Here is a 57,671-nt window from a genome sequence, read left to right as displayed (position 1 = left end):
CAGCAGGAGCTGGAAATGCCATCACAGGCGTCTTCCATTACACTTGCACACCAGCGTAGCTATGTGTTTATCCAGACTTCAAAACGTCCCTTACGGGATTCAGGCAGAGAATTGTATCCAGGGCTCAAGCCTGGCTTCAATCGGCGCGAGGAAGATGCCTGTGTCGATGTCCAGCTTCGCCTTCACGGCTCGGAGCAGTGGTATTCGTCCTGCCATCATGATCTGAGACTCGGGGAATTTAGAGCCGCTTATGAGGGTGCAGAGTCACATTTTTCTACCACGGTCAAGCTGTCTGGAGAAGCTGTGCTTGAGGATATAGCTGAAATCAGGGCCGTATTGCTGGAAGGCGGTGCGGATAGCATGGAAGTAGCCGGACTGTGTGCCTTTACGTTAAACGAGGATAACCTCCCGCAGTTTCCAGGTATTCGTACAGACCGGGTGATTGAGCTGACGCGGCTTCAACCCGTGGGTGTTTTGTGGGCGGCAGACAAAGACAGGTCAGGTGATGAAGACCATACTGTGAATGATATGGTGAAACATGTTGTGGATGAACCGTCTAGCCAGGATGGGGAGTCATGAGCAGACTACTGTATGTGGAAGGAACGGTCGACAGAACCTGCACCCAGAGCCATATTACGTACTCTTTTCATATTCCACAGCCGACTGAAACGATACGTATTCACTTCTCTTACACGCCCAAGTTATTGGAGGATCAAGAGCAAGCACGAGAAATCATAGAGGAAAGCATGAGCAAATACGGATACGACGAGCCGGGGCATTCATCCGATCTATGGAAGAAGTATATACCGCTGCAAAATTTATTAACGCTGTCTGTCGATGATCCTCTCCGTCACCGCGGAAATGCGCACCGTCCCGAGATGCAGCAGGAGCATTGGCTCGGTTCGTCTGCGGCTTCGCCGGGATTTCTTGCAGGAGATCATCCGGTGGGCATGTGGCGGATTACGGTCAGTCTGCATGCCGTTGTGACCGAGACGCTTGCCTACCAAATTCATGTATTGGGGGAGGAAGCAGCATATGCTTAAATGGATTCCAGCTGAGCTTCACACCCATACGCTTCACAGCGACGGCAAGCAAACACTGGAGGAGCTGGCCCAAAGTGCAGCCAATCTCGGGCTTGAATGTATCGCTATGACGGATCACAACACGCAATCGGCACTTGCGGATCAGGAACGGGTTCAGCGGCAGTTCGGTCTCCCGATCATTTCAGGAATGGAGTGGACGACCTTTTACGGGCATATGCTGACGCTTGGGGTTGACCGCTTTATCGACTGGCGTGTGCTGGGACCAGATGACATCCATGAGGGGATTCGGCAGGTGCATGAGCAGGGAGGCATTGCAGGGATTGCCCATCCGTTCAGGATCGGAAGTCCGATCTGCACGGGGTGCTTTTGGGAGTACACTATTCAGGATTGGCATGAGGTGGATTATATAGAGGTCTGGTCAACGCTTATGCCATCTATTAAGCGGGATAGCCAGCGGGCGTTTGCCATGTGGACCGATTTGTTGAATCAGGGGTATCGCATCACTGCGGTAAGCGGTCGGGACTGGCATGTATCTAAACCAGATGATGCGCTTCCGGCTGTTACGTATCTGGGTGTTCATGATGAAGCAGAAGAGCGAGAAGGTTTAGCAGGCCGGGCAGTTGAGGCGATTCGCCACGGTTCAGTGTCAGTTACGATGGGACCGTTACTGACGATGTGGGCACAGATTAAGGGCAGAGAAAATCGTTATCACATCGGCGAATATATAGAGCTGACTGTAGAGGATTCACTATCGGTGACGGTTCAATTGGATGTGGAAGCAAGAGCATCCCATTATAACCTCAAGCCTCAGAATCTTCGTCTTCTGCTGACAAGTAGTCATGGAATATGCTCCGAGATTCAGATCCCTGCTCAAACAGGAGAATATACGCTGTCATTGCAAGATCCGCTAGGAAAGGGCTGGATAAGAGCCGAGCTTTACGGCTGCATGGAAGACTGCGTGATGATGATTGCTTTTACGAATCCGATTTATATGGCTTAACACAATAGAAAGGCTGGGCTTCGGACGGTGTCAACAAAACAAGAGAACATAAAGCAGCTTATAGAAGAATATATGAAGGTTAATCAAATGGGTCCGGGGGATCGGCTGCCGTCAGAAACTGCACTTTCCCAATCGTTTCGTGTCTCGCGTACGACGCTAAGGGGAGCTATTCGCCAACTGGAATCGGAAGGTAAGCTACTAGTAAAACACGGGAGTGGCACGTTTGCTACTTGTCCGCTGCCGAGTATTCCAAGCTCGCTGGACCGCCTGTACAGCATCGGGGACATGATTCGTTCGGCAGGGTTACGGGAAGACGAGCAGCTGGAATCCATTCAGAGAATTTCGGTTTGTCCTCCTGATATTGCCGAACAGATGAGATTTTCCGAAAATGAGCCCATGATTGCCCTAGAGCGTACACGCACTGCCAACGGAGAGGCTGTAGCCCACTCTATAAACTGGATGCCAGAGAAATTAGCCGGTCCCATTCTGGAAGGTGACTCTTTTTCAGGCTCACTTTTTCAGAGTCTTGAGTTCAAGGCGGGGGTGCGAATCGTCGGAGCGTATTCCGAGCTTACCGTTCCCAACTATGACGACGCACATATGACACGTCTGCTGAAGGATCCGCAGGCTACGGTATTACTATTGAAGCAGCTTCACTATGATGAAATGAACAGGCAGGTGCTGTATTCTCTGGATTATGTCCGCAGTGACATTTTCCGTTTCTGGGTGCGTCGTACGCGCTGATTCAATCAGAATGTGGCATCTTCTATTGAATTGTGCTAGTTTTACATATTCCATGGGTTAAAAATCGTCATATCTCGTCAATACTGATCTATATGCACTTCATGATGATACACACATGGCAGGATGCGTATAAGGAGGTAACGGGATATGAGGTGGCTTGGATGGCTGCTCAAAAAAGGAATGACGGTGGTGTTGGTTAGCGCACTAACGCTGGCAGTGACAGGTGTAGTCGTTAATGCTTATGTTCAATCGCTGCTGCGGCAGTTTAACATTCAGCTCGATCATCAGCCCATATGGGGATTGGGTTGGCTAAAAGGCAGTGCGGGTACGGACCAAAGCACAAACACGGGGAAGAACAAGACGACGGGAAGTGGCTCGGGAAGTGTAACACCGCCTGATGATGCGTTGCCTGTCATGGGACAGGGCTTAGAAGAAAGCGGGAGTGAGGCTGGTGGCGTAGCCAATGGCAAGGTATCTCAGGAGGGGGCCACGTCGGCCGGAACATCAGGCAACGAGTCACGGAAGCAGGCAGAAGGTACAGCTACACCCGAAACGAGTATTGAAGGCCATGATTTAGTGATTACGCCCGACCATTTGACGGAGAAGAAGAACAACTTACCAGCGGCACAGAAGCAGGAAATTTTTGCGATTCTGATGAATAAGCTGCCGCCGGAGGAGATGCAGAAAATATCAGCTGCGATGGAAGGCGGTCTCACCGAGCAGGAGCTTCAGGATATTCAGCAGGTGCTTGCGAAGTATTTGACCAAAGAGGAATATAACAAGCTGATGGATTTGCTTAAATGAGTATTTTGCAAAATCTTGAATAATAAACGATGAATTCATGGGAAATGTTTATGCTCAAAATAGGACTATAGAATCCGCGCCATGCGCGGATTTTTTTGCGTGTCAGGAAGGAATTGGAGTGTAGTTGAATTCTTTGTAAAGGCTATGTTAAAGTAAACAGTGTTGTGAAAAGGTTAAATTTTTGAAACCTTTTACGCAACTATGCAATGGTAGATAGCGACTAATATCATAGATGCTTGTGAATACGGGCTAGGTTCATAATGTGAAAGACCAATAACGAACGCATTTATATAGAGATAAGATATGCTGAAAAGGAGAGAGTCATGAAGGTTTTGAGGGAGCAGGATTCACCAGACAGCAGGAATGCAGACTCAAACGTTGCAGACAAGCCTGCTGTGGAAGCGGGGAAAATAGCAAAGTGGTGGAGCGGTCGGAGAAAATGGTTGAGCTGGACGGCAGGCGGTGTGGTGATTGCAGGCAGTCTTATTTTTGCGAGTAATCAGTATGTCGGGGCTAACACAGTTCCTTATTATAAAGTGTATGTAAAAGGCGTCGAGGTCGGGAATATCTTGAATGAGCAACAACTTAAACAGCTGTACGCAACGAAGAGCAAACAATATAAGGACAAGTATCCCGGCGTCGATATGGTGCTCAATACGAGCGCGGTAACGACAGGCATTGAGAAGGCATATAAGGCGGATATCGACAGCGCGGCCACGCTAAAGAAGCTGGACGGTATGCTGACAGCGTATGCCAAAGGGGTAGAAGTGAAGGTCAACGGTCAGACGGTTGGCATTGTAAAGGACAAAGCGACTGCACAAGCGGCTTTAAAGCAAGTACAGAAGAAGTACACACCTGTGGGTGAGGGTACATCTACAGGTATCAAGGGGCTGGTTCGCAAAACATCCGTGGGCAGCAGCCATGCGAGTGCTAGTACTAAAACCCCTAAAGCATGGCTGGAGTCTGCCGGTATCCGTGAGAAAATCGCGTACGAGCCTGTGAAAGCAGACCCGAACAAGGTGCTGACGGAGGCAGAAGCAGTCAAAGTGTTGACTGAGGGGCGTGAGGCTCCTATCACGTATACAGTGCAAGAAGGCGATTCTTTGTCGTCGATTGCAACTAAATTTAATATGACCGCTTGGGAGATTAAGCAGAACAATCCCGGCTCGCGTGAGCTGTATTTGCAAATTGGGGACGAATTGAAGCTTACTGCTCCGAAGGCTCCGGTTACGGTCCGAACAGTAGAGAAGGTCGTCGAACAGATTGCCATCGAGCCTGAGGTTGAGATTCGCCAGAGCGATGAACTGAAGGCAGGAGTTACCAAAGTGGTCAGACCGGGACAAGCAGGTCTTAAAGAGATGGACTATCGTTTGACCAAGGAGAACGGTGAGGTCGTGCAAGAGGAATGGCTCGGTCAAAAGGTGCTGCAGCCGTCTGTTACTGAGGTGGTTCTCAGAGGAACGAAGGTCGTGGGAGAAGGCTCAGGACAGTTCGCTTGGCCGGTGTCCGGCGCATCGATGTCGAGTAGCTTTGGCGCACGTTGGGGACGTATGCATGAGGGTGTGGACTTGGTCGGTAGTGCTGACATTCACGCATCAGATGAAGGCGTGGTATCATTTGCAGGTCAGCAGAATGGATACGGCAATGTTATTATGATCGATCATGGCAACGGCTACCAAACCGTGTACGGGCATTTGAGCAGCATTGGCGTTCATGTAGGACAGGTGGTTCAGCAAGGCGAGTCGATTGGGGTCATGGGGAACACAGGACGCTCGACCGGAACGCATCTGCATTTTGAAATTCGTAAAGATAATACGCCACGCAATCCAATGACGTATTTAAGATAGATTGGATATTTATAGCGAGAGTTACATGATTTATGAGAATCAAAGGGAAAGGCCATGTTTTTCTGCATGCTTAACATTAGGTGCAGGCATGGTTTTTTTCTGCGTAAAGAAAAGGGTCTAGAGAAGTAATGGAATGGCTCACGGGTATGATAGAATAGAATAAACATCTTATAGGTACTGACAAACGTAAGTTAATTATAAATTATGATCCGTGAAGAGAGGTGAACGCTATATGCAGGGAACGATTCTGGTAGTGGATGATGAACAGCCAATCGCTGATATTTTAAAATTTAATTTGGAAAAAGAGGGCTACCAGGTGATTTGCGCCTTCGATGGAATCAGCGCGGTGGATATCGCGGTCAAGCAGCAGCCTGACCTGATTCTGCTGGATCTGATGCTACCGGGCATGGATGGCATGGACGTATGCCGCGAGGTACGTGGGCATCAGCTCCAGACGCCGATTATTATGCTGACCGCTAAGGACGGCGAAATCGACAAAGTGCTGGGGCTGGAGCTGGGCGCGGACGATTATGTGACAAAGCCGTTCAGCACACGGGAATTGCTGGCACGGGTGAAGGCACAGATGCGCAGACAGCAACGCGGCGGGGCAGGCACGTCGGAAAGCCGACCGCAGGAGGATAAGCAGGGGCTGCGCGTGGGCGACCTCTTTTTTGATACGGATATGTATACAGCTTACAAAAACGGAACACCGCTTGACCTGACGCACCGTGAGTATGAGCTATTGCACTACATGGCGAAGAATGCCGGAAAAGTCATGACGCGGGAGCATTTACTCCAGGCGGTGTGGGGCTTCGAATACTACGGGGATGTGCGGACAGTGGATGTGACCATTCGGAGGTTGCGCGAGAAGATTGAGGAGAACCCGAGCAAGCCGGAGACCATCCTGACACGCCGTGGCCTTGGATATATCGTGAGCGTGGGCAAAGGTGGCCTGCGGGCATGAGATGGCTGTCTTTCTTTCGTACCATTCATGCAAAGCTGATTATTATCTATGTGCTGCTTATCTTGGTGGCCATGCAGCTGATTGGGGTCTACTTTGTCAGCTCGATGAAGAACTCTCTCACGAGTAATTTTACGCAGGATTTGCAAGCACGGGCGGAGATGCTGTCCGTGCTGGCGGAGCAGGATCTGAGTGGCAGTGACGGCAAAATGGAAGAAGACAGCGTGGAAAGCCTGCGTGCACGCGTGAATAATTTGTTTGATTTCAGCGGCGCGGAAATTCAGGTGCTGGATGCCAGCGGCAAAGTATTAATTACTTCTCAGGGTTCACACGCCGATTATGTCGGACGCAAAAATACGCAGACAGTGGTCAGCCGCGCACTCCAAGGTATCCGTGATAACGAGGAATACATGGTGGACGAGGATAATGTCCGCAAGAAGGTCGTCGCCAAACCTGTTATCAGCCAAGGCAAGATTGTCGGCGCGGTGTACATCGCCGCTTCGATGACCGAGCTCTACGATACGATGAAACGCATTAACAATGTGTTTCTTTCAGGTATGCTCATTGCGCTCGCGTTGACGGCTGTGCTGGGCGTGGTATTGGCCCACACGATTACGCACCCGATTAAGGTGATGACACGTCATGCAACGGAGGTTGCCGAGGGCAAATTCGACCAGCAGATGCCTGTATTTGGTGATGACGAGATCGGCAGGCTCAGCGTGGCCTTTAACTATATGACAGGCCGTCTGCGTGAGGCGCTGTCCCAAAATGAAGAGGAGAAGGAGAAGCTCTCCTCCATCTTGACCAATATGAGCGACGGTGTGGTCGCTACTGATGACAATGGCCGGGTCATTCTGGTCAACCGTCGGGCCAGCGCCATGCTGGGCGTAAACGAGAACGAAATGACTGGCAGGCATATCGCGGTACTGCTGGGGATCGACCCGGAGGAAACCGAGGCCCTGTATAGCGGCTCTTCGGCCTCCACGCTCTTGCAGCTGGAGCCAGCCGGTCAGGATGAACCCATCGTTATCCGTGTGACATTCACGCCGATTCATCGGCGGGAATTTGGCATTACGGGAACGATTGCCGTGCTCCAGGACGTGACGGAGCAGGAGGAGATGGAGACGACACGGCGGGAATTCGTAGCGAATGTATCACATGAGCTGCGCACTCCGTTGACGACCATCCGCAGCTATGCTGAGGCGCTGGATGACGGCGCGATGGCTGAACCGCAGCTCGCGGAGCGTTTCGTGGGCGTGATCCGCAACGAGACAGAGCGTATGATCCGGTTGGTTACGGATTTGCTGCATCTGTCACGGCTCGATTCCAATGAGGCACCTTTGCGGATGCAGCCTGCAGATGTGATGGAGATGCTGGACGAGGTCGCAGATCGGTTTTCTTTTCAAATGAAGCAAAAGCACATTCGCTCAGGGATGTTCGTAGAGCAGGGAATCGGTAAAGTCGTGATCGACCGGGACCAAATTGAGCAGGTGTTGGACAACCTGATGTCCAATGCGCTGAAATATACGCCAGATGGCGGGAGTATTCGGATCGAAGCTCGCCGCAATAGTGAGGGGATGCTATCCATTTCGGTACAGGACACCGGGATTGGTATCCCCAAAAAAGACCTGGACCGGATTTTTGAACGGTTTTATCGTGTAGACAAGGCGAGATCGCGCAATATGGGCGGCACGGGACTGGGACTGTCGATTGCCCGGGAAATTGTAAAGGCGCATGGGGGCCAGATTTTTCTGGAGTCGGAATACGGTCAGGGAACCTGCACGACCTTTACGCTACCCATGTCGAGTGAAGGGAGGGAAGCACAGTGAAGGAACGTTTGAAGTCCTGGACGCTTATTTTGCTGGTTGCTTCCAGCCTGATACAGACTTATTTTTTGATTTACCGCCTTCCGGGCAGTGATTCTGTACTCACTTCAGAGACGAACTATGTCAAAACCGAAAGCATGGGGCAGGAGAAAAAGATTGAGAACCTCGTGTTTCCTGATAAAATGCTCATTCACCAAGGTGAGAAGAAGCATACCGTTTTTTATCCGGGTGTTACTTTTTACGATTTAATTTATACACGGCTGGAAAGCCGAAGCTTTAACAACTTTCAACGTCGAAGTATTCAATCGGCAGACTGGGCGCGGATTCGCAGCGAAAATGAAGGCATCGAATTATCTTTTTCAGGCGGGGTCCCGGTTTCATTACTGGAGCGGGTCATGCGTCTGACGCCGGATTCGGTGTTTCAGGGAGAGACGATTAACCGCATCTGGATCTATATAGATGAAAAGAATGCCAAGCCGCACGCGCTCTTTTTCAGTGCCAGAGGCGATGTGGTGTATGAGGCGAACCAGTTCGATATGACGGTAGAGGACATCCGGCAGCATGTGAATTTCGGTAAAAATGCCCCGTTGTACGAGCTGGTGGATAATCAGTACTACATTCCCGTGAATGACCTGGAAACTACACAGCCTGTGGTGTATGCCGGGTTGTTTACGACGGAGCAAATGCAGCGGAATTTGTTTTTCGATCCGGGGATTACGCGCAATATTCAGGAAAAGGATGGCTCCCAAATTTATACGGACAGCAAGCGTAGTCTGCAAATCAAGCAGGAGCAACGATGGATGAGCTATACCGATCCCAGTGCGCCGGGGGCGGGTGGAAGCAGTCCGATTAGGGATGTGCTGGCCGCGGTTGATTTTGTGAATCAGCATGGTGGTTGGGATGCTTCGTATCAGCTGAAATTGAAGAGCAGTGATGAAAATCGTACAACTGTGATGTTTCAGCAGTATTATGGTGCTTATCCAGTGCTGGACACACCATCGTTCCGCTTTGGTACGATTTCGCTGCAAATCCAGCAGGAAACGGCTTCTGTCTATGAACGTTCGTTGCTGTATCTCAAGGGAGGAGAACAATCCTCGAAAAAGGTTATGCTGCCGGGCGGCGAGCCCTTGAAGAAGCAACTGGAGACTGTAGGCAAAGGGAAGACGATTCGAGATCTGACTCCCGTATATCAACCGGAGCTGACCAATGATGGATTGAAGCTTGCTCCTGAATGGCGCGTTACGCTCAGTGACGGTTCTGTTGCTGAGATTCATGCTGTTCCTGTAACGATAGCATCCAACGCAACACAAACAAAGCCAGACCGTGAGACAAAGAGGTGACAGGTAGGGGGAACGGGAATGGATTGGAGCCGCGCTAAGAACGTATTGATTTGTACATTTTTGCTGCTCAATGTGGTATTGGGTTACCAATTGTGGCATGATGCGCAGGAAACGGCAGGGCCGAATCTGGATTTTACTTCATTGGATGAAAATACGCAGCGTTTAATGGAAGAGAAAAGCATTCAGGTGCTGGCTCCGATTCCCGGTGATACCCCGCAGCTGCCTAAACTTTCTTACACATACGTTCATAGTGGAGAAAAGGATGATCGTGTGCAGCTGGTGAAGCCGGTGGACAGCAAACTGGTATTCACCCATGACGCGCTAGTTGAGGCATTGGAGCCACAAATCAAGGATATCGATAACTTTCAGTACGATCCGCTGGATGTTCAGGAGGATTTGGCATCCGGACAAGCAGATGCTTTTGTGCTTCATCCGCTGGTTCAGGGCAAATGGCCGCTATTTAATGTGAAGCTGGCTCTGTTTTACAGCAATCAGAAGATTACAGGGTATCGCAAAATTAAGGTCGATCTCCAGCCTTCGGATGAGGCAAAGAAAATGCTGCCTGCGTCCAAAGCACTGGCAAGGCTGATCGATGGCTATTTGCCGCGTGACTCGATTGTGAAGGATATCCGGCTCGGTTATTACGGACAGACCTTTAACTCCGATAGCCAGGTGGCTGCCCCCGTGTGGCGGTTTATGCTGGACAACGGGAAAGGTGTGTATTATGTGCAGATGAACGGAGATGTCATTAGTCCAAAGACAGAACATACAGAAGGGTCTTGAACAGATATGGGGATTTCATTTACCGTGCTGTCGAGCGGTTCGACCGGCAACGCTACCGTTGTGCGGAACGAAGACACGACATTGCTCATCGACGCAGGTCTCAGCGCGAAGCGTATTGACGAATTGCTGAAAGAACGCGATCTGAGCGGAGAAGAGTTGGATGGTATTTTGGTCACGCATGAGCATTCCGATCATGTTAAAGGACTAGGCGCCATGGCGCGTAAATATAATTTACCTATATATGCTAACGAGAAGACATGGTTTGCCATCAGTAATGCTGTTGGGCAAATTGCAGACGATAACCGCAGAATATTGGAGACAGGCGCAACGCGGGAATTTGAGTCATTACGCGTGGAGTCTTTTGGCATATCCCATGATGCGGCTGAGCCTGTAGGATATAGCTTTTATGATGGGGCAGAGAAGCTCAGTGTAGCCACCGATCTCGGCTATGTCAGTGACAAAGTGAAACAGGCGATATCAGACGCGGATGTATTGGTGCTGGAGTCTAATCATGATGTGGAAATGCTGCGTATGGGGCGGTATCCGTGGAACATCAAGCGCCGTATTCTCAGCGATATCGGTCATTTATCCAATGAGATGGCGGGCGCGATTCTTAGCGAGCTGTTGACAGGCCGTACGAAGCGAACGTATTTGGCACATTTGAGCCGCGACCACAATATGATGGAACTTGCGAAGTTGACTGTACGTGGGGCGATGGAAGACCGCGGCTGTTTTTACAAGGACAGTGAATTTCGATTGTGCGATACGTACTATGATCGTCCTACACCTTGGGATAAGGTAAGTGAGCCATAAAGCTGTCCAGCTCGGCGGCTTTGCGTTCTACCTCTTCACGGGTCACTACGCCTTTGTCCACCAGTAGTTCAATCAATGTACTTAGCGCCAGTGTATTGCGGTAATGCTCGTCTTTCAAATCCGCAAGCTTGGCAGCCATGCGAACTTCATCCATAGCCGAACGATGTGAATTCATCATATATTCCTCCTGTAAAAATATTTTAGAAATGGCGTGCAATGAGCTTGGTTCTGCCTGTGGTTTTGTTGGGTGCTGTGATACAATAAAGCTAACAACGGAAAGCTTTCTGAAGGAAGGCTCTCATCGAAAGTATAGGCAGCTTTAAGCGGACGGGAACAGGCCAGAACGTCTCTATGAGACGATCATTTTGTAATAGAATAGAAGACTTGTTACTATTGTAGTCCATTGGTTTGGAAATCATTCCTCTTTTTTCCTCTATTCGGGGTCAGATTCGGCGTGTATGCTAATTTATGAGATTCGGTTGCTTAGGAAGGCACCATTTGTGGTGATTAATAAGTAGGCCGGAACGATTGGTTGCTGGATTCCGATGATAAGGGATATTCAATCCATTTGAGATGTTCAACGGAGCAGGTTCTCTGTAGCATAGGTTGGCGCAAGCCCGAATAGCCCTAATTTTTTAGTGAGTGTCGGTGCATGACAACGAAGGGGAGAGGATTAGCATGGGCTTGTTTGAGGACGATTTTTATTCAACAAAGGTATCCACACGTGCGGCTAAAAAAATGGCATTTAAGGCGCGCCGTGGAGGACGTGGACGTTGGCCACACAGGAAGCGTGGAGTAAGTCCGGTGCAAGCTGCTGTCATTAGCGGTGCAGTCAGTGCAGTGGTTGCTGTGCTTCTGTTCAGCTTTATTACAGGCCTGCCCTCCACTACGGCGGTAACGGGAGCCAGTCACTATCCCTTGCGGCAAGCAGCGGGTGATCCGTATGATCGGATTGTGCAGGCGGCAGCCAAGGTGCGCCCAGCCGTCGTCAGCATCGTGAATCTGAAAGAGGAAGATGGTAAAAGCACGGAACAATCCGCGCTTGGATCGGGTGTCATTTTCCGAGTGAGTTCAGGCAAAGCCTTCATTATGACAAATAACCATGTGGTCGAAGGATCAGATGATCTGGATATTGTAACGGTAGACGGCGTCAGAAAAGAGGCAAAGCTGATCGGAAAGGATCGCATTAGTGATATCGCTGTACTCGCAGTTGACGATAAAGGCATTAGCACGGTAGCGGATATCGGCGACTCCAGTAAACTTCGTCTGGGTGAGACGGTCATTGCTATTGGCAATCCGCTTGGCCTGGGAGACACGCTTACCTCCGGTATTGTGAGTTATACGAATCGCATCATTCCGATTTCCATTAACCAGGATGGCGTATATGACTGGGAGCAGCATGTGATCCAGACCGATGCGGCGATTAATGAGGGAAACAGCGGCGGAGCGCTGGTCGATCTGGACGGACGTGTGATCGGCATCAATACGATGAAAATCGCTGATACTGGTGTTGAGGGACTTGGTTTTGCCATTCCCGCCAATGAGGTAATGAAGACGGTGAATGAACTGGTTGAGGACGGCAAGATCACCCGCCCTTATCTGGGGGTATACACGGTGGACCTCAACAATGAATATGCACCGCTGGATGAAACTCAGCGCAAGGAGCTCAAGTTGCCGGACAGCGTGAAAAATGGGGCAGTCGTTCTGGAGGCCCATGGTCCTGCCAAGGAGGGTGGCTTGAAGCTGAACGATGTCATTACAGCGTTTGATAGCGAACCGATTAACTCTACCCTTGATTTACGTCGCTACTTGTACGATAACAAGAAGATTGGCGATGAGCTGAAAGTTACTTTTTACCGGGCAGGCAAGGAAGAAACGGTGATGTTAAAATTAACAGATAAGCCGGAAGGCTAAGGTAACTTATAGGCTTAACTATAAAAAAAGGCGTTCACCGGCTCATTTCCGGGAACGCCTTTTTCGATCTTCTGCTGAGCCTTTGATTAGGATGTCGTTCCCGTTACACGGGTTCCGCTCTTGGTGATCTTGTATGTCACCACATCGCCGCTCCAAAAATGGAACTTCAGCGTGACTTCACCATCTTTTACACTATTAAAAAATTCAGGTAGCAGCTTGATGCCATTGGCATCATAGGCAGGGGCAAAAGTATTGCCAAACTCTTTATAAGGCGTCCAATCCTGTGGACCGGCATTGCCACCATTGGTATAAACGGCTTCCATCGTGGCGAGCTGGCTACCGTGGAATTCTGTTGGAATAGTAAAGGCTTGTGTAGTCCCTTCGACAGCGCTTAATTTTGGGGTATCATACACGACTACTTTGAAGTTCCAGTCTGCCCCCTTGTTAAACTTAGCGGTAATGACGGCATTCTCCCCATATTTACCGGAAGTGGTCAGGCTGGTGAGCAAGCTGGCTTTTAAGGTTAATGTATCTCCGCTCAGCGTATAGTCGGTGCCCTGTGTCAGTTGCCTGTTGTTGACACTGAGTGTTTTCAGCTGATTGCCATTCAGGTTTAAGGTGACCTTGGCATCCTGAGCAGGAGTGCCCTTCTTCAAGTGAATGAGGTCACTGGCTGCATTGGAGGAACGCCCTTTTAGACTGGCTTTAATAACATTAAAGAGCTCAGGATCAGACCATTTGTACGTTGTGCGGTTAAAATGCTGGCCGTTATCCCAGAGTATGCCTGTTATTTTCTTCTCTTTCATGTAATAGGTTAAATACTCGAAGAATTTCAGCTTTTCGCCTTGTTCAATAACGCCTGTATTTTTATCGAAGCCGAGTAGACCGAATTCACCTACAATAACCGGAATACCTTTGGCTACAAAGGTGTTATAGACGTTATCAAAGGTTTGGATGATATCGTTTTTAGTATCTTTATCAAAAGTAGTATGGCCCGCAATATTTACACTGAAAGGCCAATAACCATAATAGTGGACGGTGGCAATCAGATTGGGATCGTTCAGCTTGATTATCGTGTTGTACAGTTCGTTGATTTTGGCCTGAGCAGGTGCGGTGTCCAAGCCAGGCAGAACAAGGGGACGAGTGGCATTCTTACCGCCAGAGGCGCGGACAATTTTATGGAAGGATACATTCAGTTCTTGGAGCATCTGATTCATTTTCGTTTCATCCGTAGTCCCTCCTTCGGAGAAACGGGGTTCGTTAATGCTTTCGAACATCAGCTTGTTAGGCTGATCTTTAAAGCGCTGGGCAATTTGTGTCCATAATGCGTTATAGCGAGCCAGCACCTCATCATGTTTGGGCTCCATATTGCTTACCCACGTCCATGAATCATGATGGACATTAATCATGACGTACAGATTGGCATCCAGCGCCCAGCGAACAACCTCTTCCACACGGTTCATGTAGGCAGACTCAACGGTATAGTTCGGTGCTGCTCCAATGTGTTTATCCCAGGTGACCGGGATGCGTATGCTTTTGTATCCCTGGGCAGCAATTTGCTGGATCAACGCCTGGGTAATACGCGGATTGCCCCAGGCTGTCTCATCCGCCCCGACAGCATCCAGAGAATTCCCTAAATTCCATCCAGGCTGCATGGCTTCCACATACGATTGCATGCTGCTCGCAGCCGCAGCTTGTGGTGCTTGTCCGTCAGATTCGGCAGCAGCGGCAACGGATGCGAACGTAGATAACAATAAGGTGATGGCAAGCGTCAACGACAGCAATGAAACGGGTCTTCGTTTTAACATAACAGGCCCCTTTACAAAGTTATTTTTGAAAGCGCTTTCTAATAAAACACTACCACACTATTTGAATATGGAATACCTGTATAATTCATGTAAAAATCATGTGTTAATTAGATATTTTAATTTTGTAAGCGTTATTATTGAAAAAATACAGAAATGAGTGTAGAATCTATGGCCCTACGTGGATTGTAGTATAGCACCGGATTTGTAAATACAAAAGAAAGAAGGAGATGAATATGAATAAGTGGGACACGGAAGAGGCCATTCGACGCTGGGATATGCATGCAGGAAACTTTACTGCCAAGTACACGGAGGAAGGAGATCGATCTCGCGAAGTACTGCTAAACCCGGCATTGCAAGCCTGTATGGGACCTCTCGGGGGCAAAAAAGTGCTGGATGCCGGCTGTGGCGAAGGCTATCTAAGCCGTAAAATGGCCAGGGCGGGTGCGTTGGTAGAGGCTGTCGATTACTCGACAGAGATGCTGAGGCTAGCCAAAGAGCGAACGCCGTCAGCATTGGGAATTACATATCACCACGGCAATCTGGAAAAGCTGGAGATGTTCGGGGACCAGAGCTTTGATCTGATCGTGTCCAATATGGTCATACAGGACTTGGCTCATTATGAGCAGGCGATTGCCGAAATGCAGCGATTATTAGTTCCAGGAGGCCGCTTTATTTTTTCTATTCTGCATCCGTGCTTCCAGACGCCACAGAGTGGTTGGGTGAAGGATGAGACAGGGAAAAAACTATATTGGAAAGTGGATCAATATTTCAACGAAGGCCCATTGGAGCAAGCGATCCCTTATGATCAGGAAGAAAAGTTTTTGTACTTTCACCGTACGCTGAGCAGCTATGTGCAGACCATTATTGAGGCGGGTTTGCTGTTGGAAGGGATGGTCGAACCCAAGCCGTCTGCCGAAATGTTGGAGAAATATCCCCATTTTCACGAGGACCTGAATGTCACTAATTTTCTTATTTTTACAACCAGACGTCTGGGGTAAAAAGCAAGCCCTTTTCTTTCCGCGTCAAGTGTGGTAGAACAAAAGAAGGCGGTTTTGGCACATCTACAACAGGAAGAGCTTCAAACGGAAAGGGATGCAACTGGAATGTACGTGGTATGTAAAGAGCATGTGGAACTGGCAATTGATATGTTCGTCGATGAATACGAGGATGCACCGGATGTCGTCGATCTTAAGGAAACGAAATTTTCGGATTGGGACCCTCCAGTGAAGTGCAAGGAATGTGAGAACAAAGCAGAGTTTTTGGTCGTCTAAAAAACAAGCACGGGCGTTTCGGGCAGAAACGTCCTTTTTGTATACCAGAATTTTTGCAAAAATACCCCATACATAGAGCTATATTTATTCCCATCACGTGCTGAGACAGGAGTGAACGATGGATGGACCCTTTGCTGCATTCACTATTTCGTCCGCTTCAAGTCAATGGAAGTGATCTCTCCACGTATTATATCGAACAAAAGCCGTCTGCTGCGCTGAAAGCTTACGTGGCCTGTTATTGGGAGTCCGGTCCGGCTAATAGGGTAGTAGAAGAGAATCTAGCAGCTTCGTGCGAAGACACCGCTTTGTTAAGCTTGCCGCATGAAGAAACCATGGAGCGGGTATTACCTGACGGCTGTACGGATATTCTATTTGAATACGACCCGGTGAGTAAGCGTCAGGAACTCTCGTACTGTGGGACATTTACGCAACCGTTTGTGTCTGCCAGACAAGCAGGGTCCGAGACACGCATTTTTGCGGTGCGATTTTTTCCCGGTGGGGCACATTATTTTCACGGTATGCCGACTCATTTGTTTACAGGTGGTAATTATCGCTTGGAAGATCTCTGGCCCGAAAGCATCGCTGTGATAGGTGAGCGCATTATGGAAGCGCAGAATTTCAATGAACGGGTGCGCATAATGGATGAGTATCTTAACCAGCTTCTGCTGCGCCAACGCACGAACGATTGTGACCTGATGAAAAACTTGCTGCATCGCATCTTTGTGAGCGCTGGGAGTGTGGGGGTTAAGGAGCTTGCGGAGCGTGAGGCGATCAGTGAAAGACAGCTTAACCGCAAGTTTGGGCAATGGATCGGAATCAGCCCCAAAAAGTTCAGTGAGGTCGTCCGCTTCCAGAGCGTTCTACACAGTATTCAAAGCGGCGGGGATCTGGATTGGACGGAGTTGGCATTGAAGCACAGCTTTTTCGACCAGGCGCATTTAATCCGCGATTTCCGCAGGTTTTATGGAGATTCTCCGCTTACTGCGGCTAAGGATTTACGGAAGTTGTCCGATTTTTACAATACACGCCCAGAGGCTTCGGCTATACTCAAAATATGAATAAGAATGGCAAAGGAGAGATGTGAATATGAGTGGAACGCTGCAAGTTCGCGATCATCTGCTGAATGAGCTAGAGACCGGAGTACGAACGGGGGAAGCCTTGATCCGTAAAATACGCCCAGAGGATTGGGGCTTTCGCCCGCAAGACAATTTTCGCTCGCTGCTGGAGTTAGTGCATCACTTTGTGCTTATTCCTGCTTCGGATCTTGCGATAATGCAGGAGAAGTCTGAGGGTGAAGTGGGAAGCATTGAAAACAGCCTGTCCGGGGTGGAAGATCCCGAGCGCTTGGCTGCGACTTTCAGGCAGAATTTTGAGGCTTATAAGGCTTACATTCTTTCGCTTAGCGAAGAAGATTATCTGAACCGTTCGACGAAGGCTTTCTATATGGAGCACGGACATTTGCAGGTTCAATGGCAGATTGAGACCTTGACCCACGTATTCCATCATCGTTCGCAGATTTATAATTATTTGAAGCAACTGGGACATGAAGTGAGCTTTTTTATGCTGTACGCTTGAGTATTGTTATAAAAGGTTTGGAGGGCACCTGTGCGGTGCTCTTTTTTGGTTTTATTTATGGTTTTTATAGGGTGGCATGACTTACTTGAACGCCCGTGAAACTTCTTTACTAACCCGTCTGAGAATGCCGATTTGCTCCTCATTCAATCTGCTGGTCAACGCAACAAACTCATCTATCGCCTCTTGCCGAATCGTTTCGTCTTCAGTCATATGTTCTTTGGAAAACATTAATTCACTGATAGACACGTTTAAGGCAGTTAACACTTTCTCCAAGGTATCAATCGAAAAGTTTCTTTCGCCACGCTCTACCGATCCAATATATGCATCATCTAATCCTGAAAGTTCCGCAAGTTGTTGCTGTGTTAGTCCCTTAGCCTTCCGAATCGTTCTAATTCTTTCTCCAACCGAATTCCGTAATTTTGTCATATTAACCACCTCATAACAAGCTTATGGAAGATGAAGTGTAAAAGTCAGGTAGAAAAGAATTATTCAATTCTTTTTTGTTGTAACTCAACTAAAGCAACAATATTTTTTGTTATAGTAGTAAGAATTTCGAGCTCTGTTGTTTCTCTTGAATTTATGAGTAACATAAGTTCGTTTATGATCTGTTTTCGATCCGTATTTTCATCGAATTGAAAAAGTTCAAAGGCTGGAACGTTTAATGCTAGAATTATTTTTTCCAACGTCTCCAATGAAATATTTCGATCTCCACGTTCTACTCCACCCATATAACTGTAATGAAGTCCTGCTGCTTCTGCCAATTGTTCCTGTGTCCATCCTTTAGCTTTTCTTAGTTCTCGTATTCGGTTTCCGACACTTTCTGGTAAACTCATGTAATCACCTCCACTTAAGGTTAGAAGAGGAGAGAATATCGTTACAGACCATCTTATACAAAATAAATACATATAAAACTGTACTTTTAAGTACTATTTATATTGACCTCCTTTTTCACTTTCTATACAATTGGTTATGAATGGAAATACAAGGAGGGGCTACTCTTGAGAACTTCTATCCTGAAATCACTTAAACCGGACATCATTGTTGAAATGTTAGAGATGGCTGTGGTTTTTGAAAATTGGAAAAAGGTGATGGAGACGGCAGATATTTTGTACCAATGTGTACAGCGTATCTATGAAGAACGGCAGTATCATAAAGCAATGAAGTTATCCATCCCGCATGTCAATTTAGAACGTCCGTTGGTATACTATTTTGGTTTCAGTCACCTGATGTGTGGAATGGCTCACCAAAACCAGGGTGCATATGAGCAGGCAAGGGAGTGCATCTATAAGTATGCTGAGCTGGGGTGGATGGAGGATTTAGAGAAAGAAGACATTCAGGTTGTCGAGGAATTCAGGTTTTTAGCCAAAACTAATTTATATGCAGTAGATATTTTGTCTGGAAATATAGAGCTTGTCGAGGAATACGTAGCCTTTTTGCAGGATAATCTAGAGGAAATATTACCGGGGCTGAATACTATATTACAGGCAGCGCTTATGTATCATTTGGATGTAGGGGATATTTTACATACGTTTGCAGAGCAGATTGATGAATTCGGGAGTTATGAAGACGCGAAGAGCATATCTTACTATTATAGCTACTGCTATCACTTGGCTTTATACTATCGGAATTGTGGCAGATTACAGGATGCAGTGGGAATTACTGTACGGGCGATGCAACTAGCCGATCAGTCGGGTAACGATCGTAATTTCAAGAAATGTACAGCATTGTTTGAATCATTACGGGAGTCAGCGACAGCGGAACAAATCAGCCAATATCGACAGATGCTAATGCAGAGTCTTGATGAATACGAAACGGATAGGCATTTCATTGTGAAGAGCGTAATGGATAATCCGCTATGACCTGAACAGGGAATAGGCTCGTAGTGGAGAGGAAATAGATAGGTAAGAGGAGTTTCAGGTGCTAAAATAACTATGTTAAAGGTATGTTTTTAAGTTAGGGATCGTAAATACGATTTTACATTATTATTCGACATAGATAGGGGTATGGAATTTGTTTATTCAGCTTATAGGTGTGGGCAAGTTAAAAGAGAAGTATTTGGTCATGGGAATTCAGGAATATGCCAAACGGCTAGGGCCATACATCAAGTTTCAAATGATTGAGGTAGCGGACGAAAAGGCTCCCGACACACTGAGCGAAGCGGAGGTTCGACAGGTCAAGGAGCGAGAGGGAGAGCGCATCCTTGCTCATGTGAAAAGCGAAGCACATGTCATTGTACTCGCCATCGACGGCAAACTGTGGAGCTCGGAAGAACTCGCAGAGGAATTGGACAAGCTCGGCACTTACGGCACAAGCCATGTTGTCTTCGTCATTGGCGGCAGTCATGGTCTCTCTGACGAAGTCCTCCGCCGCGCCCAGCAGAAGCTGAGCTTCGGACGGATGACCTTGCCACATCAGTTGATGCGATTGGTGCTGGTGGAACAGATTTATCGGGCGGTGAAGATTAATCGAGGGGAACCGTATCATAAGTAGGGCGAAAAGTAGAATTGTCAAGGCAGTGTGCATTTTCTACTTAGTAGAGATGGAAAGTATTTAAACGAGATAAATTATAGTTTGGAAATCCCGATCGTGACCGATTGGGATTTTTTGTTTGAAGGGATAAATTACCACAATTTTATGATAAAATGAGTTTCAGATAATCACATAAACATGTGCAGGCAAATTCCTTCCAGTAATTTTAGTATGAGAACGCTAGATAATTATATGTAGGAATTTTAAGATTTAAATATAAGGTAATGAGCAAAAATATTTAGGAGGAAACTTAATGTATTTAAAGAGTTTAAGAATCAGCAACTTTAGAAAATTTGGTTTTGAAAACAATAAAATAGAATTTGTTGATGCAAAGAGTTATCAGGAACAGATAAAGAGTAAGGAAATAAATATAGCACCAACTACTACGTTATTAGTTGGAAAAAACAATTCTGGTAAAACAACAATTATTAATGCATTAGATAAACTAATAAATAAAAATGGTGCTTTTAAAGCGAATGATTTTAATTATTCATATTTAAAGGGAATATTAGAGCAGTATGAAAAGTATACTGAAAAAGTTGTTACCCCATATTTACAATTTAATATAGGTATTGGAATTGAAAATCATAGCAATGATTTGATTACTAATCTTGTCCCTTTTATGGTTTTAGATGATTTAAATAAGTCTGAATTAGAAATAATTGTAAAATTTGAGTTGGAAGATGAAGAGACTTTTATTAGAGATGTTAAAAAAATATTTACCAAGAAACCTGAAAGTATTAAATTCAAAAAGTTTCTAGAATTAATTGATGAGACACGATTTAAGATTAATTATTACAATACTAATGGAGAAATCGTTAACAAATTTAATATCAGTAATTTGATTGAATTGAGAGCAATTAAGGCTAATAATATTGAAAATGAGTACAGTCTTTCGAAAGCGTTTAGCACAATTATTAAGTATCGTTTTAAAACATTATTTGAAGAAGGAGAAGAAGAGCTTGACACAAACTTGAATGTTATGAATACGAGACTTAAAGATATAATTGATGAAAAACATACAAAAGGTATAAATGCATCTTTAGGGAAAATTGAATCAGTAGATAAACTAAAAGTATCATTAAGTGCAGATCTAACTTTTCAAAAATTGATAAATAATTTAATCAAGTATGAATATATAGAACAAGATAGCAATATTCCAGAGAATCAATTTGGATTAGGATATACTAATTTAATGATGATTATAGCGGATTTAATTGACTACATGGAAAAGTATCCGGAAGATTCCTTTAACAGTAGAGTAAACTTAATTTCTATTGAAGAGCCTGAAACATTCATGCATCCACAGATGCAAGAACTGTTTATAAAAAATATAAATGATGCAATAGCGTCCCTACTGGAAAGTAAAAATAAAAATGTAAATAGCCAGCTGATAATTACAACACATTCATCACATATACTGAACAGCAAAATTCATAACGGTAATACGTTTAATCACATAAACTACGTAACGGTAGTCGATCATCATACTCATGTAGTAAATCTACATGATAATATTATCTTACCTAAAGAAGATTCGAATAATAAGGATAAGGATAAGGAAAGAGAGAACAATCTTAAATTCTTAAAAAAACATATTAAGTACAAAGTGTCTGAGCTATTCTTTTCTGATGCCATAATTTTTGTTGAGGGAATAACAGAAGAGACTCTTATTAAGTATTATATTGATCAGACAGAAGGATTGAAAAAATACTATATATCCATTTTCAATATAGATGGAGCGCACGGACTTGTTTATCATGAATTGATAAAGTTGCTGAAAGTTCCAGCGCTTATAATTACAGATCTAGATATAAAAAGAGAGAAAAAAGAAAAGGAAACATTTGTACAAATTAGTGAGATAAATGATAGAGTAACAACCAATAAAACAATTAAGAAATATAATAATAGTTCTGATAAACTGGTGAATTTGCCTAAAAATTTTGAAATTAATAACTTGTATTTAGCATATCAGGGGTTGATAGAGGGATATTATGCAACAAGCTTTGAAGAAGCGTTTATTCTAACAAATTATAAAAATCCTCTGGTTAATAATGTATTAAAAAAAATGAAGCCAGAAATTTACCAAGAGATTTTGGGTGAAGATACTAGTTTTGATAAAGTTAAAGAAAATTCGTATAAGCTTCAAAGAAAATTATCAAATAATAAAAGTGACTTTGCTAATGAATTGCTCTATAAGTATATAACAAGCGATATAGAAAAACCCTCTTTACCCGAATATATAGAAAACGGATTTTTCTGGTTAACTAAAAAATTGGAAGGGGAGAAGTAAGATGAGTTTATCAATTATATCTCCATCTAATCGAGATAAAGAAAACCAGTCATTATATGCTATTACTGGCTCTATAGATAATAATGAAAGTATTATATTTAATTCTGGTGCTGGTGCTGGAAAAACATATGCCTTAATTGAAAGCTTGAGATATGTAATAAAAAAGTATGGAAAGACTTTAAGAGAACATAATCAAAAAATTATTTGTATTACATATACAAATGTTGCAACAAAAGAAATAAAGGAAAGACTAGGGAATTCAGACTTAGTATTGGTTTCAACAATACATGATAGAATTTGGGATCTTATAAAAGATTACAAAAAAGAGCTGGTGATAATTCACAAGGAAAGATTGCAAGAAAGTATTGATAGTTTAGAACGAGATCTAAAAGAGAAATATGTGAAATTTCAAGAGTTAGATGCTGTGGAAAAACAAAATTTTATAAAGATAATGTTAGATAACAGAGAATTATATTATAAAAATTATAACTCTAACGCAGCTGGATTAAGAAATTCATTTCAAAATATATTGAGTGATTTCTCTAAAACACTAAATAACATTGCAGAATTTAAGAATTTAGCAATGACTATATACAAAATAAACGATTACAATAATTGTAAACAGAATATTGATTTAAATGAAAAAAAATATAGGTCAGTGGTGTATAACTCTATGTATAACAGAGATCAACTACATAAGATGAGAATTAGCCATGATACTTTGTTAGAATATGGTCTGCAGATAATAGAGAATTATGATCTTCTAAAGCAGATTATTGTTGATAAATATCCTTATATTTTTATCGATGAGTATCAAGATACTAATCTAAATGTAGTAGTAATTATGAATTATTTGCAAAATTATGCGAGGAAAATTGCTCATAGCATTTTCATTGGATACTTCGGCGATACTGCTCAGAACATCTATAACTCGGGTGTTGGTAGAAGTATAACTGAACTTCATTCAAACTTAATTTCAATAGACAAGGAGTTTAATAGAAGGTCCACAAAAGAAATTATTGAGGTAATAAATAGAATTAGAAATGATGGTATGAAACAAGTATCAATCTATGATGATTGTGAAGGTGGCAGCGTAAAGTTTTATACCGGGAGTTGGAATGATATAAATGACTTTATAAAAAAGTATGAACATCAATGGGAAATAACCTCGCAAAATCAACTACATTGCTTAGTATTAACAAATGAAACTGTTGCGAAGTACAGCGGTTTTGAAAACATATATAACACATTTAAACAAACCAATAAATATAGTGGTAAAAACTATGATCTACTTAATACTGAACTTCTGAGTAACGATTTAATAAAGCTCGGTGAAATTCCAAGATTATTATTCAAAATAATACAATTAAAAAGTAATCTTAATAATCCAAGTACTCCACTTATTGATATTTTGCAAAATAATATATATGAAGATATGAACATTATAGATTTAAGAGTACTAATCGAATTATTGAAACAAAATAAAGGGGAAACAATAGGAGAATATATAGAAGCAGTTTCATTAAATTATCACAAAGATGATAAATGCGAAAAATATATGAAAGTAATAGATACAATTTTTGACTTTGAAAGTGTCTCAATTGATTTATTTAAAAATCTTCTTTTAGAAAAATTATTCCCAAATATACCAGACGATGAAATAGATAATGCAAACGGAATTATACAGAGACTACTGGAGATTAATTTGTATGAATTTGAATTGTGGTATAAGTATGTTTTAAGCAAGCATGATGGTAATATAATTTATCATACTTATCATGGGACAAAAGGACTCGAGTTTAAGAATGTTATCATTATTATGGAGAATGCTTTTGGTAGAACTAATAATTATTTTAATTTCTTTTTTGAAAATTACATGATTTCACAAACTTTAGAAGATGAAAATAAACAGAAATTTGAACAAATACAAAATTTGTTATATGTTTCTTGTTCTAGAGCAAGAAACAATTTAAGAGTTTTATATATTGATGATATTTCCAACTATAAAATTAATATTGAAAAGATATTTGGAACGACAGATCAATTTAAAGAGGTTTACAATCAAAGCACTTCATTATAAAACATTATTCCTATGACCGAAAATGGATTTGAAAGAAAACAGTCAAAATGAGGCCTTCTCACGATTAAGAGGAAGGCCTATTGTTTTTTGTAGACTAGCGATCGATTTAGAGTCTAATTTTGACCTATAGATGTTACGCTGAACCGTATCATAAGTAGGGGCAAGTTTTTTGGAGAAAAACTCGCAGGAGCCTGTATTTTCAGCATGATAACTGTAGGAGTGGGTTAGGTCACACTCCGGTCAGAAAGGTACGTAAATACCCTTCTGTGAAGTTTTTACACAGTATAACGATTGGGGAGTTGAATATATTACGAGATATAGCAATCTCTCCTCTTCGACTATACTTCTTATTATTAGATTTAGCTAAGTCATCATAAAAGCCTCAGGTTATTTAATTTCCTGATGATAACTCTTCTGTATTAATTATGAATGTTTCTCTATCTTTAACATCAATTTCATTGACAACTTTGTATACTCGATTATTACACAAGGAATCTATTTGGAATTGAATAATCACAATGACTTCTATCGGGTAGGTACGCTTCGTTCAAACCTTTATTCAGAGTGATGAGAAGCTCAAGTCATATAATTACCTAAGGTTCAGAAAAAAGGGGCTAGCCTCGCTTTCTCAGGTAATACAGGTGGTCTTTATAAGTGGGATGTCGAAAACGAGTTTTTATGCCTGATACGCTTAGAAAATTTAGATGTTTGGGAATTGAACGCAAGACATAGTCGTACCTAAAAAGAAATATTATTGCACACACTTAAGAGAAGAAGGGGATTTAAGGGGAAGATTAAAATATAATTGAAATAAGTGAAAGTATAGCGGAAACAATCAATTTTATTAGATGTAGTATTGTTCATTTGAAATAAATACATATTCTGTCGTTAACTAATCCTACTTTACGTATTTAAATATTATTTGAATATAAGAGGGAAATCTGCGGAGAGAGAGGGGAAAAGGCAATGCCGACAATGGCAAACTCATCAATACCAGCTCCAAGAGAATGGAATGAATTTGAGGATATAGTTGCTAGTTGCTTACGGATACGCTGGGAAAATAAAAATTTGAGTAGAATTGGAAGAAAGGGACAAGTTCAACACGGTGTTGATATTTATGGCAATGATGATTTAGGAAGAAAGGCAGGCGTGCAGTGTAAACTAATAGAAGGGGAATTAAACTTGAAAGTTGTAGTCTCAGAGGTTTTAAAAGCTGAAAATTTTGTTCCTTATCTGGACATATACTACATAGCAACAACAGCATCTCGTGATGCTAAACTCCAGAGAGACATACGTATGCTATCTGAACATCGTAAAGAGGAACATAAATTCCCCATACAAATGCTGTTTTGGGAAGATCTTATTCAAGATTTAGCAACTGATCTTATGGAACTAAATAAGCATTACCCGGAATTGAATTTGAGAACGGACATTGAAAAAAATAAAAGAAGATCAATTCAAATAAACAATAAGATTATCAAACTTTTTTTAATTTCAGTTTTATTAATATTGTTATACATTTGGCAACCCGTTTTTATAAGAGATGTACTAAATTACAGTAGTATTATCTTGTTTGAAAATCTAGTGGGTTTAATTTTATACTCTATTTTAATTGGTTTTATAGTTATTGTACTAAGGATTAGCGATTCTAAATTTAATAAAGAAATAAAAGAGAGTTACCAGCCCAAAATATATGAGTCAAAAGAAAAGACGCCCATATCAACTAAAGTATTTGATGATAACTTTTTAGATAATGGGGAGTGGAGAGTTTTGCGTGAAGTACGCATTCTGAACACTACTGGCTATGATATAAAAAATATTGTAGGCAAGGTAATTTTTTATGATAATCATTATAAAGTAGATGAAATCCCCTTTATTGAGGATGTAATTCTATCACGAAAAGGTATAAGAATTGATAAACTTGTTGAGCATAAAAAGGAAGCAAACTGGAATGAGTTCCATACCGAGATTATCTCCATGGAGTCAAATAAAGGGCCAGAAAAAAATATCAAGATTTATGGGACATACATTATAAGAACTCATTTCTTGTTACTTAATCGGTATAATTATATAAGGGTTTTTGGTAAACGCATTTTGCCTTATGAAATCACCTGGCTTAGGAGTGCAGGTAATGATTTATGGGACAGACTAATGTTTATGCCATCCAGTTGGGGTGCAACAGGCATTAACAAGGGTTTATTTTGGATTCGTTTAAGAAGGCGTCTCATGCAGGTAACGGCTATTCTTTTGTTAGTATGTTGTTCGGCTTATACTATAGGTAGCTTTATCATTATGGTTATTAAGTTAGTAGTATGCTGGTATAACTTAGCTACTGTATATTTTTAAAGCATGTTTGTTATTTTTAAGAGGTAAATTGTTGATCGTTGTTAAAAATTGTCCCTATAAGATACGAAGCTGGAGGCGGAGTAATTCAAATCTAGCATGGTGACCTCATCGAGAACGAGCCCTGTGACTGGAATAAGTAGCAGCTCGCTAAAATTAAAGCAAAATCAAGAAAGGCAGAAGACTAAGGCTATGTAATTTAAAGATTGACTATCCTTTATAAGCAGGGTTATTCCAAAGACTTGCCGTTACAGCCAGGGCGGTGAACCGTATCACAAGTAGGGCGAAATTTACTCTACTCTATTTAGACTTTATCAATGATACATATGGAGGGATGACCTTGAGATACAGCGAGTACATTCGCCTGAAAACAGGTAGATACCAATCTGTAGGGTATGAATAAGATAAAATGAGACGAGTCCTGCGGATGCGGGGCTTTTTGGTGTGAGTGAAGAAGAAAATTGGTCAGCGACTTATCACATATTAGGGAATAAGTGGGCGTGTTATACTTGACATTAACTTTGCTTAACATAGTACCGGAAGAGGTGGAAACATGTAAGTCTTAGCCGCAGAATACAATATTCGAATTATCCCAATAAAATATAACGCAGCCTGCTATACGTTCGATATGGCCGGTTGCCGGGATACGTATAGCATCGCTTGTGTTTACGATAAGGAGATTAACGGCGATGAACTTAACATGGGACTTGGAGAGTCTGTATTCCTCATTCCAGTCGGAGAAATATCAAAAGGATTATAAACATGCAGCAGAGCTTGCAGATGAACTTGGTGCGAGGGCAAAGCTTCATTTACACACTCAAGAGAAGGCTGCGATTCTAACGGAAGATTTTCTTAGGCAATATAATGCATTCAGGAGCGTGTATCTGTGCTTATTCAGCTATGCAGAACTGGTATTCAGCATTGACAACGGGAATACAGAAGCTGCAAATCAGATGGATGTATTGGAAGAAATGGCCGCGGGTTCCGAAGAAGCTCTAGCAAGTTTCAGCAAATGGCTGGCAAGCATGAGTGGGGAAGAGCTTGATACTATTATTGGCTCGGGTGAGTATGTGGGTCGGCATGCTTTTTATTTGCGTCAGCTGCAGCAGCAGTCAAGGTATTTGCTCAGTGAAGAAGCTGAGACAGTCATTGCCCGGATGCAGCTTACCGGCGCCAAAGCGTGGGAGAGGCTGTACATGAAGATACAGTCTACCTTGCGTGTAGAGGTGGAGATGAAAGGGGCAGCGCATCAGCTGTTTTTGACGGAGCTGCGCAATCTGGTGTACGACCATGATTCTCAGGTTAGGCAGGCGGCATATGAAGCGGAAGCCAAGGCTTGCCGCAGTGTTGCCGAACAGAGTGCGGCTTGTCTTAATGCGGTGTGTGGAGAGGCGATAGGAATCTATGAGCTAAGAGGGTACAAATCGCCGCTGCATAAAGTACTGGAGACCTCACGTATGGATCAGGAGACGCTGGAAGCAATGCTGCAAGCGATTAAGGAGAGCCTGCCTGCCTTTCATCAGTATTATCTTCACAAAGCAAAGCTTCTGGGCCACGCAGGACCACTCCCTTTCCATGATATCTTTGCTCCGGTTGGCGATGATTCTTCCGTCAAAATTAGCTATCCGGAGGCACGAGAGCTTATTGTTGCCGGGTTTAACTCGTTCAGTACAGAACTGGGTGCGTTCGCCCGCAAGGTGTTCATCTCCAGATGGATCGATGCGGAGTCACGGGCAGGAAAAGGGAACTTTGGCATGTGCATTGATATCGCACCAATCCAAGAGAGCCGGATTATAACCAGCTTCACCGGGAGCTATATGGATGTTGGTGTACTGGCGCATGAGATTGGTCATGCCTACCATAGCAGCTGTCTTGCCGGAAAGACTATGGTCAATATAGATTATCCGATTCCGATTGCCGAGACGGCGTCGATCTTTTGTGAGGGTCTGATTAATCAAGAGTTACTGCTGAGTGCATCGGAAGGAGAAGTCTTGCCGATCCTGGAGCGGAGCCTCTCGGATGCCGGTTATTATATCGTTGATTTCTATGCCCGTTATCTGTTTGAAAGCCAGCTTTATGAGCATAGGAAATCAGGCTCGCTAACGGTGGAAGAACTGAACAGCCTGATGCAGGATGCCATGTCTGCGGCCTATGGAAGCAGTATTGACCCGGATTCTATTCATTCCTACCAGTGGGTTAGCAAGGCTGGTTATTATATGACAGGCAATGAGTTTCTGAATTTCCCGTATTCGTTCGGGCTGTTGTTCTCTAAAGGGCTATTCGCGCAGTATAAGAAACGTGAAGGCGGATTCGCCGAGCAATTTCAAGCCTTCCTGGCCGCCAGCAGCACCACCATGGTTGCAGATGCCGGGCAGTTAATGGGTATCGATGTGCGTTCACCAGAGTTCTGGAGGGATGCGCTGGCCTTGATTGGGGAAGATATTCAGCGCTTCGTTGGGCGTTCTGAAAAATAATAACAACAGGAAATGACAAGCATTTAGTAAACTTGCACATGCACAATGTCATTAAGATTAACTCAAAGACAGAGCTGGAATAAGAATGGAATACAATACACTGTTAAAAGCAGTGAAATCTTATATAATTGAATGGTACATTGGTAAGCTCTCTAAGTTGGGGAGCTTTTCTTTTTGTCTTTAGATGACAGGGTGAGAGCTTTATAATAGTAATTACAGATGATAATGGGGGGAGACTCATGAATAAACGGCAAGATATTTTAAATGCTTGGATTACGATCGAGCAGTTATCCGAAGGTTCTATTAATAAAAAAGAAAAATCGCTAAAGCTCATACATACAATGGAAGAGGATTGGAATCAGTTTTTTTCAGACTTTTTAATGAAGCAAAAAGAACAACAAGATGTATCAGATAAGTTCTTTAAGAAATCGGGCTTAGCATTTTATTTCGATATTTTTGATTTTCAAGAAGTTGTTGAACTATTGAGGGAGAAATACAAGATTGCTAAAACCTACGAGGAAGTTAGTAAATCTGACAAATTCACCTTCTCTATCTATTTTGATAACGAATTGAATTTTCTAGCAGACAAATTGTTTTATACAATGAGTGGTTATATCCGCCAACATGGTGAATTACCGAAAGATTTTTTGAAAGTTGAAAACGTATTTAGAGAAGATTTAAACAGCAAATTTGAAGAAGGTTTTCATACCACCATCTCTGAGCTTTTTCATAAATATCATGTTTCCGCAGAAAATTTCCGCTATGCATTTGTGAAAAACCTGGATAACGGAGATGTAAATCTACATTCGTTCTTTATTGAAGATCTGAACAAAGCAAAGACAATCATTAATAAAAATTTGGATCGATATTTTAATGGCTTTTCGGGACATAAGCACAATCTGGATGGCAATAAAGAGTCCGTTCATTATAACCCCCGAATTTTCGAGAAAACTATTTTACAACCTAAGTTCTATCCACTCGGGCGGTTCCCAAGTAATCCTGGTTTCGCGCTTTCATTTATGCAGCAGGTTGCGGTGAATCTAGCTTTAATTGATAAAAATGATATTCGTAGTGTCAATGGCCCACCAGGAACAGGGAAAACAACACTGTTAAAAGATATTTTTGCTGATTTAGTCGTACAACAGACAGCGGAAATTGTGCAGATTCCTGATAAAAGGATTAAAGGGAGTCTGGTTTATTGGAAAGATTTTAAGCTTGGTGTTTTACCACACTCCATTTCAGATAAAAACATTGTTGTTGCAAGTTCAAACAATGGGGCGGTCCAAAATATTGTTAAAGAGTTACCAAAGAAAGAAACGATTGCGGGCGATTTTCAAAAGCTACTAGATGAAGCAGATTATTTTAAAGAGGTTTCCAATTCTAAATTAACCGGTGAAGGTTTTGGACAGAATCGCGAGATTAAAAGTGAGCTTTTACATGAGGAAAATTGGGGTGTGTTCTCGTTAGAGGGCGGCGCGTCAACAAACATGAACAAGTTACTTTTAACCATTGAAGCAATCGAAAAAGATTTAGAGGATCATGATCAAGCGAATACAGGTGAAAGTGTATATCAAGAATTCTCCCGTCTGTATGCTGAATTAAAAATCGAAAGAGATAAAATGCAAGACTATAGCGAGAAAATGTATGCTCTTCGAAAATTAAAAACCAAGCATAAAGAGCAAATGTTTGCATTTGAACAAGAAGAAAAAAAGAAACGAACAGATTTAATCTCACAGGAAGAAGAAGCGAGACGTGAACTAGAAAGACTGGGACAAGAAATTGAAAATCTCCAAGAGGGTTGGCCAAATGCTTCTGTTGAGATAGAAAACCTAATTGATCTACAAGCTCAAGCTAAAAGGAATTATGACGTAGTTACTTCTCAAAAGCCAAGTTTTTTGTGGCTTCAGAAAATATTTAATAAGGCAAAAGTTGAGCAGTACTTCAAAGATCTAAATAATGCGAATGATCATTTAAATGATCTATCTAAACAAAAAACGAAATGGTTAAATGACCGTAGACGACTCGAAAATAGGTTAAGGGAAAATGTTGCGAAAAGTGAGTATGTTCAAAAACAAACTCAGGACACAAGAGCTAACTTCGATCGATGGATGATCAAACAACAAAATGGTTTTAAAAAAGTGGAACGAGAAATTGTATTGTTAGAAAAACTCAAGTATCAAAGTGGCATTAAGGAACCAGATTTTTCACAATCGTATGATGAGCTACAAAAGTCTAATCCATGGTTTACAGTGAAATTCCGTAAATTACAATCAGAGCTATTTATTTCAGCTTTAAAAGTTAGAAAGCAATTTATGTATGAAAACAGAAGGAATTTAAAAGCCGCGAGAAATATTTGGAATAGGCAGTCTGAATACTTGGGAAAAGAGAATGGACAGCAGCTAATTTCAGAATCATGGAATTGGTTGAATTTCACGATCCCCGTTGTCAGCACTACTTTTGCTAGTTTTGGTCGAATGTTTAAAAATCTTAATGAAGATTCAATAGGTAATCTGTTTATAGACGAGGCGGGTCAAGCACTGCCACAAGCTAGTGTGGGTGCCATTTTTAGAAGTAAAAAGGTTATGGTCGTTGGGGATCCATCACAAATAAAACCCGTAATGACTCTAGGTTCAAATGTTTTAACTTTAATTGGAAGACACTATGAAGTCGATGAGAAATTTGTTTCTGCTGATGCGTCTACTCAAACCATTGTGGATGCCACAAGTCAATATGGTTTCCAAAAAAATGAGGATGAATGGATTGGCATACCCCTTTGGGTACACAGACGCTCGAACTATCCGATGTTTACGATTTCAAATGAAATTTCGTATGAGGGGTTGATGGTACAAGGTAAATCAGCAGATGAGGCACAAGGGAAATCACAATGGTATGATTCAACCGGTAAAGCAAATGACAAATTTGTTAAGGAACAAGCTGACTTATTGAAAAAAATGATTGATAAACGTTTGCAGGAAGATCCGGATTTAGCGGATGAAATCTATGTGATCACCCCATTTAGAAATGTGGCTTATAAGCTTGCCCAGGTTTTAGATGAGATTAAATTCACAAAACGAGAAAACGGGAAGACAACGAATATTGGTACAGTTCATACTTTTCAAGGGAAAGAAGCCAAAGTCGTCTACTTTGTTCTTGGAGCGGACTCTGATAGCAGTGGGGCAGCAAGATGGGCTGTCTCTAATCCCAATATGATGAATGTTGCAGCGACGCGAGCTAAAGAAGAATTTTATGTGATCGGCGATAAGAAATTGTATGCCTCGCTCGGTAGTGAAGTGGCAAATAAAACGATGTCAATTATTGACGACTATAACAATAATAAGGTCGGGAATGATGGTTAGGCGAAGTTCTCCAAGTTGGAGTAGATTCGAAGGGGAGTTTCCTTTAATAGTATATTAATTATATTTTAATCTGGAGAAATCACTCAACATAAATGTAACTCGTTGCCTTTATCCTCTGTCTATGAAAAAAGATCCTATCTCAAAACCCAACTCCTACCCGCTCTCCCGATTTCTATGCTTTAATAAAATGAGCAGTATCAACAAGAAGCGTTGAAAGTGGGATTCTATGAAGCGACTAACGATTGGCCTGTTCGCCCATGTGGATGCAGGTAAGACAACTTTTGCGGAACAGCTGCTGTACCATACGAACAGTATCCGGTCGCGGGGGCGGGTGGATCATCAGGATGCGTTTCTGGACAGCCACGACATCGAGCGGGCAAGGGGTATTACGGTGTTCGCAGATCAGGCGGTAATAGAATATAAAGGAGATAGCTATTACTTAATAGACACGCCCGGACACGTCGATTTCTCCCCGGAGATGGAGCGGGCGATTCAAGTCATTGATTATGCCATCCTGATTGTAAGCGCAGTTGAAGGTGTCCAGGGTCATACGGAGACGGTCTGGCAGCTACTGCGCAAGCATCGGATTCCGACGTTCTTCTTTATCAACAAGACGGATCGGATCGGTGCGGATGCAGGCAGAACCGAGGCGGATATCTGTCAGCAGTTGACGGGGGAAGTATGCTGCATTACACAGAGCTTCGCTGACGGCATAGTCGGCGAGCCGCTGCGGGAGGCCATGGCGGAGCGGGACGAAGCCTTGCTGGAAGCATTCCTGGAGGGGAGAGAGAATTCCGGCTTCTGGCTGGAGGCCTTGCAGAGGATGATAACGGCGGGTCTTCTCTTCCCCTGTGCTTACGGCTCTGCGCTTCAGGATACAGGCGTCATTGAATTTCTGGATCAGCTGCATCTGCTGACAACAACCACTTATGACGAGAATGCTTCGTTCCAGGGGCGGGTTTATAAAATTCGGCACGATGCAGGCGGAGCGAGACTCACGTTCATTAAGGCGCTGGGTGGTCGGCTGAAGGTGAGGGAACAGCTTAGTTACGATAGTGGCGGGCTTCAATATGACGAAAAAATTACGCGGATCTTCTTGTTTAACGGCCTTAAATCGCAGCCGGTGGAACAAGTGGAAGCCGGCGATTTGTTTGCGGTTGCCGGCTTGTCCGCCGCCGAAGCCGGACAAGGCCTTGGGTCGATATCAGACAAGTTAGCTTACGACTCGGAGCCGACGTTACAATCGAAGGTATTATTCGACAATTCGATACATGTACAGAAGGTGCTCGGTACTTTTCGCACGCTGGAGGCGGAGGAGCCGTCCCTGAACGTCGTTTGGGATGAGAAATTGCAGGAGATTTCTATCCGCGTCATGGGATTGATTCAACTGGAAGTGCTAGAGCAGCTTGTTAGAGAGCGGTTTGGCTTTGCTATCTCTTTTGGACAACCGGAAATCCTGTATAAGGAAACGATTCAATCGGCTGTGAAAGGGTACGGCCACTTCGAACCGCTCAGGCATTATGCGGAAGTGCATTTGCTGATTGAACCGGGAGCAAGGGGCAACGGCATCATGTTCGATAGCAGGTGTCATGCCGATGAACTGAATATCAGCTATCAGAATCTGATTCGGAATCACCTCTATGAACGGGAGCATCACGGACTGCTGACCGGCATGCCGGTCACCGACGTGAACATTACGCTGCTGAGGGGCCGCGCGCACAAAGAACATACCCATGGCGGCGATTTTCGTGAGGCTGCCTTTCGAGCACTACGGCAGGGTCTGGAGAAGGCGGACAACGTGCTGCTGGAGCCCTTTTACGATTTTAAAATCAAGGTCGCTATCGATGAAATGGGCAGGGTGCTGTCCGATATTCAGCGTGCTTCAGGTACTTTTAATCCGCCGCAGACAACCGGAACGCAAGCGGTGGTCACGGGCAGGGTGCCTGTATCGACTTTCATGAACTACAGTGCCGAATTTGCATCCTTTACGCATGGACGAGGCAGTATCCGCTGCGTGTTCAGCGGCTACGACCGCTGCCATAATACGGAGGAAGTCATAGAGCGGATGGGCTACCGCAAAGAGGCAGACCCACTGTATACATCCTCCTCTATCTTTTGCGCCAAAGGGGCGGGTTACTCGGTGCCATGGGATGAGGCGGAAGCCAAGATGCACCTTGAATTAGAACCTTAATCGCACACATTTCCAGGATTCAGGCGAAAAGTAGGTAGATTTAGGACGAACAATTTTTATAATGGAAATAAGATATATATTTTATAGGGCTAAGGGGCGATTGTCATGGAACCGACGCATGAAATACAGGCGCTGGCGGCAGAAATTGCTGATGTGGCTAGGACGTCCTTTCGCACTCTTTTTGAAAATGGTGAACGTTACTATTACTGCACGCTATTCACTTCTGGAGAGGGACATGCGCCAAGCATCTCCGCCTGGTCATGGGAGGCCTTGGAGAGGGAAGCGGCCAGGCAAGGAGACGAAAGTGACACGCCGGGGTCAACGATTGCGGAACTCATCAAATGGTCCTATACCGATTCACCCTATTGTTGTTTCAGGGATGAGGACTTCGATGATGTTAAACAATTGTTTATGAGGCGTCCTTCTATTGCGGAGCTTGAAGCTGATGAATGGAAGCGTGAATTTGATTCGAGGCTGAAGGCCATGGAGCTGGCGATGCAAATGCTCGATGATGAAGGCGCGTTTGCCTTGAATCAACCGCGAGAGTCTGTATGTGTCCTTGTCGAGGTTATGCCGCCGGATGAGATCAATACCGAAATCGCCCTACGTTTGAATCGGGCGGAGTCTCCGGCTATGCGAGCATGGCTGGCGGAAGCGGCGGAGTAAGGGCGTTCGCGTTTCTTGAGGGAGAGTTGTAAAATGCCTAATCATCAAGCGGTTTTTGGCGTGCGTATGTCCCATTCGCACAAGCACGCAGCCCGCCCCTGGCGTAAACTGAATTATAATCAGTGAGCGAGGTGAACTTCCATGGCACAATCGAAAGAGATGCGTGCACGGGCTAAGAAGTTTCAGGGCCGTCCGGTCTGTGTCACCCTGCACAGCGGAGAGACTTACGTCGGCTACATCACCGACGCTAATTATGGCGGGTTAGTACTTGCCAGCGCCGGAGTCCCCCCACGCGCTTCTTCCGGGAAGCAAGACTCCCGATCTCTCAAACGCAGAGCTGGTGCGCATGCCCCGGGCGTCCGTCTCGGCAACCGGAAAAGCGGCGCGCGTAAGCCGTCTGGCCGTTCGCGATCCCGCAAGCCGGACGCCAAGGTGTCGGCATTCCTGCCGATGATGGGCTCGCTGTTAGGCGGCCTTGGCGGCTCCACTGCAGGCGCAGGAGGGCTTGGCAGTATGCTCGGCGGCGGCCTGCGGCTGTTCGGCATGATCCAGAAATTTGTCCCGGTCGTGAAGATGGGCTACGGTATGATCAAGTCCATTCGTCCGTTTCTCGGCGCCGTTAAAGGCTTGATGCCCCCGGCCAGTCCGGCCACGCCAGATAACGAATAATCGTGTCCCTGTGAACTTTAAGCCCCCATTGAGTGGTCAAAGGGGGCTAGCCCACACCATCACTTTCTAACAAGAATAAAAATGATCACGTTCTTTGTCATTAAATTTGCCAAGTTTCCGTATCCTAACAAATTCGTGTTGGCCCCATATGGATTCCTTTCATATGCATTTTTTGTATGGTAATCTAAGGTGGTCCAGGGGACCTTAAGAGAAGCTACAATGAAAGATTAATTAAAGATACATATCATTTTAAAGAGGTACGACCCATAGAAAAAATAATAAAATTGCTGGATAAGCAAACAAAGGAAACCTGGCTATGGTCAACAGGAGGGTTCAAATATGTGGTTTGGGAAGAAAGAAACGCAACTAGATCGGATAAAAAACAAACTGAGTCAAGCCATGCGCAAAGACGCCGATTTCTCGGTGTTTGGAGCATCCTCACATCAATATAGGGTTAAAGAGAAGCTTACAGCAAAAGAGCTGGCGGACTGGCAAGCCCACAATCAGGTCACACTTCCTGAGCCTTACGCGCAATTTTTAACGAAAATCGGCAACGGTGGCGCTGGCCCCTACTATGGAATCTATTCAATTGAAAAGGCAGCTTCCTATACCGAGCGCCAGGCACTCCTTGCCAAATCCGTTCTGCATCCCGGGATGACGAAAGAGGAATGGAACCATCTGATTGAGCCCCTGACCAAGGATGAGGACATTCCCGATGAGGAATACGACGAAGCCTGTAATAAGGTGCTGGGCGGCATGTTGTGCATAGGCACCCAAGGCTGCGAATACGACATGTATCTTGTACTTGAAGGGAAATACAGGGGGAGAATTGTGTACACCTCCGATTTTCATCCCGATCATCCTTTTTTCTTTGTCTATGAAGACAGCTTTCTGGACTGGTACGAGCGCTGGCTGGATGAAATTATTCTGGATTATGATATCGGGTGGTTTGGTAGTCGAATGCCGGGTGATGAGAATGCGCTGATCCAGATTTATCAGAGCGCTCCAAACGAAGAAATCCAAGCCAAAGCGCTTGATGGAATGTTCAAGTTTAAGAAAGTCTCTCAGCCAACCCTTGCTTTTTTGAAAAATATTGCGGAGCAAAGCCCAAAAAATCGGACCACAGCCATTTGGCTCATCTGCAAAACTTCTTTTGACACGGGTAGGAAATATCTTCTGGAGCTGTTGCAATCGGATAAACATGAGGATTTTCTGCAAGCTTTACAGATTCTGCATGCTTCCAGTAAAACTGTGAATTTAACAGAGTTTATTCCAGTGATCTTGCAAAGGCTTGACAGGATTCACGACCCGGAAACGTTGCGTTATGCAGGGTATATCTTGGAGGATTACGGTGCGATTACTCTCCAGAACTTTGCGCCTTTCTTGTGTCACGCTGACCCGAAAATGCAAACCACTGCCATCTATGCCGCGCGCAGTTGCGAAAACAAGCTGGGAAGCTGGCAGATTATTGAACAGATGTTGATGGGGGGCGGCCCGCAGGTTCTGAATAACTTAATTTTATACTGGGGCATTATCCCACATGAGAAGTTGCTGCCTTACTATAAGGCGGTATGGCCGCAATATAAAAGCAATCCGAATTTCAGAGAAAAATTTATCGGTTGTTTGCGAGAACTGCATTTGCCAGATGATTATTTCGACAAAGACGAATCGTGAAGAAGGTGTACATGAACCACCCCAAGGTTGTCTCCTCCATTCATACAGAGGTTTTGTTTTCCATAAGCATGAATAAGAATGTGGACTAAATGCTAATGCTTGATAGAATATCATTCTATATTGTTGTATTCAGGATTTTATTAAGGCGGATTGGGGAGGTAATTATGGGAAATACGGATAAGTTTGAAATGATAGCGAATATATATGACACTTCGGAAAGAATTCAAATTGCAAAGGCATCATCTGATGCCATTCGTGAATATGTAGTTGACGCTAATAGTAAGAATGCTATTGATTTTGGGTGTGGAACGGGTCTTGTCGGAATGAACTTGTTAAACGATTTTAATTCTATGCTTTTTCTGGATACTTCACAAAACATGATTAATCAAATAAAACAAAAAATTACTGATCTTCATATTCATAATGCAGATACAATATGCTTTGATTTTGAAAAGGAAGGTCTATCGGATCTTCATGCTGACTATATTTTTATGGCTCAGGTTCTGCTCCATATTCATGATGTTGAATTCGTTTTATCCAGATTATTTGATGTTCTAAATGAGGGAGGACATTTACTAATCGTAGATTTTAATAAAAATGAAAAAGTAGTTTCAGATATAGTTCATAACGGATTTAATCAAGAAGAGCTGGCTGACATTATGACTAAAATAGGGTATAGAGATATTCAATCCAAAACTTTTTATAATGGAAGTAAAATATTCATGGGACAAGATGCATCTATGTTTATTCTTGATTCTCGAAAATAAACTTTTAGGCAGAAATCAGCTCTCGTTATAGTCGGGATTCTAAAATACAACGAAATAAAAGGCCGCCCCTTATGAGACAGCCCCATGCTTCTTGTACAGTCCGAAATCGGATTTACGAGGAAGCCGAAAAAATGCTAAAACGCTACTGACATCCCGTTGTCAGTAGCGTTTTTGTATATTAGGAGCATGCGAATAGCGCAGTGTTTTGGAGATAGGGCGACCTTTCTCAAATCTTATCATAGAGGTGGAATTTATTTATGAGCAATATCAATTGGGAAGTGGATGCGGACCACAGCTCCGTTGAGTTTTCGGTAACGCATTTAATGATTAATAGAATCAAAGGAGTATTCGAGCATTTCCAAGCGATCTTGAGTTTTGACCCCAACGATTTAACAACCATGGGTATTCAGGCTTCCATAGACGCAAATAGTATCACAACTCGCCAATCGCAACGAGATGAGCACCTGAAGAGCGACGACTTCCTTCATGCAGCCAAGTATCCAACCATTACGTTTCAAAGCACCAGCTGCGTCCTTGCTGGCGAAAGACAATATGAACTTACGGGCAATCTAACTTTACATGGAGTAACAAAACCCATCACTTTTCATACCGTTTTTGAAGGATTAAACAAAGACCCTCGCGGCCGGGAACGTGTAGGATTTCATTCAACAGCCAGTATCGAACGCAATGAATTTGGCTTGACATTCAACTCGCATCTGGAAAAAGGCGGGATTGTTGTCGGGAATGAAGTGAGAATCGAACTTTATATCGAGGCAATTAAAATAGTAGATTAGCGGTCCTAAAGGCCATCCTTTTATCGGGATGGTCCTTATTCAAAAACTTGCCGCTACAAAAAGATGCCTTGGCGGCCTCATGTTGAGCCTTCCAAGCCTCCATCCGATTGATCTGGCTTTTAGCATAGCTTGGGGGGGATAGTTTTATCAACCTGCGTTATCCGACAATACATGGCCATTCCTTCTTTGGTTAGATGAGGCAGTATAAGGCTCCATAGGATGGACAAGATGTTTTTGGGATTTGGAAGAAACTTTTGGAGAAGAATTATTTCCTGTGTGCCATACATATTTATCGATAGTAAAGAAATAGCCAAATCTTCATATTGCCCGGCATATAATTCTTCTTTCATAATTCCTTTATTAACAAACCCCTTAAATATGTTGGTAAAAAGCGTATAGAAATCATTAACAACCTTAATTTGCATTTTAGCTATCTCCGGATATAACTTAGGCAATTCTGTAAAACTGGAAAAATAAAAGAAATATTTTTTACGGAATTCATTAAGAATTAAAAACTGCTGATTCAGCCCTTCGATAGAAACCTCCGCTGAGAAATTTAAGTTTTGGTATTCTTCATACTGCATTGCCATAACACCAATCATAAGATCATGTTTTTTTTTGAAATAGTATGTCAAATTACCAGGACTTATATTTAACGCATCGGAAATATCCCTCAATGTTACATATGCATATCCTTTTTTATTAAATAATTCAATTGAAGTCTCAAGGATCTTATCCCTTAAATTAATATCCATTTCTATCTCCTTTAGAGCGTTTGTGCTATGCACTTGAAATCAAAAGCATTATATCATAAATTGTTCCTTCAAGCCGAAATAAGTAGCTTGATTAAGAATACGGAAGAATTCGAGAGATAATTTGCGAAAATCCTCAGCCAAGAGTGCCATTCCCAATAAAGACCAGAGTTGAGTTGCTGTATTTGCAGGAATATACTGATTTTAGTACACGTGTACTAAAATTTTTCTGAATAATTATTGAAGGGAGTGAACCCCTTGCAAGAAATCAGAAAGAGACCTAAAGTTCACAATGCGATTGAACAGGATACAGAAGCACGCTGCTTATTGATTGACTGGTTTGAAGAAAAACTATCAAATGGAGGCAAGCTATGAATCCATTACCTATTGACATTAACGAAAGAAGTAATCACTTTTATGAACTTACTTGGAAAGAAGTACAGATTCCTATGAGAGACGGGAATTATCTCGCCGCAAATCTTTATCAGCCTAATGTGGATGGGAGTTTTCCAGTAATCATGACGATGTGTCCGTATGGAAAGGATCTTCATTTCTCTCGATTTGCTCCTGCTAATCCAACAATCGCAATAGAATATACACACTCGCAGGATAAAGGGCCCTTAATTAGTTGGGAAACACCAAATCCTGAATTTTGGGTGCCGCAAGGCTATACTGTCTTGCGAGTAGATGAACGTGGTATCGGTAATTCTCCAGGAAGGCTGGATATATTATCAAATTCTTTGAAGAAGGATTATTATGATGCAATCGAATGGGCTGGAACGCAACCATGGAGCAATGGAAAGATAGGACTGCTGGGCATCTCCTATTTGGCTATGAGTCAATGGGCCGTGGCATCCGAACAGCCTCCTCATTTAGCTTGTATCATACCTTGGGAAGGTACAGTAGATTATTATGCAGAATTCTGTTATCCGGGCGGAATCCAGGCGAACGGTTTTCTTTCATTCTGGTGGAAGAACGGAGTTTTGGCGCATCAATACAATCCCGATGGAAAATTCTCGGAAGAACAATTGCAAGCCAATCGCACTGATTTCCCGGAGATGGTAAAAAACAATCCATTACGTGATCAATCGTGGACGAATCGATTTTCTGATTTGAGTAAAGTAGAGGTTCCTTTATTATCCGCAAGCAACTGGTTTAGCGCCGGAATGCATACCCGTGGAAATTTTCTGGGTTTTCAGAATGCGGTATCAGAGCACAAGTGGCTTGAAGTACATATCGGGAGCCATGTGGGTGCATTTTACACCGCTCAGGGTCGGGAACTGCAGAAAAAATTTCTGGATTATTGGCTTAAAGGAATCGATACTGGCATAATGAGAGAACCGAAAGTAAAGCTTGCCATCCCTCGCGGAGGCAATAACTACACATGGCGCTACGAGAACGAGTATCCGCTTAAGCGCACCCAATGGACCCGCTTTTACCTTGATGCAAGCTCGAATTTGCTTTCGCAAGAGCCTCCGCAAGCCAAGGCCCAGCTTTGCTATGAAGGCGATAAGGAGTGCGAGTCAAAGCACTGGGCGAAGCCTTTTATGGTGAAAGAATTCTCGAGAGAGGAAAACAATTCAAAGCGTGTTCTGTTTGAAACCGATCCGTTTGATAACGAAACAGAAATTCTCGGGCCTATCAAACTCCGTTTGTGGGCATCGTCAACTACAGATGATATGGACATTTTCGTATCTTTGCGAAATATTGACTCACTAGGCAATGAGGTCGTTAACTCAGGAGCACTAACAGAGAAATTTCCAATTAGCCAGGGCTGGCTGCGCGCTTCCTTACGTAGAACTGATGATGAATTATCTACGGAGTATAAGCCTTATTACACCTTCGATGAGTTTCAAAAGCTGGTTCCAGGAGAAGTCTATTGCTTGGATATTGAGATATGGGATAGTGCAATTGTTGTAGCTAAAGGGAACCGATTGCTCCTGGAAATTGGAAGTCAGAATCAAAGTGGCTGCGCACTGCTGACTCAGACGGGGGATGACAGGGTATGGGATGCAGACATTACTCTATATACAGGGGATGAATTTGATTCTTATTTGTTGCTGCCGATTATACCCTAACTGAGTTCAAGTTGACATGCTTCCCAACGCCCATGTTCCCTCAGACAGAAGGAAGTTGGAGAGAATATTCCTTTGGATCGGTGACGATTTATGTATACCAGTAAGTTGCGAGCGCCAGAACCGTAACATAAATAGCGGCAAGTTTTTTGGGGAATAATGAGATAGAAGGAGAGATGGAAATGCCCTATATCGTTGATTTTAATAATGTGTCTACGGTTGGTTTAGAGTCTTCACCTGTAGTAGAAGCGCTTGCTGGTTTGCGTGCTAATGAAGCCCGTTACTTTATGAACAAATACAAGCATGAATTTACGGTTGTGTCAGCTAGTGAAAGTCAGGAGACCCTAGATTATGTGAACCGAATTCTGAAAGAGCGTGATATTGAGTTTGCGGCCAAACCTTTAGAAACGTCACGTTTTCAAGTGGAAAATATTAAATTTGCTTATGTCTTTTATGAGGATGGTCTTGAGGTCAACGTCATGTATACGGTTGATGACACTAAGAAGCGGGCCGTTGGGTTTAAGCTTTCTGAGGGGATGGAGGTACCAAAGGAGCTAGAAGGGAAGTTTAAGTTTGCTAGGCAGAAGTCAAAACTAGCTGGAACAATTCGGGGTTCGTTTTTTGTAATTAAAGGAGAATACTAAAGTAGGCAAAAGCGCAATTGGAGAAATCGGATGTAAATCAGCTTCCGATCTCTCCGCAAACATGATCATGACTTGAATTAATTATCTTTGGAGTGTCGTTCACCCACTTGGTACTCATTCGCATGTTCAAACATATATTTCACTGTTACGGGATCTTGGCCCGTCAGCTTCTTGAAGTCGTCCGTAAATATATCCATTTTTCCTAAGCGAATAGCTTGTCCAAAGGTAACCATATCTTCAGAAGAGAAGGGGGCTTCGGAGTCCTCTGCAAATTTGCCATCCGTTGTTCTGGGAACACCCATGGCATCAAATATGGCGTAGTTTTCTTCATCCGTGATCTGCTTGTAGGTAATATGATGACCCGTTACTTCATTTCCAATCTCGATAAAGTCGGACATTGTTATTAATTCAGGACCATTTATATTTAATATCGCCTCATGATAATTGCTTGCTGCTAATGCATAAGCGACAGCTTTTGCACAATCTTTCCGTGAGATATAGGCCATCTTGCCGTCACCCTGGTTATTTTTCAACACGCCGTCAGACTTCACATAGGTGAAGTAATTAGTAACCATAGCTTCCGCGTATTGCGAATTACGCAGGAAAATATAATCTAACCCGACACTTTTGATATAATCTTCTGTATAGACATGGTCCAGTTTTTCAACACTTGGATTGGATTCATCCGCCGCGTTAACCAATGAAGTATAGATGATTTGTTTTACACCAGCTTCTTTCGCCGCATTGACCACGTTTTTGTGCGCATTTTGGCGTTTTACCCCCACAAAAGGCATGGAGATTAAAGCAAGTTTATCTGCATTAGCAAAAGCTTCTGCAAGACCGTCTATTGTATTGAAATTGGTCACATGCGTTTCAATACCTTGTTCTGCATACCCTTGTAAAGATGCCGGATCATATGCACAAAAAATAATTTGGTCTTTTTCTACTAATTTCAATAAAAATTCAGCCGCTTGTCTGCCCAGATTGCCATCCACACCCGTTAATAATAACTTACCCATGTTTGTCGTCACTCCTTGCTGAAATGAACTATACTTATATATTATGTGAAAAAAATAACAAAGTATAATACAAAAAACTTATGGGCTATTGCTAAAACGAATTTTGTATTTGTTGCAGGAATGAGTATAATGCTGGATTAGAATTATTTTTCAAGTAGCCTATTTCGATTTTAAAAGTATGGTGTGAACCTTGTATGGGAATGAGTCGGACCTCTTCTTTCAGGTCAGCAAGATCATAGTTATCTGGGAAAAAGCCAATTAAATTCTCTGTGATGATATAAAACAGCTTTGTTTCGACATCGTCTGCGGTTCTAAGGATGTTGGGCTGGTAACCATCTTCCATGGCATGTTGAATCATTAAATAATAGGAGTCTCCAATAACCATTGGATTCAGCATGACAAGCGGATACTTATATAATTCTTCCTTTGAGATGGACTCAAAACTGAAGAGGGGATGTTGTTTACTTACGGCCGCGCAGTATCGTCCGCTATATAATGTATGGGTTAGGATTTCTTCTTTCCCTTTAAACTCTGAGTCAAAGGCAATGGCTACGTCATGTATTCCTTTTTGCAGATACTCAGCGATATCCTTTAGCAATACTTTATTTAATTCAAGTTTAATCTTTGGATGATTTTCTTTAAATGAAGGGATAAATTTTAATAAGCTTTGGATATCTGTGATTGTAGCATATTCGATACTCAATAGCTGGGTATTATATTTTTGAAAATTTTCCATGCTTGTTTTCATATGATTATATTGCTTCCAGAGCACGACGGCCTCTGCATAAAACAGCCATCCCGCTTGGTGGGCTCAATCGGAATTTGTTTTCTATCAATTAACTGAATGTTGAACTCATTCTCAAGTGAGGCAATTTGTTGGCTAATCGTAGTTTGCGATACAAAATTCTTCTTTGCTGTTTCTGTGAAGTTTCTACATTCAACGAGATCTATAAAATATTTTATCCTTTTTAGATTCATGTTTACCTCCAATTGTATGGAATTTATTAAAACTTACGTTCCCGCCATAAATTCAAGCCAGCATACCCTAATGTTAATGGCAAACTGGCGGTTCATAATTGGAGGTAATGTGAGCACCATTTACTTCAGTTTCTTCTTTACCGTCTCCCCTTCAATCAACACGGGCTGATAATAGGTGTGGTTGCGTAGATCCTTCTTCCCTTGCAGTTTCTTAATAACCCAATCGGCGGCATCACGTCCCATTTGTTCCTGTGGGTGTGTTAATGTGGTTAGCTTGATGTTTGCATTTTTGGAAATATAGGAATTATCTTGACCAATAATGGATATGTCTTCGGGAACAGATATCCCAAGTTGTCTGCATACATGTACAACTTCTAATCCTACCTCGTCGTTATAGCAGACAATTGCGGTTAACCCGTCTCTTTGTTCGGTAAGGAATTTTTTTAAGTTGGCGGACAGGTCCTGCTTCGTCTCTGTATAGAATGAGAGCACTTGCTCTGGGTGAAACCGTAATTTGGCTTCTCCAAGCGCTTTGATATAGCCCTTCATTCGATGCTTTCCTTGTAAATCATCCATTTTGGCAATGATACCAATGTGTGTGTGTCCGTTAGCAATCAATTCTTTTGTTGCCAGATAGCTGGATTGTACGTCATCGAGACAAAAGAAGGGAACTTCCAACTCTTCATAATAAGCATTAATCATGATGAACGGAACATCCTGCTCCTTGAACGTCAAATAGTAAGAGATATTGGGATTATATAGATTGCTCTTCGTAGGCTCAATGATCAAGCCATCCACACCAAAGGACAACATCATCTCCAAAGCTTTCTTTTCCTGTGCGACATCATTATTTGTACTAGCTAATAGCAATGAATAATTATCTTCATTCAATCTAGCTTCAATCCCGCGAATAATAGAAGGGAAGATGTAATCGGAAATATAGGTCGTGATGACTCCGATGGTTTTATTACTGGAATTCCCGCCGGTTTTTGATCGGAATTGGTTGCTGACATAGGTGCCAGATCCTTTTTCACTTCTTAAAAAGCCCTCGTTGGATAGTTCTAAAATTGCCTTTCGTACCGTCTGGCGACTAACTTTATACATATCCTGCAAAGCCGATTCCGTTGGAATTTGTTCTCCTACGCTGTATGCTCCTGATAGAATGTTGCTTTTTATATCCTCAAGGATGACCTGATACTTTGGTTTCACTTTATTCCTTCTTTCCTGGTTGTCCTAATACCAATTTACCTATCCATAATATTTGTATGTACATATTTTAGCATAATTATGAACTTATTATAATCCATTGCCCAACATGCAGTAATACTAAAGGAAAAATAGAGAAACATTCAATTCGTAAGAATATTTGTAGGTATAACTATGTATTCTTGTTGACAAATGTACGAACAAAAAATATACTAAGGTTGTAAATTAAAGAAAGCGCCTTCTTTCAATTATTGCGATTATAACAGTTGTTCAGAGAGAGGAGTCACGTGAGCATGGATCAAGACATTAAACAAGCGATTACTAAGGGAGAAACCTCACTTGGTATCGAATTTGGATCCACACGTATCAAGGCAGTGCTGATTGATCATCATTTTGAAACAATCGCATCTGGAAGCTATGAGTGGGAAAATCTCTTGGTAGACGGATATTGGACGTACAACTTAGAGAGTATTATTACGGGTCTACAAGAGGCTTATAGCGAAATGAAGCAAGAGGTTGAGCGAAAATATGGAATCACCCTTCGTACCGTTGGTTCTATAGGATTCTCTGCAATGATGCACGGATATATGGCTTTTGACAGCAAAGGTGAGTTGCTTGTTCCGTTCCGGACTTGGCGGAATGCGACAACCGGTGTTGCGGCAAAAGTGTTAACTGATAAATTCCAATTCAACATCCCTGAGCGATGGAGTATTGCTCACCTGTATCAAGCTATATTGAACGAAGAGCAACATGTCCCTCAAATTGATTTTATGACGACGTTAGCTGGATATATTCACTGGCTGCTGACTGGCAATAAGTCCATTGGCATCGGAGATGCTTCGGGTATCTTCCCAATTGATGAGACTACACATGATTATAACGAATCGATGGTTAAGCAGTTCGATGAACTCATTGCAACCAAAGGTTACGATTGGAAGTTAGAAGGAATTCTCCCTAAAGTTTATATTTCAGGCGAGCAGGCAGGTGTACTAACCGCCGCGGGAGCCAAAATCTTAGATAAATCCGAAGATTTACAACCAGGTATTCCGCTTTGTCCTCCAGAAGGTGATGCGGGAACAGGGATGGTCGCTACGAATAGTGTGAGGAAACGGACTGGCAACGTCTCTGTGGGAACCTCGGTTTTTGCCATGCTTGTATTAGAGAAGGATCTTTCAGCGGTATATCCGGAAATTGATCTGGTGACTACACCGAATGGTAATCCGGTCGGAATGGTTCATGCCAACAACTGTTCAAGTGATCTCAATGCTTGGCTGGGATTGTTCCGTGAGTTCTATGAGGCAATGGGGCAAAAGGCTGATCCAAACCAATTATTCAGTGTGTTGCTGAACAAGGCATTGGAAGCAGATCCAGATGGCGGCGGTTTACTCAGCTATGGCTATTTGTCAGGGGAGAATATCACCGGAATAGAGAAAGGCCGGCCATTGTTTGTCCGCTCCCCTGAGAGCCGTTTCAATTTGCCCAATTTCATGCGGACTCATCTTTTCACTGCGTTTGCTGCTTTGAAAATCGGAATGGATATTTTGACAAAGAAAGAAAATGTCGCAATTGATAGCATACTGGCTCACGGTGGTTTATTTAAAACCCCTATCGTCGGACAAAAAATCGTTGCGGCTGCCATGAATGTCCCAGTATCAGTGATGTCAACAGCTGGAGAAGGCGGGGCGTGGGGTATTGCTATTCTGGCTTCTTACATGATGAACAAGGCTCAACAAGAAAGTCTGGAAGACTTCCTCGACCAAAAAGTATTTAGAGATGCTGAGGGGCAAGAAATTTCTCCTGACAGTTCCGACGTTAAGGGATTCGAAGCATTCATGGAACGCTATACACAAGGTCTAGCGATTGAACGGGCTGCTGTAGATAATCTAGTGGAAAACTGGAGGGATTGACGTGTTAGAGCAACTGAAAGAAGAAGTATATCAAGCCAATCTGGATTTGCCTAAACATGGACTCGTGAAATACACCTGGGGTAACGTAAGCGCTGTTGATCGTGAGAGCCGCTTATTCGTTATCAAACCTAGTGGTGTTAGTTATGACACGATGAAACCTAGCGATATGGTGGTTGTTGATTTTGATGGCAATGTTGTTGAAGGAGAAATGAGACCTTCATCAGATACACCGACTCACGCCGTGCTTTATAAGCATTATGCAGAGATCGGCGGTATTGTACACACGCATTCAACTTGGGCGACCATTTGGGCTCAAGCAGGCTTGGATGTACCTGTAATGGGGACTACTCATGCAGACACCTTCTATGGTTCTGTTCCTTGCGCCCGTTTCTTGACACAAGAGGAGATTGATCGTGGTTACGAAGCGGAAACCGGCCGTGTCATCATCGAAACTTTTGAGCAGCGCGGGCTGGATATTTTAGCAGTGCCGGGTGTTCTGCTTAAGGGTCATGCTCCCTTCACTTGGGGGAAAGATGCAAAATCGGCAGTCATGAATAGCGTCGTGTTGGAAGAAGTTTCGAAAATGAATTTATTCGCACGAGAATTGAATCATTTTGCTGAAGAATTGCCGCAACGCATTCTAGATAAACACTATTTACGCAAACATGGGAAAGACGCGTACTACGGGCAAAAGTAATATAAACTAAAAAATTATGAAAAGAGGATGAATGATGTCAACAGTAGGTACAAAACAGTTCTGGTTTGTCGTAGGTTCACAACATCTGTATGGAGAAGAAGCATTAGCAGAAGTCAAAGCACACGCACAAGAAATGACCGATGCCTTAAATAAGAGTGGCGTTCTGCCTTATCCGCTTGTATTGCAGGATCTGGCGGTTAGTGCGGACAAAATCACCAACCTCATGAAAGAAGTCAACTATCGTGACGAGGTTGCCGGTGTCATCACTTGGATGCATACCTTCTCGCCTGCAAAAATGTGGATTCGCGGTACTAAATTGCTGCAGAAGCCGCTGCTTCATCTTGCCACACAGTTCAATGAAAGCATTCCTTGGGCTACGATTGACATGGACTTCATGAACCTCAACCAGGCAGCTCATGGTGACCGTGAATATGGATTCATCAATGCCCGTCTGAAGAAACAGAATAAAGTGGTCGTAGGTTACTGGGAACGTGCAGAAGTGCAGAAGCAAATCGCAGAGTGGATGGATGTAGCGGTTGCTTATAACGAAAGCTTCAATATCAAAGTTGCCCGCTTTGGTGACAACATGCGTAACGTTGGCGTTACGGAAGGCGATAAGGTCGAAGCCCAAATCCAATTTGGATGGACCGTTGACTACTTCGGAATTGGCGACCTCGTTCAGTACGTCAATGCTGTGAAAGAAGAAGAAATTGATGCTTTGTTCGCGGAATACTCCGAACTTTATGAATTTGATTATGGTACTTACAGCAAGGAAGCTTGGGAAGCCAGCGTAAGAGTGCAAGCAAGCTATGAAATTGCCCTTAAACGGTTCCTGGATAATGGCGGTTATACTGCCTTCACTACGAACTTCGAAGACCTCTATGGTATGAAACAGCTTCCTGGTCTTGCCGTTCAACGTTTGATGGCACAAGGATACGGCTTCGCCGGTGAAGGGGACTGGAAGACGGCAGCGCTCGATCGCCTGCTTAAAGTAATGAGCCATAACCAATCCACTGGCTTTATGGAAGACTACACCTATGAATTGGCGGCTGGTCAGGAATCGATCCTTCAATCCCATATGCTTGAAGTTGACCCAACGTTGGCAAGCAACAAGCCTAAAATCATCGTTTCACCGTTAGGTATCGGCGATCGTGAAGATCCAGCCCGTCTGGTGTTTGACGGCAAGGCAGGAGACGGTGTAGTTGTTTCCATGGCTGACTTTGGCACGCATTATAAACTGCTGATCAATGAGGTTACTGCATTTGAACCGACAGTTCCTGCTCCAAATCTTCCAGTGGCCCGTGTACTGTGGAACGTGAAGCCAAACTTCCAAGATGGGGTTAAAGCATGGATTGAGAACGGCGGTGGTCACCATACCGTGGTTTCCTTGAATCTAACCACAGACCAAATTGTTACTTATGCAAAACTGGTTAACCTGGAATACGTAATTATTAAGTAACTAGAAGATAGTCATCTACTAAAAGCATTGGGTCAGTCCTCAGGACCCAGTGCTTTTTATTAGTTTTCTAAGAATGTATAGATATGGGAAGTTGAAGTGGGCAGGGTAGGGAGGCGAAAGTTTGATTCATGAGAGTAAGTTTAAGCGGCTTGAAAGTGTTCGTGGTCTTGTTCATGAAATGCTTGTTACTACAGAGAATACTTCCATGAAACAGGAAGCTTGGGTTCATCTTTCTGGGGTATCCAATTTTGCTTCAATGCTTGCTATGAGAAGGGAACAAGATGTGGAGATCGTTGCAATCGCGGGGGTGCTGCACGGTTTCTATTTTTATAAAACCGGAATTAAGGACTTCCCTGGTCCCAACAGTGCAGATGCTGTAAGACCTATTATACGTAGCACCCAACTCTTTACTGACGAAGAGCAGCTTGTCATTCTAAGGTCGATCTTTTATCAAGAAGATAGGTATCAAGTCCATGGACCATGCGAAGAAATTATTAAAGATGCTATTTTATTGCAGATGTACTTACAGAATACGGGTGACAATTTATCTAAGGCGGCTATACATAAACTAAAAAATGTGTTTGTTGAATTAGGGATTTCGGTCGAACATGTGGAAGCGGGATTCAACGTTGATACGGAAACGATAAACAGTAACGCTGAAAACAGACGTCTTATGCTAGCTGATTTTGCAGAAATGTTTGCAGGACAAAACATTATTGGCGTCCCGGAAGATGAACGTTATCGGGAAATTTGCAAGTATTGGCCGGACTCTGATATTTATAAAGTACTGGAAGGCAATTGGTGCGCTGCATTTGTATACTACTGTTGTATGCAGGTTGGAATTCTACTGCCCATCCGATATCCGAACTGTATGTATCGATTAGCTGGGGTTGGTGCGTGGTTGGATTGGGCCCAGCTGCCTGAAACAGAATTTTTTTATCACGATAAACAAGATGGATTTGAGCCAGCACGTGGTGATATTGTCGTTTATGAGAAGCTTCTATCGGATGATTCCCACGATCATATCGGAATTGTTCTAGGTTGTGATGACAACAAAATTTTGGTCGCAGAAGGTAACAAAGACAATAAGAACTACTCCAGTGTTTTATACAGGGATAGAGGTCATTGTATTCTCGGATATATCCGCATAGACAACGGCTATCATTTTCATTTCAGTGGGGAATATACACCGATCCGTTAAATATAATGTCGGCCGATATAACGAGACAATAGGATTCTCCTTAAGGTAATCATTTAATTCATAAGGATGTGATACTATGTCCAATTTACCAGCTACGAAAACGAAACTGGTTATCGTTGAAGGTATACCTGGCTCTGGTAAATCCACATTATCTAGACACATACATGACATGTTAAACACACATCAAATAGAATCCGAACTATTTTTAGAAGGGGACTTACGACATCCCGCTGATTATGAATCGGTTGCATGTATGCCAAACGAAGAACTTGATCAGCTTCGATCAATCTATTCCGAGGCGTTTCATTACATTGATCCGTTTATATCTTTGAATGGCAACGACTCTTTAATCGCCTATGCGCTTGCGCAGCAATCAGCTCAAAATGAAATTCCTTCTAGTTTGTATGAGGAAATTCGGCGTTATGAAATCTACGATGGAGTACCTGTAGAAAAGCACTGCGAGTTGATGATTCAACGTTGGAAGTCTTTTGTTAAAGATCAGCGAGAAAAAGAAAAGTTGATGATACTCGAATGCTGTTTTTTACAGAACCCAGGGTGTGCATTACTCGCCCGGCATGATGCTGGAGAAGATCGTTTTATTCAGCATGTATTACAGATTGCGGAGAAAATGCAGGAGTTAAATCCAATTTTGTTCTATTTGAAGCAACCAAATGTGCGTGAGACGATTGAGCGAGTTAAAACAACGAGATCTCAAGAATGGTTAGATTTCGCGATTTGGTACCATACGGAGCAAGATTATGGAAAGAGGAAGGGTTTGCACGGGTACGAAGGATATATTCAGTTCCTTGAACATCGACGTGAGCTAGAATTGCAAATCATTGAGCAACTCCCTTTTCAATCATTTATTATGGATAACTCCGATTATGCTTGGGAGAATCAACAACAGACCGTTTTGAATATTATGATGAAGTATTTATAAACCGTGAAGCTCATTCCAGAAAACGTTAGTGCAATTAGAAAGGGCCTATCCCGTAAAGACATATTTTACCGAATTATTCATATACATGGACTGTTGATTCGATCATTGGAAATCTGTACTCTACATCATTTGCTTCTAAACGCTTTTTTGGTGTCTGTTATTATTGCTAGTAAGTGAAGCTCAAATAATACAGCGTGTTGAGATCAATTCTTATTATTTCTGCAAAGAAAATTCTCACTTTTTAGCAGAAATGATTTATAATTATCAGATAATAGACAATATAATTTTTAAAAGATTATATTTTAGTTATAATAGAGACAGAAAAGATATGTTCCTGAGTGGAGCCTTGCTTCTTGTATCATCTAAGCAGGAGGGCCTGCTCTTTTTTGCAAATATAAGAGATAAGGAAGGTTTTTATGAATAGCATTCAGAAAAAAACAGACATTATCTTAATCGGTGCCGGAGTCATGAGCGCGACTCTGGGATCATTGCTGAAAGAGTTAGCACCGGAGTGGGAAATTCAAGTGTTTGAGAAACTCGCAAACGCGGGAGAAGAAAGCTCTAACGAATGGAATAATGCAGGTACAGGCCATGCTGCACTGTGCGAACTGAACTATACATCCGAGAAAGCTGACGGATCTATAGATATTCGTAAAGCTGTAGACATTAATGAGCAGTTTCAGCTTTCAAGACAGTTTTGGTCTTTTCTTGTAAACAGCAATTTGATTCGTAATCCACAGGACTTTATCAAACCAATACCTCATATGAGTTTGGTAACAGGAGAGAAAAATGTATCTTTTTTGAAAAAAAGGTTTAAAGCGCTTTCAACTATTTCTCTGTTTCAAGGCATGGAATTTTCTGATGACCCTGAAAAGCTGAAGGAATGGATTCCGTTGATTATGGAAGGCCGTACATTGAATGAACCAATCGCGGCAACCAAAATCGACTCTGGAACAGATGTCAACTTTGGTGCTTTAACACGCATGTTGTTTGAGCATTTAAAAAGTAAAAACGTCGACATCAAATACAAGCATAGTGTAAAGGATATTAAACGTGCGAGCGACGGCTCGTGGAAAGTCAAAGTCCATAATCTGGACAACGGTAAAATCGAATACCATAATGCCAAATTTGTCTTTATCGGTGGTGGGGGTGGAAGTCTACCTTTGCTACAACGAACTGGTATTCCTGAGTCCAAATATATCGGGGGATTCCCGGTAAGTGGACTATTTATGGTATGTAACAATCCTAAGATTGTCGCCCAGCATCATGCAAAAGTATACGGTAAAGCTAAGGTTGGTGCTCCTCCCATGTCTGTTCCGCATCTGGATACAAGATACATCGGTAACCAAAAAGCACTGCTATTTGGGCCGTTTGCTGGCTTCTCACCGAAGTTCTTGAAAACGGGCTCAAATTTGGATTTGATCGGTTCTGTAAAACCCAATAATCTCATCACGATGTTGGCCGCAGGCGCAAAAGAGATGGCATTGACCAAATATCTGATCCAGCAAGTAATGTTATCGAATGAAAAGCGTCTGGAAGAATTACGCGAGTTTATTCCGAACGCCAAAATCGAGGACTGGGGGATTGTGGTAGCGGGTCAACGTGTGCAGGTGATCAAAGATACGGAGGGCGGTAAAGGAACACTTCAATTTGGTACGGAGGTGGTTAGTGCCGCTGATGGTTCGGTAGCTGCACTGCTCGGCGCTTCTCCGGGTGCTTCTACTGCTGTTCACGTTATGCTGGAAGTATTGGAAAAATGCTTCCCACAACATATGGAAGAGTGGGAACCAAAAATAAAAGAGATGATTCCTTCTTATGGGGTGTCACTAGCGGAAAACCCAGAGCTTTACCAAGAAATTTACGATTCCACAACGGAGGTGCTGGGACTGGGCGAAAAAGAACCGCTTCATCGTTAATTTTTGCATGGCTGGTAACTGGATCATCCCACTACTCTTTAATAAAATGTGCAGTAATCTTACGATATATTTTAAAGTTGAATAAATAACAACACCAAGCGGTGGGAAGGAATTCCCCACCGCTAAAATGCTTGCTTAACAATACAAAATTTTGCAATCCTTCTGCATTTTCGGTGTCTGCTACAGTGATCACAGTAATTATGTAGACCGCTATAGGCTCTATTCAGTTCCAGTTGTCCAATAAACTGGTGCAGCGGATTGCTACCCCGGCTTGGTTAAAACGCAGATGGGCGGAGAAAAGACAGAGCTGTCGGTGGAGGATGTAGCGAAAATGGCGGTCCGACTGGCGACCCTGCCGGAGGATGGTCCAACGGGCAGATTCTATTACATGGATGATCAGCTTCCAGGGTAAAGCATTTATATTACATTTGTGCGGTTGGACGGATTACGATTTCGTTCACATCAATATCGGCCGGTTGTTCAATTGCGAATCCAATTGCGCGGGCTACCGCGTCCGGTGTCATGGCTAGTTTATCCCGGATGGCAGCGAGTTGATCTCTCAATGCGGGATTGGTCATACCCTCCGTGAAATTCGTCTGCACAATACCAGGCGAAATGATGGTCACGCGCAGCTTGTCACCAGCCTCCTGGCGCAACCCTTCTGAGATGGCGCGCACAGCGAACTTCGTACCGGAGTAGACCGACTGGTTCGGCACAGTCTTATGTCCTGCTACAGAAGCGATGTTCACGAAGTGTCCGGAACCCTGCTTATGAAAGATAGGCAACGCTGCGGCTATACCGTACAAAACGCCTTTAATGTTGACGTCAATCATGTCCTCCCAGTCCTCGACACACAGATCTTCGAGAGGGGAAATGGGCATAACGCCAGCGTTGCTGACGAGAACATCCAGCTTCCCGTACCGTTCGCAAGCCAAATTAACGAGGTTGCACAGATCCTCGCGCCGTCTCACGTCAGTGCGTGCATAAACAGCTTCGCCACCTCCATTTGAAATGCGTGTCGCCAGCGCTTCAAGGCGATCCGCTCCGCGCGCTCCAAGCACGACTTTTGCCCCACGCTCGGCAAGCAACAGTGCTGTTGCTTCTCCAATTCCGCTGCTTGCACCTGTAATCACGACGACTTTGTTCTCTATTCTTCCTTCCAAATGCATAGCCCAATCCCTCTTCCTCTAATCTATTTGCCTTAGGCCCTTTGTTGGCCTTGCAAGTAAATTTTAAGTAGAATTCGATTGAGACAGGTAGACCGATCAAGTCCAATTCTTGCCTAATCCTATTCGGCGTGCATATAATTAGCACATCAATATTAGCGTTCAACGGAAAGGACGGTGAAGCATGAATGATTTCGTCTCCTCCCCCCTCTGATATTTCTACGAATCTACAAGAACTGATTCATTTAATTCATCAACATGCGTCTTCGGATGGTACGTTTGTCTCGTCTGTGCCAGGACTTTATTTCAGACGTGCAAGCGATGTGTCCGAGCTGAATCATACGGTCCATATGCCCTCCCTGTACGTGGTTGCACAAGGCTCAAAGACAGCAATGCTGGCTGGAGAAAACTATGTGTACGATCCAACAACTTACATGGTCACATCAGTTCAGCTTCCCGTAACTGGTAAAATAACTCAGGCCTCGTCGGAGCTCCCTTATCTAAGTCTTCAATTATCCATTAGTCCAGACGTCATTTTGGATATTATCAAGAAGAGTCCTCCTCAATGTAACGTAAAGACTGGACGCGGCATACTGGTGAGTCAATTTGACCCTCTGCTGCTTGATGCGCTGCTTCGGCTTGTCAGACTTTCGGATACGCCTGCGGATATTCAGTTTCTTGCGCCGCTTATCACGCATGAGATCCTTTATCGTGTATTACAAGGTGAGCAGGGAGCTTTAATCAGGCAATTTGCCGTAGTTGGTAGCTATGCACATAGCATCTCCAAAGCGATCCATCTGATAACCCGCGATTACTCTAAGCCTCTTGTGATCGAAGAATTGGCGAAGGAAGTAAACATGAGCGCCTCTTCCTTACACAAGCATTTTAAAAAAGTAACAGCTATAAGTCCTCTCCAGTATCAGAAGGCCATTCGATTGCAGACTGCACGCCGCTTACTGCTCTCGGAGGGATTGGAAGCCGCCACTGCAGGCTTTCGCGTTGGCTATGAGAGCCCATCACAGTTCAGCCGGGAATATGGACGCATGTTTGGACGTCCACCGATGAGTGATGTTACACATTTGCGTAATTCCCTTAGTGTCTCAGTTGATTGAGAGTTTCTTCGGGTGATCCGTGGAGGATGCCCAGAGGCAAGTTGTCTTTGGTCTGGTCAAAGAGGATATATCACACCAACGGAAGTTCGTCGAGCCGTTCGTAAATCAACAATCCTTTCTCTTTCGCCACCCTTACCATTTCATCGGCACCCTGAGAAGGTCCTCCAACTCGAAGCACGGCGTTACAGCAATCAAGCAGGCGAATGGAAGACGGATGAAAGATTCTGTTAAAAGTCTCGTCTCCCAAAGCAGTGGAACCAGCTGTCGCGATAAGGGGCAAAGCATACCACTCCCCCAGCACCGGCATATGACCAGCCTCGTAAACTTGAAGAGCAATTTCATTCATGTAGTTGACGTTCTTCTCAATTAATACATGATCATCATTCGTTCCAGATCGATACGGGCCTGCGATAAGGATATGAAGCGGTTTCGATTTCACTTTTAAGAGACCCTTGATCTGAGCGTATTGGAGCAGCATTATTGTCTTGGCGTCACGAATCTCGCCGCTTTCGACCATGTTTAGCACTTGAGCAAACGGAAGTTCCATTACTTCAATGTTTTCCTGCTCCTCCTCAAGGCCACCACCGTCACCCGTTGTCATATCTTCACTATACTCGGCTACATAGAAGTGCAGGATTTCGGTTACGGAGCCCGGTGACATATAGGCCTCGCCAACTTTCTGCACACGGTCGATACGGTATCCCGTCTCCTCCTCCGTCTCCCGAAGAATACCTTCTTCCGGTGTTTCTTTATCGAGTAGTCCTGCACAGGTTTCGATAAGCATCCCAGTTTCATTGCCGTTCCGATAAGTAGGCATCCGGAACTGTCTGGTCAGTACAACGGTTTGTTTGTGCTGATTATAGAGCAGGATCGTTGCGCCGTTGCCGCGATCGTACACTTCACGGGATTGTGTCTCCCATTGTCCATTATTTTTTTCAAACTCGAATGTGACCTTATTTAAGATGTACCAGTTATCCGATAGAAGCTCCTCTTTTACAATCCGTACTCTTGGGTGATACTGTTGTGACTTCATC

Annotated in this window: 50 protein-coding genes (1 of these 50 only partly in view); 39 read left to right on the top strand and 11 right to left on the bottom strand. The window is 43.3% G+C overall.

Going from position 1 to position 57,671, the window contains the following annotated elements:
* The 11 genes from ACM1ND_RS27015 to ACM1ND_RS26965 all read left to right on the top strand — a co-directional run.
* Positions 1-579, top strand: the 3' end of a protein-coding gene (locus ACM1ND_RS27015; RefSeq protein WP_418026906.1) for a hypothetical protein. Its footprint begins 936 nt before the window's first position; only the last 579 of its 1,515 coding nucleotides appear in the window; its start codon lies beyond the left edge, outside the window; it ends in the stop codon at positions 577-579.
* Positions 576-1,043 carry a hypothetical protein gene (locus tag ACM1ND_RS27010; protein ID WP_076292917.1) on the top strand — a complete coding sequence of 156 codons (468 nt, stop codon included), beginning with the start codon at positions 576-578 and terminating at the stop codon, positions 1,041-1,043. Before ACM1ND_RS27015 ends, ACM1ND_RS27010 begins: the two co-directional genes overlap by 4 nt.
* Positions 1,036-2,043, top strand: a complete 1,008-nt coding sequence (locus tag ACM1ND_RS27005; RefSeq protein WP_418026905.1) for a CehA/McbA family metallohydrolase — start codon at positions 1,036-1,038, stop codon at positions 2,041-2,043. The genes ACM1ND_RS27010 and ACM1ND_RS27005 overlap by 8 nt, the downstream gene beginning before the upstream one ends.
* Before the next feature lie 27 nt (positions 2,044-2,070).
* Complete coding sequence (locus ACM1ND_RS27000; protein WP_075155007.1) at positions 2,071-2,787, top strand: GntR family transcriptional regulator; 717 nt, start codon at positions 2,071-2,073, stop codon at positions 2,785-2,787.
* 147 nt (positions 2,788-2,934) lie between these two features.
* The gene (locus tag ACM1ND_RS26995) at positions 2,935-3,591 is read left to right on the top strand and encodes a hypothetical protein (RefSeq protein ID WP_023991126.1); all 657 of its coding nucleotides are present in this window, start codon (positions 2,935-2,937) and stop codon (positions 3,589-3,591) included.
* Between the two features lie 323 nt (positions 3,592-3,914).
* On the top strand, positions 3,915-5,438 hold the full coding sequence (locus ACM1ND_RS26990) for a M23 family metallopeptidase (protein WP_023991125.1): 1,524 nt from the start codon (positions 3,915-3,917) through the stop codon (positions 5,436-5,438).
* A 232-nt stretch (positions 5,439-5,670) separates the two neighbouring features.
* Positions 5,671-6,402: a response regulator YycF gene (gene yycF / locus ACM1ND_RS26985; RefSeq protein ID WP_418026904.1), complete on the top strand. Its 732-nt coding sequence runs from the start codon at positions 5,671-5,673 to the stop codon at positions 6,400-6,402.
* Positions 6,399-8,228: a cell wall metabolism sensor histidine kinase WalK gene (gene walK, locus ACM1ND_RS26980; RefSeq protein WP_160788382.1), complete on the top strand. Its 1,830-nt coding sequence runs from the start codon at positions 6,399-6,401 to the stop codon at positions 8,226-8,228. The genes yycF and walK overlap by 4 nt, the downstream gene beginning before the upstream one ends.
* The gene (locus tag ACM1ND_RS26975; RefSeq protein ID WP_418026903.1) at positions 8,225-9,565 is read left to right on the top strand and encodes a YycH family regulatory protein; all 1,341 of its coding nucleotides are present in this window, start codon (positions 8,225-8,227) and stop codon (positions 9,563-9,565) included. Before walK ends, ACM1ND_RS26975 begins: the two co-directional genes overlap by 4 nt.
* 18 nt (positions 9,566-9,583) lie before the next feature.
* Positions 9,584-10,348: a two-component system regulatory protein YycI gene (gene yycI, locus ACM1ND_RS26970; RefSeq protein WP_071644126.1), complete on the top strand. Its 765-nt coding sequence runs from the start codon at positions 9,584-9,586 to the stop codon at positions 10,346-10,348.
* A 6-nt stretch (positions 10,349-10,354) separates the two neighbouring features.
* Positions 10,355-11,161, top strand: coding sequence for an MBL fold metallo-hydrolase (locus ACM1ND_RS26965; protein WP_023991120.1), 807 nt, complete (start codon positions 10,355-10,357; stop codon positions 11,159-11,161).
* Here ACM1ND_RS26965 and ACM1ND_RS26960 read toward each other — a convergent pair.
* The gene (locus ACM1ND_RS26960; RefSeq protein WP_025723164.1) at positions 11,130-11,336 is read right to left on the bottom strand and encodes a hypothetical protein; all 207 of its coding nucleotides are present in this window, start codon (positions 11,334-11,336) and stop codon (positions 11,130-11,132) included. The genes ACM1ND_RS26965 and ACM1ND_RS26960 overlap by 32 nt on opposite strands.
* Positions 11,337-11,839: 503 nt before the next feature.
* Here ACM1ND_RS26960 and ACM1ND_RS26955 point away from each other — a divergent pair.
* On the top strand, positions 11,840-13,075 hold the full coding sequence (locus tag ACM1ND_RS26955; protein ID WP_023991119.1) for a S1C family serine protease: 1,236 nt from the start codon (positions 11,840-11,842) through the stop codon (positions 13,073-13,075).
* A gap of 86 nt (positions 13,076-13,161) precedes the next feature.
* On the opposite strand, the gene ACM1ND_RS26950 is transcribed toward ACM1ND_RS26955, so the two are convergent.
* Positions 13,162-14,883 (bottom strand): cellulase family glycosylhydrolase, encoded by a 1,722-nt coding sequence (locus ACM1ND_RS26950; protein ID WP_418026902.1) that lies wholly within the window; start codon positions 14,881-14,883, stop codon positions 13,162-13,164.
* A 233-nt stretch (positions 14,884-15,116) separates the two neighbouring features.
* Between ACM1ND_RS26950 and ACM1ND_RS26945 the strand changes: the two genes are divergently transcribed.
* The 4 genes from ACM1ND_RS26945 to ACM1ND_RS26930 all read left to right on the top strand — a co-directional run bounded on the left by ACM1ND_RS26945 (position 15,117) and on the right by ACM1ND_RS26930 (position 17,729).
* A complete protein-coding gene (locus ACM1ND_RS26945) occupies positions 15,117-15,881 on the top strand; it encodes a class I SAM-dependent methyltransferase (protein WP_075155004.1) in 765 nt (254 codons plus the stop codon).
* Positions 15,882-15,986: 105 nt separating this feature from the next.
* Positions 15,987-16,154: a CxxH/CxxC protein gene (locus ACM1ND_RS26940; RefSeq protein ID WP_007433184.1), complete on the top strand. Its 168-nt coding sequence runs from the start codon at positions 15,987-15,989 to the stop codon at positions 16,152-16,154.
* A gap of 122 nt (positions 16,155-16,276) precedes the next feature.
* Entirely contained in the window at positions 16,277-17,212 is a 936-nt protein-coding gene (locus ACM1ND_RS26935) for an AraC family transcriptional regulator (protein ID WP_075155003.1), read from the top strand.
* Positions 17,213-17,240: 28 nt separating this feature from the next.
* Positions 17,241-17,729, top strand: a complete 489-nt coding sequence (locus ACM1ND_RS26930; protein ID WP_075155002.1) for a DinB family protein — start codon at positions 17,241-17,243, stop codon at positions 17,727-17,729.
* 81 nt (positions 17,730-17,810) lie between these two features.
* Here the strand turns inward: ACM1ND_RS26930 and ACM1ND_RS26925 are convergent, their stop codons facing one another.
* Positions 17,811-18,155, bottom strand: coding sequence for a helix-turn-helix domain-containing protein (locus ACM1ND_RS26925; protein WP_069080183.1), 345 nt, complete (start codon positions 18,153-18,155; stop codon positions 17,811-17,813).
* Positions 18,156-18,214: 59 nt separating this feature from the next.
* Positions 18,215-18,562 (bottom strand): helix-turn-helix domain-containing protein, encoded by a 348-nt coding sequence (locus tag ACM1ND_RS26920; protein WP_068939283.1) that lies wholly within the window; start codon positions 18,560-18,562, stop codon positions 18,215-18,217.
* Between the two features lie 165 nt (positions 18,563-18,727).
* Here ACM1ND_RS26920 and ACM1ND_RS26915 point away from each other — a divergent pair, with 165 nt between their 5' ends.
* The 13 genes from ACM1ND_RS26915 to ACM1ND_RS26855 all read left to right on the top strand — a co-directional run bounded on the left by ACM1ND_RS26915 (position 18,728) and on the right by ACM1ND_RS26855 (position 39,565).
* Positions 18,728-19,588 carry a DNA-binding protein gene (locus ACM1ND_RS26915; RefSeq protein ID WP_075155001.1) on the top strand — a complete coding sequence of 287 codons (861 nt, stop codon included), beginning with the start codon at positions 18,728-18,730 and terminating at the stop codon, positions 19,586-19,588.
* Between the two features lie 151 nt (positions 19,589-19,739).
* Positions 19,740-20,219: a 23S rRNA (pseudouridine(1915)-N(3))-methyltransferase RlmH gene (rlmH, locus tag ACM1ND_RS26910; RefSeq protein WP_013312768.1), complete on the top strand. Its 480-nt coding sequence runs from the start codon at positions 19,740-19,742 to the stop codon at positions 20,217-20,219.
* Positions 20,220-20,511: 292 nt separating this feature from the next.
* Entirely contained in the window at positions 20,512-22,551 is a 2,040-nt protein-coding gene (locus ACM1ND_RS26905) for an ATP-dependent nuclease (protein ID WP_075155000.1), read from the top strand.
* A 1-nt stretch (position 22,552) separates the two neighbouring features.
* Positions 22,553-24,631: a UvrD-helicase domain-containing protein gene (locus tag ACM1ND_RS26900; protein ID WP_075154999.1), complete on the top strand. Its 2,079-nt coding sequence runs from the start codon at positions 22,553-22,555 to the stop codon at positions 24,629-24,631.
* Positions 24,632-25,597: 966 nt separating this feature from the next.
* On the top strand, positions 25,598-26,977 hold the full coding sequence (locus tag ACM1ND_RS26895; RefSeq protein ID WP_075154998.1) for a hypothetical protein: 1,380 nt from the start codon (positions 25,598-25,600) through the stop codon (positions 26,975-26,977).
* A 686-nt stretch (positions 26,978-27,663) separates the two neighbouring features.
* Positions 27,664-29,448 (top strand): M3 family oligoendopeptidase, encoded by a 1,785-nt coding sequence (locus ACM1ND_RS26890; RefSeq protein ID WP_075154997.1) that lies wholly within the window; start codon positions 27,664-27,666, stop codon positions 29,446-29,448.
* A gap of 239 nt (positions 29,449-29,687) precedes the next feature.
* Entirely contained in the window at positions 29,688-32,804 is a 3,117-nt protein-coding gene (locus tag ACM1ND_RS26885; protein WP_075154996.1) for a DEAD/DEAH box helicase, read from the top strand.
* A gap of 226 nt (positions 32,805-33,030) precedes the next feature.
* A complete protein-coding gene (locus ACM1ND_RS26880) occupies positions 33,031-34,995 on the top strand; it encodes an elongation factor G (RefSeq protein ID WP_075154995.1) in 1,965 nt (654 codons plus the stop codon).
* 105 nt (positions 34,996-35,100) lie between these two features.
* On the top strand, positions 35,101-35,661 hold the full coding sequence (locus ACM1ND_RS26875; protein WP_075154994.1) for a DUF4303 domain-containing protein: 561 nt from the start codon (positions 35,101-35,103) through the stop codon (positions 35,659-35,661).
* A gap of 141 nt (positions 35,662-35,802) precedes the next feature.
* A complete protein-coding gene (locus tag ACM1ND_RS26870) occupies positions 35,803-36,330 on the top strand; it encodes a hypothetical protein (RefSeq protein WP_076264603.1) in 528 nt (175 codons plus the stop codon).
* 339 nt (positions 36,331-36,669) lie between these two features.
* The gene (locus ACM1ND_RS26865; RefSeq protein WP_023991093.1) at positions 36,670-38,004 is read left to right on the top strand and encodes an SMI1/KNR4 family protein; all 1,335 of its coding nucleotides are present in this window, start codon (positions 36,670-36,672) and stop codon (positions 38,002-38,004) included.
* A gap of 164 nt (positions 38,005-38,168) precedes the next feature.
* Positions 38,169-38,771: a class I SAM-dependent methyltransferase gene (locus tag ACM1ND_RS26860; protein WP_418026901.1), complete on the top strand. Its 603-nt coding sequence runs from the start codon at positions 38,169-38,171 to the stop codon at positions 38,769-38,771.
* 257 nt (positions 38,772-39,028) lie between these two features.
* The gene (locus tag ACM1ND_RS26855) at positions 39,029-39,565 is read left to right on the top strand and encodes a YceI family protein (protein ID WP_069081261.1); all 537 of its coding nucleotides are present in this window, start codon (positions 39,029-39,031) and stop codon (positions 39,563-39,565) included.
* A 119-nt stretch (positions 39,566-39,684) separates the two neighbouring features.
* Here ACM1ND_RS26855 and ACM1ND_RS26850 read toward each other — a convergent pair whose 3' ends face one another.
* On the bottom strand, positions 39,685-40,320 hold the full coding sequence (locus tag ACM1ND_RS26850; protein ID WP_418026900.1) for a TetR/AcrR family transcriptional regulator: 636 nt from the start codon (positions 40,318-40,320) through the stop codon (positions 39,685-39,687).
* Positions 40,321-40,688: 368 nt separating this feature from the next.
* On the opposite strand from ACM1ND_RS26850, the gene ACM1ND_RS26845 reads away from it, so the two are divergent.
* Both ACM1ND_RS26845 and ACM1ND_RS26840 read left to right on the top strand, forming a co-directional pair.
* Positions 40,689-42,395, top strand: coding sequence for a CocE/NonD family hydrolase (locus ACM1ND_RS26845; RefSeq protein ID WP_418026899.1), 1,707 nt, complete (start codon positions 40,689-40,691; stop codon positions 42,393-42,395).
* Between the two features lie 179 nt (positions 42,396-42,574).
* Positions 42,575-43,036: a hypothetical protein gene (locus tag ACM1ND_RS26840; RefSeq protein WP_023991087.1), complete on the top strand. Its 462-nt coding sequence runs from the start codon at positions 42,575-42,577 to the stop codon at positions 43,034-43,036.
* Between the two features lie 77 nt (positions 43,037-43,113).
* Here the strand turns inward: ACM1ND_RS26840 and ACM1ND_RS26835 are convergent, their stop codons facing one another.
* From ACM1ND_RS26835 to ACM1ND_RS26820, 4 genes are all read right to left on the bottom strand, one after another.
* Complete coding sequence (locus ACM1ND_RS26835) at positions 43,114-44,055, bottom strand: NAD(P)H-binding protein (protein ID WP_418026898.1); 942 nt, start codon at positions 44,053-44,055, stop codon at positions 43,114-43,116.
* A gap of 91 nt (positions 44,056-44,146) precedes the next feature.
* Entirely contained in the window at positions 44,147-44,803 is a 657-nt protein-coding gene (locus ACM1ND_RS26830) for a LysR family transcriptional regulator substrate-binding protein (RefSeq protein ID WP_418026897.1), read from the bottom strand.
* Positions 44,800-45,033: a LysR family transcriptional regulator gene (locus ACM1ND_RS26825; protein ID WP_418026896.1), complete on the bottom strand. Its 234-nt coding sequence runs from the start codon at positions 45,031-45,033 to the stop codon at positions 44,800-44,802. Before ACM1ND_RS26825 ends, ACM1ND_RS26830 begins: the two co-directional genes overlap by 4 nt.
* Before the next feature lie 120 nt (positions 45,034-45,153).
* A complete protein-coding gene (locus tag ACM1ND_RS26820; protein WP_023991084.1) occupies positions 45,154-46,242 on the bottom strand; it encodes a GntR family transcriptional regulator in 1,089 nt (362 codons plus the stop codon).
* A gap of 290 nt (positions 46,243-46,532) precedes the next feature.
* Here ACM1ND_RS26820 and ACM1ND_RS26815 point away from each other — a divergent pair, with 290 nt between their 5' ends.
* From ACM1ND_RS26815 to ACM1ND_RS26785, 7 genes are all read left to right on the top strand, one after another.
* Positions 46,533-48,146, top strand: coding sequence for a xylulokinase (locus tag ACM1ND_RS26815; RefSeq protein ID WP_071558007.1), 1,614 nt, complete (start codon positions 46,533-46,535; stop codon positions 48,144-48,146).
* Between the two features lies 1 nt (position 48,147).
* A complete protein-coding gene (locus tag ACM1ND_RS26810; protein WP_068939259.1) occupies positions 48,148-48,843 on the top strand; it encodes an L-ribulose-5-phosphate 4-epimerase in 696 nt (231 codons plus the stop codon).
* Positions 48,844-48,877: 34 nt separating this feature from the next.
* Positions 48,878-50,302: an L-arabinose isomerase gene (gene araA, locus ACM1ND_RS26805; protein WP_071558008.1), complete on the top strand. Its 1,425-nt coding sequence runs from the start codon at positions 48,878-48,880 to the stop codon at positions 50,300-50,302.
* A gap of 121 nt (positions 50,303-50,423) precedes the next feature.
* Positions 50,424-51,503 (top strand): CHAP domain-containing protein, encoded by a 1,080-nt coding sequence (locus ACM1ND_RS26800; RefSeq protein ID WP_233903812.1) that lies wholly within the window; start codon positions 50,424-50,426, stop codon positions 51,501-51,503.
* Positions 51,504-51,579: 76 nt separating this feature from the next.
* Positions 51,580-52,443 carry a hypothetical protein gene (locus tag ACM1ND_RS26795; RefSeq protein WP_071558009.1) on the top strand — a complete coding sequence of 288 codons (864 nt, stop codon included), beginning with the start codon at positions 51,580-51,582 and terminating at the stop codon, positions 52,441-52,443.
* A 416-nt stretch (positions 52,444-52,859) separates the two neighbouring features.
* Entirely contained in the window at positions 52,860-54,359 is a 1,500-nt protein-coding gene (locus ACM1ND_RS26790; protein WP_075154990.1) for a malate:quinone oxidoreductase, read from the top strand.
* A gap of 271 nt (positions 54,360-54,630) precedes the next feature.
* Positions 54,631-54,771, top strand: a complete 141-nt coding sequence (locus ACM1ND_RS26785; protein ID WP_233903811.1) for a hypothetical protein — start codon at positions 54,631-54,633, stop codon at positions 54,769-54,771.
* Between the two features lie 10 nt (positions 54,772-54,781).
* Here ACM1ND_RS26785 and ACM1ND_RS26780 read toward each other — a convergent pair whose 3' ends face one another.
* Entirely contained in the window at positions 54,782-55,528 is a 747-nt protein-coding gene (locus tag ACM1ND_RS26780; RefSeq protein WP_053326473.1) for an SDR family oxidoreductase, read from the bottom strand.
* Between the two features lie 185 nt (positions 55,529-55,713).
* Here ACM1ND_RS26780 and ACM1ND_RS26775 point away from each other — a divergent pair, with 185 nt between their 5' ends.
* Positions 55,714-56,637, top strand: a complete 924-nt coding sequence (locus ACM1ND_RS26775; protein WP_053326472.1) for an AraC family transcriptional regulator — start codon at positions 55,714-55,716, stop codon at positions 56,635-56,637.
* Between the two features lie 70 nt (positions 56,638-56,707).
* Here the strand turns inward: ACM1ND_RS26775 and nudK are convergent, their stop codons facing one another.
* On the bottom strand, positions 56,708-57,670 hold the full coding sequence (nudK, locus tag ACM1ND_RS26770; protein WP_023991075.1) for a GDP-mannose pyrophosphatase NudK: 963 nt from the start codon (positions 57,668-57,670) through the stop codon (positions 56,708-56,710).
* Position 57,671 lies beyond the last annotated feature (1 nt).

It is taken from the genome of Paenibacillus sp. JJ1722 (assembly GCF_048282685.1).
Taxonomy (GTDB): Bacteria; Bacillota; Bacilli; order Paenibacillales; family Paenibacillaceae; genus Paenibacillus; species Paenibacillus polymyxa_B.
The sequence above is the reverse complement of the archived record's forward strand: the minus strand, read 5'-3'. Positions and strand labels throughout refer to the sequence as shown.

Excerpts from the sequence above, each read along its gene's own strand:
- ACM1ND_RS27010 (WP_076292917.1), top strand. The coding sequence starts at position 576 with ATGAGCAGACTACTGTATGTGGAAGGAACGGTCGACAGAACCTGCACC.
- ACM1ND_RS27005 (WP_418026905.1), top strand. The coding sequence starts at position 1,036 with ATGCTTAAATGGATTCCAGCTGAGCTTCACACCCATACGCTTCACAGC.
- ACM1ND_RS26995 (WP_023991126.1), top strand. The coding sequence starts at position 2,935 with ATGAGGTGGCTTGGATGGCTGCTCAAAAAAGGAATGACGGTGGTGTTG.
- ACM1ND_RS26990 (WP_023991125.1), top strand. The coding sequence starts at position 3,915 with ATGAAGGTTTTGAGGGAGCAGGATTCACCAGACAGCAGGAATGCAGAC.
- yycF (WP_418026904.1), top strand. The coding sequence starts at position 5,671 with ATGCAGGGAACGATTCTGGTAGTGGATGATGAACAGCCAATCGCTGAT.
- walK (WP_160788382.1), top strand. The coding sequence starts at position 6,399 with ATGAGATGGCTGTCTTTCTTTCGTACCATTCATGCAAAGCTGATTATT.
- yycI (WP_071644126.1), top strand. The coding sequence starts at position 9,584 with ATGGATTGGAGCCGCGCTAAGAACGTATTGATTTGTACATTTTTGCTG.
- ACM1ND_RS26965 (WP_023991120.1), top strand. The coding sequence starts at position 10,355 with ATGGGGATTTCATTTACCGTGCTGTCGAGCGGTTCGACCGGCAACGCT.
- ACM1ND_RS26960 (WP_025723164.1), bottom strand. The coding sequence starts at position 11,336 with ATGAATTCACATCGTTCGGCTATGGATGAAGTTCGCATGGCTGCCAAG.
- ACM1ND_RS26955 (WP_023991119.1), top strand. The coding sequence starts at position 11,840 with ATGGGCTTGTTTGAGGACGATTTTTATTCAACAAAGGTATCCACACGT.
- ACM1ND_RS26950 (WP_418026902.1), bottom strand. The coding sequence starts at position 14,883 with ATGTTAAAACGAAGACCCGTTTCATTGCTGTCGTTGACGCTTGCCATC.
- ACM1ND_RS26945 (WP_075155004.1), top strand. The coding sequence starts at position 15,117 with ATGAATAAGTGGGACACGGAAGAGGCCATTCGACGCTGGGATATGCAT.
- ACM1ND_RS26940 (WP_007433184.1), top strand. The coding sequence starts at position 15,987 with ATGTACGTGGTATGTAAAGAGCATGTGGAACTGGCAATTGATATGTTC.
- ACM1ND_RS26935 (WP_075155003.1), top strand. The coding sequence starts at position 16,277 with ATGGACCCTTTGCTGCATTCACTATTTCGTCCGCTTCAAGTCAATGGA.
- ACM1ND_RS26930 (WP_075155002.1), top strand. The coding sequence starts at position 17,241 with ATGAGTGGAACGCTGCAAGTTCGCGATCATCTGCTGAATGAGCTAGAG.
- ACM1ND_RS26925 (WP_069080183.1), bottom strand. The coding sequence starts at position 18,155 with ATGACAAAATTACGGAATTCGGTTGGAGAAAGAATTAGAACGATTCGG.
- ACM1ND_RS26920 (WP_068939283.1), bottom strand. The coding sequence starts at position 18,562 with ATGAGTTTACCAGAAAGTGTCGGAAACCGAATACGAGAACTAAGAAAA.
- ACM1ND_RS26905 (WP_075155000.1), top strand. The coding sequence starts at position 20,512 with ATGTATTTAAAGAGTTTAAGAATCAGCAACTTTAGAAAATTTGGTTTT.
- ACM1ND_RS26900 (WP_075154999.1), top strand. The coding sequence starts at position 22,553 with ATGAGTTTATCAATTATATCTCCATCTAATCGAGATAAAGAAAACCAG.
- ACM1ND_RS26895 (WP_075154998.1), top strand. The coding sequence starts at position 25,598 with ATGCCGACAATGGCAAACTCATCAATACCAGCTCCAAGAGAATGGAAT.
- ACM1ND_RS26890 (WP_075154997.1), top strand. The coding sequence starts at position 27,664 with ATGAACTTAACATGGGACTTGGAGAGTCTGTATTCCTCATTCCAGTCG.
- ACM1ND_RS26885 (WP_075154996.1), top strand. The coding sequence starts at position 29,688 with ATGAATAAACGGCAAGATATTTTAAATGCTTGGATTACGATCGAGCAG.
- ACM1ND_RS26880 (WP_075154995.1), top strand. The coding sequence starts at position 33,031 with ATGAAGCGACTAACGATTGGCCTGTTCGCCCATGTGGATGCAGGTAAG.
- ACM1ND_RS26875 (WP_075154994.1), top strand. The coding sequence starts at position 35,101 with ATGGAACCGACGCATGAAATACAGGCGCTGGCGGCAGAAATTGCTGAT.
- ACM1ND_RS26870 (WP_076264603.1), top strand. The coding sequence starts at position 35,803 with ATGGCACAATCGAAAGAGATGCGTGCACGGGCTAAGAAGTTTCAGGGC.
- ACM1ND_RS26865 (WP_023991093.1), top strand. The coding sequence starts at position 36,670 with ATGTGGTTTGGGAAGAAAGAAACGCAACTAGATCGGATAAAAAACAAA.
- ACM1ND_RS26860 (WP_418026901.1), top strand. The coding sequence starts at position 38,169 with ATGGGAAATACGGATAAGTTTGAAATGATAGCGAATATATATGACACT.
- ACM1ND_RS26855 (WP_069081261.1), top strand. The coding sequence starts at position 39,029 with ATGAGCAATATCAATTGGGAAGTGGATGCGGACCACAGCTCCGTTGAG.
- ACM1ND_RS26850 (WP_418026900.1), bottom strand. The coding sequence starts at position 40,320 with ATGGATATTAATTTAAGGGATAAGATCCTTGAGACTTCAATTGAATTA.
- ACM1ND_RS26845 (WP_418026899.1), top strand. The coding sequence starts at position 40,689 with ATGAATCCATTACCTATTGACATTAACGAAAGAAGTAATCACTTTTAT.
- ACM1ND_RS26840 (WP_023991087.1), top strand. The coding sequence starts at position 42,575 with ATGCCCTATATCGTTGATTTTAATAATGTGTCTACGGTTGGTTTAGAG.
- ACM1ND_RS26835 (WP_418026898.1), bottom strand. The coding sequence starts at position 44,055 with ATGGGTAAGTTATTATTAACGGGTGTGGATGGCAATCTGGGCAGACAA.
- ACM1ND_RS26830 (WP_418026897.1), bottom strand. The coding sequence starts at position 44,803 with ATGAAAACAAGCATGGAAAATTTTCAAAAATATAATACCCAGCTATTG.
- ACM1ND_RS26825 (WP_418026896.1), bottom strand. The coding sequence starts at position 45,033 with ATGAATCTAAAAAGGATAAAATATTTTATAGATCTCGTTGAATGTAGA.
- ACM1ND_RS26815 (WP_071558007.1), top strand. The coding sequence starts at position 46,533 with ATGGATCAAGACATTAAACAAGCGATTACTAAGGGAGAAACCTCACTT.
- araA (WP_071558008.1), top strand. The coding sequence starts at position 48,878 with ATGTCAACAGTAGGTACAAAACAGTTCTGGTTTGTCGTAGGTTCACAA.
- ACM1ND_RS26795 (WP_071558009.1), top strand. The coding sequence starts at position 51,580 with ATGTCCAATTTACCAGCTACGAAAACGAAACTGGTTATCGTTGAAGGT.
- ACM1ND_RS26790 (WP_075154990.1), top strand. The coding sequence starts at position 52,860 with ATGAATAGCATTCAGAAAAAAACAGACATTATCTTAATCGGTGCCGGA.
- ACM1ND_RS26780 (WP_053326473.1), bottom strand. The coding sequence starts at position 55,528 with ATGCATTTGGAAGGAAGAATAGAGAACAAAGTCGTCGTGATTACAGGT.
- ACM1ND_RS26775 (WP_053326472.1), top strand. The coding sequence starts at position 55,714 with ATGATTTCGTCTCCTCCCCCCTCTGATATTTCTACGAATCTACAAGAA.
- nudK (WP_023991075.1), bottom strand. The coding sequence starts at position 57,670 with ATGAAGTCACAACAGTATCACCCAAGAGTACGGATTGTAAAAGAGGAG.